Source organism: Kitasatospora sp. NPDC048298 (genome assembly GCF_043201465.1).
Classification (GTDB): Bacteria; Actinomycetota; Actinomycetes; order Streptomycetales; family Streptomycetaceae; genus Kitasatospora.
In genome coordinates this window covers 1-56953 of record NZ_JBICYZ010000040.1, presented here as the reverse complement: position 1 = coordinate 56953, position 56953 = coordinate 1, and the positions used below count along the sequence as shown (strand labels likewise).

Below are 56953 nucleotides of genomic sequence, written 5' to 3'. Positions count from 1 at the left end.
GCCCGGCGAAGGCCGTACAACCACAGGCGTACCCTGGGGGTACCCCGTCTAGTTCTAGGAGTCGCACGTGTCCGCTGTCGCGCCCGACGGCAGGAAGCTTCTCCGCCTGGAGGTCCGCAACAGCGAGACCCCCATCGAGCGGAAGCCCGAGTGGATCAAGACCCGCGCGAAGATGGGCCCGGAGTACAACGCCCTCCAGTCGCTGGTGAAGAAGGAGGGGCTGCACACGGTCTGCCAGGAGGCCGGCTGCCCCAACATCTTCGAGTGCTGGGAGGACCGCGAGGCGACCTTCCTCATCGGCGGTGACCAGTGCACCCGCCGCTGCGACTTCTGCCAGATCGACACCGGCAAGCCCGCCGAGTTCGACCGCGACGAGCCGCGCCGGGTCGCCGAGTCCATCGTCACCATGGACCTCAACTACGCCACCATCACCGGCGTCGCCCGCGACGACCTGGAGGACGGCGGCGCCTGGCTGTACGCCGAGACCGTGCGCCAGGTGCACGCGATGACCGCCGGCCGCGAGGCCGGCCGCACCGGCGTCGAGCTGCTCATCCCCGACTTCAACGCGGTGCCCGAGCAGCTGGCCGAGGTCTTCTCCTCCCGCCCCGAGGTGCTCGCGCACAACGTCGAGACGGTGCCGCGGATCTTCAAGCGGATCCGCCCGGCGTTCCGCTACGAGCGCTCGCTGGACGTCATCACCCAGGCCCGCGCGGCCGGGCTGGTCACCAAGTCCAACCTGATCCTGGGCATGGGCGAGACCCGCGAGGAGGTCAGCCAGGCGCTGGCCGACCTGGTCGGCGCCGGCTGCGAGCTGATCACCATCACCCAGTACCTGCGCCCCTCGCTGCGCCACCACCCGGTCGAGCGCTGGGTGAAGCCGCAGGAGTTCGTCGAGCTCCAGGAGGAGGCCGAGGAGCTGGGCTTCGCGGGCGTCATGTCGGGCCCGCTGGTGCGGTCCTCGTACCGGGCCGGCCGGCTGTACCGGCAGGCGCTGGAGCGGCGCGAGCAGGCCGCGGTCTGACCACGCGCTGACGCCGGTCAACCGCGCGCTGACGCCGGCCTCGCGGTCCACCGACCGGTTCGAGCCATGGGAAGGGCGGAGCTTCGGCTCCGCCCTTTCGCCTTCACCACGCTTTGACGGCCTGGTCACGGGCTGGTAACACGGGGTGGGGACGCTGGACGCCTGATGGGCGTTCGATTCTTCTCAGCCACGGGAGGAGCTGTTCGGCATGCGGATGCGGATCCGGTCGGTGGGGGTGGCGCTGCGGTTCGCCGAAAGCGTCCTGCTGGCCCCCGGCCAGCGGCACGCGCGCCGCAACGCGTGGGCGGCGGTGTGCGAGGACCGCCGGCACGCGGCGGACCGCCGGCACGACCACGCGGCGGCGGAGACGGTGCCGACACGACCCGTTCGGCGGTAACGCTCCGGCACCGCCGGGACCGCCATCCCCACCCCGGCGTCGCTCTGCGCGACGGCGTGTGGGCGCGCGGGTCACGGTTGGGGCGAACGGGTACCCGGGCTTGGATATCCCGTACCCGTGCCACGTACCATGAGCGTTATGGCGAGGGAAACATCCGAGAACCCCGGGCGACTGAAGCAGATCCGCCTGGCGTACACCATGACCAAGAAGGTCGACACCAAGATCGGCCTGATCATCGCCGGCATCGGCCTGCTGACCTTCGGCGTGTTCCTCGCCATCGGCTTCGCGATCGAGCATCCCGTCTACCTGGGCGTCCTGGGCTTCATCGTGGCCGTGCTGGCCATGGCGATCGTCTTCGGGCGCCGGGCCGAGCGCGCCGCGTTCGGTCAGATGGAGGGGCAGCCGGGCGCCGTCGCCGCGGTGCTGAACAACATCCGGCGCGGCTGGAGCTCCAACACCACCCCGGTCGCGGTCACCCGTAACCAGGACGCGGTCTACCGCGCCGTGGGCCGGGCCGGCATCGCGCTGATCGGCGAGGGCAACCCGAACCGGGTCCGCCAGCTGCTGGCCTCCGAGAAGAAGAAGATGGCCCGCATCGTCGGCGACGTGCCGGTGCACGACATCGTGGTGGGCAACGGCGAGGGCGAGATCCCGCTGAAGAAGCTCCAGATCCACCTGATGCGCCTGCCCCGCGCGATCACCGCCGCCCAGGTCACCGAGACCAACGACCGCCTGCGCGCGCTGGGCGACCTGCTCTCCAAGGCGCCGATCCCCAAGGGCCCGATGCCGAAGGGCGCCCGGATGCCCAAGGGCGGCCAGGCCCGCTGACCCTCCCCCTCCCCTGACGACACGAGAACGGCCCCGCCGCGGAAGCTCCGCGGCGGGGCCGTTTCCACGTTCGTACAGCGGGCTAGACCCGGACCTCGACGGTGCCGACCGCCTTGTCGTGCAGGCCGCGGGTGTCGCGGTCCCAGACCAGCGGCGGCACCACCAGGCAGAGCAGCAGGGTGCGCAGCAGGACCTGCGGGATGGTCGCGCGGCGGCCGTCCAGGCGGACCACCCGGAGGCCGAACAGCCGCTTGCCGACCGTCGTGCCGGTGGTGGACAGCAGCAGCGACACGACCAGGAAGTACAGCGGGCTGGTCCACAGGTTGGCCTCGGCCTGGTCACCGCGGGCGAGCAGCCCGTACGCGATCAGGGAGACCAGCCAGCCGTCCACGAACAGGGCCCCGATCCGGCGGCCGGGGCCGGCGATCGAGCCGGAGCCCTCCTTGGGCAGCCCGAGGCGTTCGCCGCGGTAGCCGAAGTCGGCGCCCATCTTCTCGGCGGCCGCCCGGGGGCCGTCGATCCACGATCCCAACGCTTCTCTGGTGTCCACGAATCCACACTAACCGGGCTGACGGCCCGCTCCGCCACCGGCTCCCCTCCCCGCCGGGCATCACCCCCGACCGGGTGAATCGTCGTTCCGGGGCTTTCCCGGCAGTTTTCGAATGGTCCAGACCACTTACGGAAGGGTGCCCAGCTGGGCGGGGTGATTTGTACCGTCCCGTACGCCTTTGCCATGCGCCCGGCGACCGTGGTTAACATCTAGGAAACGAGCGGGTCACCGAGTGGAAACGGCCCATTCCTATGGTGAGCCCAATTCGCACGCCGAGGAGGATGGATGTTCAACAACGCCGCCGAAGTGAAGCAGTTCATCCAGGACAACGACGTGAAGTTCGTCGACGTCCGCTTCTGTGACCTGCCGGGCGTCTTGCAGCACTTCTCCGTACCTGCGGCGACCTTCGACCCGTCCGAGATCCTGATGTTCGACGGCTCGTCGATCCGCGGTTTCCAGGCCATCCACGAGTCCGACATGGCCCTGGTCCCGGACCTCGCCACGGCCCGCCTCGACCCCTTCCGGGCCGAGAAGCACCTCAACATCAACTTCTTCATCCAGGACCCGGTCACCGGCGAGGCGTACAGCCGCGACCCGCGCAACGTCGCCAGGAAGGCCGAGGCCTACCTCGCCTCCTCCGGCATCGCCGACACCGCCTACTTCGGGCCCGAGGCCGAGTTCTACGTCTTCGACTCGGTCCGCTTCGAGACCAGCGCCAACGCGTCCTTCTACCACATCGACTCGGAGGCCGGCGCCTGGAACAGCGGCGCCGCCGAGGGCGACGTGCGCGGCTACAAGGTCAAGTACAAGGGCGGGTACTTCCCCGTCCCGCCGGTCGACCACTTCGCCGACCTGCGCGCCGAGATGTCGCTGGAACTCGCCAAGGCCGGACTGGAGGTCGAGCGCCAGCACCACGAGGTCGGCACCGCCGGCCAGGCCGAGATCAACTACAAGTTCAACACCCTGCTGCACGCCGCCGACGACCTGATGCTGTTCAAGTACATCATCAAGAACGTCGCCTGGCGCAACGGCAAGACCGCCACCTTCATGCCGAAGCCGATCTTCGGCGACAACGGCTCGGGCATGCACGTCCACCAGTCCCTGTGGGCCGAGGGCACCCCGCTCTTCTACGACGAGCAGGGCTACGCCGGGCTCTCCGACACCGCCCGCTACTACATCGGCGGCCTGCTGCGGCACGCCCCCTCGCTGCTGGCCTTCACCAACCCCTCGGTGAACTCCTACCACCGCCTGGTGCCGGGCTTCGAGGCGCCGGTCAACCTGGTCTACTCCCAGCGCAACCGCTCCGCCGCGATCCGCATCCCGATCACCGGCTCCAACGCCAAGGCCAAGCGCATCGAGTTCCGCGCCCCCGACCCGGCCTCCAACCCCTACCTGGCCTTCGCCGCCATGCTGATGGCCGGCCTCGACGGCATCCGCAACAAGATCGAGCCCCTGGAGCCGGTCGACAAGGACCTCTACGAGCTGGCCCCCGAGGAGCACGCCAACGTCCCCCAGGTGCCCTCCTCCCTCCCCGCCGTCCTGGAGGCCCTCGAAGCCGACCACGAGTACCTCCTCGCCGGCAACGTCTTCACCCCGGACCTCATCGAGACCTGGATCGACTACAAGCGCACCAACGAGATCGCCCCGATCGCCCTCCGCCCCCACCCGCACGAGTTCGAGCTCTACTACGACCTGTAGAGGGCCGTCCGGCCCGCGGGAGCGGAGAGGGACCGGTGCCGTTCGGCGCCGGTCCCTTTCGGGCTTTGTGGGGTCGGGGCGAGGGGGGCGGCCCGGTCAGGTTGGGAGGCGCGGCGGCGCGGCGCGGACGACGGCGAGGGAGGCGACGGCGGCCGCGAAGCCGAGGAGGGCGCCGGCCGCGACGTCGCCCGGGTAGTGCACGCCGGTGTGGACCCGGGAGTAGCCGACCGCGGCCGCCACCGCGCCGAGCGGGACCGCCATCGGCGGCAGCAGCACGCCGACCGCGGTGGCGAAGGCCGTCGCCGAGGCCATGTGACCGGACGGGAAGGAGGCCGACTCGGGCATCGGCACCTGCCGGCCGACCACCACCCGGGCTTGCTCCCGGTCGGGCCGGGGGCGGCGGACCAACTGCTTGCCGACCAGGTTCGCCGTCACCGAGGCCAGCGCCACCGCGCCGACCCCGGCCACCGCCGCCTGCCGGGGGCGGCCGGGGGCAAGGGCGAGGAGCGCGGCGACGGCCAGCGAGATCTTCGAGTGGTCGGCGGCCCGGGAGAGGCGGCGCAGCGCGGAGTCCAGGGCCGGGGTGGGGGTGCCGGCGACGGCCGCGTAGACGGCTCCGTCGAGCGTCCGCAGGTCGGTGAGCACGGCCTGCGGGGCGGGCGGGGCCGCGTGGTGCTTCGGATCAGTCACGGGTCGGCCCCTCGGTGGTCGGCCCCTCGGTGGTCGGGTCGGAGCGGCCATGGGAGCCGGGGAGGCCGCGGCCGAGCGCGAGGTCGGCCAGCCGGTGCCAGTTCACGGGCGGCGCGGAGGCGGGGACGCCCGGGCGGTCGCGCGGCACCAGGACCCGCAGCACCCGCGGGCGCAGGGTGCACACGACCGGTACGGGCATCCGCAGCGCCTCGCCGTCGACCGCCACCGGGATCTCGCCCCCGTCCGCGGTCACCTCGACCCGCCGGGCGGTCAGCGCTCTCAGCCCGGTGGAGCGGCTGCCGCGCACGACCACGTCCGCGGCCTCGGTCACGCCCTCCACCCGGATGCCGAGCACGCCGAGTTCGCCGCCGTCGAGCCGGGGGCGGCGGTCGCCGATGCCGAGGCCCTCGGTCGAGCCGTACGGGTTGTTGCTGACCAGCAGCGCCTGCTCGCCGGTGAGCACGGTGGCGTCGGCCCGGACGTCGATGCGCGGCACGCCCTCGCCGACCAGTAGCTGGGGCAGCAACGCCAGCACCGTTCCGACCTTGTCCTCCCGGTACTCGGGGCGCTGCACGATGTCGGCGTACACCCCGAAGGAGACGGTGTTGACGAAGGCCCGGCCCGAGACCTCTCCGAGGTCGACCCGCAGTTCCTCGCCGTCGGTCAGCGCGTCCAGGGCGCGGGACGGGTCCGTCCGGTCGAGGCCGAGGTCCAGGGCGAAGTGGTTGCGGGTGCCGGCGGGGAGCACCAGGAACGGCAGGTCGTGCTCGGCGGCGACGGCCGCGACCGGCGCCAGGCTGCCGTCGCCGCCCGCCACGCCGAGCAGGTCCGCGCCCTCGGCCACGGCCGTACGGGCGAGCGCGACGGGATCGGTGGGGGCGGTGCGGTCGAACAGGACCACCCGGGCGCCGAGTTCCTCCGCCCGCTCGACCAGTCCGAAGCGGCCGACCTTCCCGCCGCCGGACTTCGGGTTCATGATCAGGACCGGCCGCTGCGGACGGGGCGCGGCAACCGCCTGCATCGGCGGTTCCGGAGTGGCCCTGCGCAGTGCCGCGCGGGCGAGGACCAGCGCGGCTCCCCAGCACAGGACGAGGACCAGGGCGGTCAGCCACAGCCGGTGGTGGGCGAAGAGCACCAGCACCGCGACCGGCGCCGCGATCGCGACGAGCAGCCCGAACACCCGGACCGCGCCCCGGTAGGCCAGGAACCACCAGATGCCGGCGGCCCAGACGACCAGTCCGAGCAGCCCCGCGGCGACCACCAGCAGTCCGCCCTCCCCCAGCGCGAACAGCAGCATCCCGATTGCCCCCGCCGCCGCCAGCAGGGCGCCGCGCGCCAGCAGCCGCGCGCCGGCTCCCCCGCCGGTGTCCGCCGTCCGTGTCCCGTCGATCTCGTCCTCCCGTGCCGTGCCCTCGGGGCCCGGCCGGGCCCGGTGGTTGCCAGCAGCCTGCGCACTCCCGCGCCCGGGGGCATCCCGGCGGACCCGTCCGGGTGACGGGGGGAGGAACGGGGAGAGGCCTCGCCTACGGGGCGTCCGGGGTGAGGGCGAGGACGGCGAGGTCGTCGGCGAGGAGGCCGGCGTAGCGGTGGACGTCCTGGGCCAGGAAGGAGACCACCCGGTCGGGGGCGGTGCTGCCGAGGGCGGCGAGGCGGGGGGCCAGCGGGTAGAAGGCGCCCGTGGTGTCGCGGGCCTCGCTGACGCCGTCGGTGTAGAGCAGGACGGTGTGGCCCGGGGGCAGCGCGACGGCGATCGCCTTGCTGCGCTCGTCGGCGGGGCCGAGGTGGCCGAGGCCGAGCGGGAGCTCGTCGGCGCAGGACACCGGGGATATGCCGCCTCCGCCGAGGAGCAGCGGCCTGGTGTGGCCGCGGTTGACGATCTCCACGCAGTCCGAGCCGGGCCGGTACTGGAGCAGGACGGCGGTGACGAACAGCTCGTCGTCGCCGCGGTCGGCGGCGGCGCGCAGCACCGCCCGGTCCAGCTGGTCGGCCAGTTCGACCAGCCCGGGGGTGTCGTACGCGGCCGCCCGGAAGGCGCCGAGGACGTCGGCGACGGTGCGGACGGCGCCCAGGCCCTTGCCGCGGACGTCGCCGAGCAGCACCCGCGCGCCGAAGCGGGTGTCGCACACCTCGTACAGGTCGCCGCCGACCAGCACGTCGGCCTGGGCCGGGCGGTAGAGGCCGGACAGCCGCAGCCCGCCGGTCCGCTCGGGCACCGGGCGCAGCACGGTGCGCTGCAGGGTCTCGGCGACCGTGCGGGCCTGGATCAGGTTGCGGTTCTGCCGGGTGCGCTGCCAGGACAGCGCGGTGCCCATGACGCCGGAGACCAGGGTGGTGATGTAGACCCAGACGTGGTGCTGCTCGGAGATGTGCTCCATGCGCAGCGCCAGGAGGAGCTGGAGGGCCAGCGAGCCGACCGTGGTGACGGCGGTCAGCACAGGGCCGTAGCTGAACGCGGCCACCACGGGCAGCGCGGTCAGCAGGAAGCCGGCGGCGACGGCCTGCGGGACGACGGCCTCGGCGATCAGGTCCAGCACCAGCAGGATCGCCGGCAGCCAGGGCACCCACCGCGGCACCTCGGGCTGCGGCGCCGCGGGGCGCGGCGGGCGGGGTGCTGTGGGCACGGTGGGGACCTCCTGGCAGGTGGCCGTTCCGGGTGATCGGTCCGGATTGGCCGCTTTCATCCCCCATGATCTCCCACGAACGACCCCGCCACGAACGGCCGAACGTCCCGGCCGCCGGGGCCGGAGGAGCTCGTTCCGGTCCCGGCGTCCGCTGGTCGGCGCACCCTCAGCGCACCCTCAGCGGACGGTCACCGGACGGTCACCGGCAGGGTCTCGAAGCCGCGCAGCACCAGGCGGTCGCGCCGGGTGGGGACGCCACCGGGGGCGAGCCGGGGGAAGCGGTCGAGCAGCGCGGGCACCGCGACCTCGGCCTCCAGCCGGGCCAGCTGGGAGCCCAGGCAGAAGTGGGCGCCGCCGCCGAAGCTGAGCGGCTGGCTGTCGGTGCGGGTCGGGTCGAAGACCTCGGAGCGCTCGTACCGGGCCGGGTCGCGGTTGGCCGAGCCGACCAGCAGGGTCACCCCGTGGCCGGGCGGGATCGGCACACCCTCGATGACCAGGTCCTCCCCCAGCGCGACCCGGCCGCTGACCTGGACCGGCGAGTCGAAGCGCAACACCTCGTCGGTGAACCCGGCCGGGGTGATCGCGCCGCTGCGCAGCCCGGCGACCGCCTCGGGGTGGTGGAACAGCAGGTTCAGGCCGTTGCCGAGCAGGTTGGTGGTGGTCTCGAAGCCGGCCACCAGCAGCAGGACCAGGTTGGCCAGCAGCTCCTCGGCGGAGAGCCGCTCGTCGTCGGCGGCGGCGATCCGGGCCAGGTCGGTGACCAGGTCGTCCTGCGGACGGGCCAGGCGCTCGACGGCCAGCTCGGTGAAGTAGCGGGTCAGCTCGTCGGCGGCGCTGTCGGCGTCGGTCAGTTCGTCCAGGTCCTGGACGAACTCCAGGGCGACGGTCAGGTCGGAGGCGAGGCCGCGGAAGCGGTAGCGGTCCTGCTCGGGCACGCCGAGCAGCTCGCAGATCACCCCGACCGGCAGCCGGAAGGCGAAGGCGTCCATGAAGTCCACCGGCGAGCCGTCGGCGCCCTGCTCGGCCATCTCGTCCAGCAGCCGGTCGACCGCCGCCACCACGGCCGGGCGCAGCGCGGCGACCCTGCGGGCGGTGAACACGGAGGCGATCAGCGAGCGGACCCGGGGCTGGTCGGGGGCGTTGCGCTGGAGGATCGAGCGGCCGAACAGGTCGAGCGAGGAGTGCTCGGTGTAGCCGGGGGTCAGGTCGGCCAGCAGCTCGGCGGTCGCGACGCCGAAGGCGGGCATGCGCAGGATCTTGTTGGCCGCGGCGTAGCCGCTCACCATGAACATGCCGTCCCCGATCGGGGCCACCGGCCCCAGCTCGCGGGCCTTGGCGTACAGCGGGTACGGGTCGCTCCTGCCCTCCGTGGTCATCAACTGCTCGATGATCGCCGCGCCGCCCATCCGGTGCTCCCCTCCGCGAGGTCATGCTTCCTGCATGGTCAACCGCCGGTGGGCGCAGTGGAGTTCCCGTACGGGACGGGCCGGGCGAGCGCGGCGGGACGGGCCGGGCGAGCGCGGCTCGGTAGGGTGGCCGGCATGGAGATCTGGATCAACCCCCGGTGCGGCAAGTGCCGGACCGCGCTCGGCGAGCTGGACGGCGCCGGGGTCGAGTACACCGTGCGGCGCTACCTGGAGGACCCGCCCACCGCGGCCGAGCTGGTGCGGGTGCTGGAGCGCCTGGGCCTGGAGCCGTGGGACATCACCCGCACCGACGAGCAGGCCGCCAAGGACCTGGGGATGAAGGACTGGCCCCGGGAGGCGGGTGAGCGGGACCGCTGGATCGCGGCGATGGCCGAGCACCCGATCCTGATCCAGCGCCCGATCATCACCGCGGACGACGGTCACGCCGTCGTGGCCCGCACCCCCGAGGCCCTCAGGTCCGTCCTGCCGTAGGGCGGTTGCCGGCGGACCGGCGCCGGTCAGTGGCGCTGGATCCGCTCCACCGGCCGGCCCGGGTGCCAGTTGTGGACGAGCAGGTGGTCGCCCTCCACGGTGGTGTGCACCACCTGGTCGAGCTCCAGCCGGAACGCGTGGAACGGGGTGGGCGGCGGCTCGGGCAGATCGGCGGCGAAGGCGGCGAGTTCGGTCTCGTCGGCGACCTCCACCGCCCGGCCGGACACCTTGGAGTCCCCGCCGGCCATGGTCTCGTCCCCCGGGTGCGCGTGCAGCGCGAAACGGGCGTCGCGCTGGAGGTCACGCGCCTTGACCGCGCCGTACATCGACCCGATCCACAGGTCGGCGCCGACGAAGTCGACCTCCGTTCCGCTCACCCGGGGCGATCCGTCCTTGCGCAGTGTCGCCAGGACGTGGTGCTTGTTCGCCTCGAACCGGGCCCGGACCAGCGGCGCCAGATCGGGGGCCTCGTGCTCGAAATCCTGCCAGGTAGCCATGGCGCCAGTCTGGCACCCGGCACCGACGGCCGCCGTCCGCGGACCGCCCGGACGGGCGCGCGGGGGAGAGCGCGGGGGAGAGCGGGCAGGAGCGGACGGACCGGGGGCGCCGGACCGTTGTCGGTGGCCGGTGCCAGACTGGCGGGGTGACCACCACGACCACGTACATCGCCTTCCTGCGCGCCATCAACGTCGCCGGCCGGACGGTGCGGATGGAGCGGCTGCGGGGGCTCTTCGCCGAGCTCGGGCTGGGCGGCGTCCGCTCCTACATCCAGAGCGGCAACGTCTTCTTCACCACCGACGAGCAGGACCGCGCGGCGCTGACCGGACGGATCGAGGAGCGCCTGGAGGAGGCGCTCGGGTACCCGGTGCCGGTGCTGCTGCGGACGGTGGACGAGGTGGCCGGCCTGCTCGCCGCCGAGCCGTTCCGGGGCGTCGAGGTGACGCCGGACGTCCGGCTGGTCGTCGCCTTCCTCTCCGAGCCGCTGCCGGCCGACCTCGCCCTCCCCCACCGCTCGCCGAAGGGCGACGTCGAGGTGCTCGGCGCCGATCCGGGGGCCGCGTACGTCGTGATCCACCTCCAGGACGGCAAGTGGGTCACCAAGGACATGTTCGGCAAGGCCTACCGGGGCGCGGTCACCTCCCGGTTCCTGCACACCACCGAGAAGATCCTGGCCGCCGCCCGCAAGGGCTGACGACCCGTACGGCCGCCCCGAACCGGCCGGCACGGCACGGCACCGGGGAACGGGTCGTACGGCACCCGGGAGCGGGGCCGGCCGCACGCCCCGAGCGCGCGGAACCGCCCGACGGGAAAGGGCGTCTGGACTGCCGTGACGTACGAACCCCGCGCCCGGGCACGGCGCGATCTGGACAGCCGGAGTCGGCCGCGCCGAGAATTCGGCCATGACGCCTCCTGAACTCCCCACCGGCGCGGGCGGGCCGACCGGCGCGGTCCGCCCCTCCGACGCCGAGCGGGAGCAGGCACTCGGGGTGCTGCGGGACGGCGCGGGCAGCGGGCGGCTCTCGCACGACACCTTCCTCGGCCGGATGGACATCGTCCTGCAGGCCACCAGCCGCGGCGAGTTGGACGCGGCGGTGGCCGGGCTGCCGACCGGCGGACCGGTCGAGCGCTTCGTGCTGCGCACGGTCGGGCGGGTGTCCGCCTTCGGCGACCGGATGGGCCGGGCCTGGCGCACCGAGCGGCTGCCCGGGCTGAGCCTGCCCCAGGCCGGGGCCGGGCAGTTGACGATCGGCCGGCTCCCGGGCTCGGGGCTGCGGCTGCACGACGCCTCGGTGTCCCGGAACCACGCGAAGCTGCGGCACGAGCAGGGCGGCTGGGTGCTGTACGACCTCGGCTCGACCAACGGCACCCACGTGAACGGGCGCCGGATAGCGGGCGGCGTACGGGTCCACCCGGGCGACCAGGTGCGGTTCGGGAACCTGGAGTTCCGGCTCGTCGCGTTCTGACCGACCCACCGACCCGCGCTCCCCCACCCGCCGACCCGTGCTCCGGACCGGCCCCGCCGCCGCCCCGCGTCAGTGCGGGAACTGCCGGGGCGGCCGCTGCCGGGGCAGCTCGTCCTGGAACTCCGCGATGACGGTGGCGATCTGACGGGTCACCACGGTGCGTTCCAGCCGGTCCAGGTACCGGTGCTCGGCGGCCAGCGCCTCGACCGTGACGCCGAAGTAGAGCGTCATCAGCGGATTGACGAAGAGCTGCTCGCCCTTGGTCCGGTCGGTGAAGCGGACGTCGCCGAACTCGCCGCGCAGCGCGGCCGCCACCGAGCCGTTGACGATGCTGGGATGCTCCGGGAAGGCGGCCCGGGCGTGCTCGACGGCGTCCAGGTAGAGCACCCCCTCCCGGCTGTCGCGCGGGATGGAGAAGGCGCCGAGGTAGCCGCCGGCCCGGTCGATCGCGGCGAGGTTCTCCAGCACCAGGGAGTGGTTGACGCCGTGGTGGGCGTCGACGCCGAAGCCGAGGCAGGCGACCAGCCGCTCGGGCACCTCGGTCAGGCCGGCCACGGCGCCCAGACTCGCCATGTCCTCCTCCGGGGTGCCGAGTCCGACCTCGTCGCCGCGCATCAGGATGTCGGTGCCGCCGTCCACCAGCAGGATCGCGTCCACGCCGAGGCGGCCGACCAGCGCACGGTAGGCCTCGCGCAGCGGCTGCACGCCCACCGTCGGGAAGGCCCACACGGTGTCGGGCATCCCGTGCCGGTTCAGCCAGCGGGCGAGGGTGCGCTCCGGGAAGTAGCCCTCGGGGGCGGCGGTGTCCGGTCCGATCCGGGCCACGTCGGGCTCCGCCCAGACGTCGAGGGGCAGGCCGTAGAGGTGGGTGAAGGAGAGGTTGGCCAGGTGCACCTCCTTGCCGGCGGCCCGCAGGGCGAGGGCGATCGGCAGCCCGGCGTACACGTCGAAGCCTCCGCCGGCTCCGGCGACCAGGACGCGCTCGGCGGCCAGCAGCCGGGTGATCAGCGGCGGTTGCAGCAGAGAAGTCACCGGGCGGACGGTAGCAGGGCGACCGCGCCGGCCGCCCTCGGATTGTCAGTGGCGGGTGCGAGGATGCGGACATGACCGAGGAGACGGTTCTCACCCCCGACGTGCTGCGCGACGCCCAGGAGCGGGCCCGCGAGTTGATCCGGTGCGGCTTCCAGGAGCCGGACGAGATAGCCGAGTCCCTGGTCGACTTCCTCGACGACCAGGGGCTGACGCAGGAGGAGGCGGAGCGGATCGTCGCTCCGCTGTGGACCGAGCGGCTGGCCGAGCAGGCGGCCTGGCCGGAGACCACCGAGGTGGACCGACTGGCGGACGCCTTCGACGCTCTGGAGGACCAGGGCATCGTCGCGGCGATGGACTTCACCTGCTGCGCGGGCTGCGGCTACGCGGAGATCGGCGGCGAGGCCGCGGCGGACTCGGTCGGCTTCGTCTTCTTCCACCAGCAGGACACCGAGGCGGCGGCCGCCGGGCGGGGGCTGATGCTGCGTTACGGCGGCTTCCGCCCCGAGGAGGAGAGCACCGCGGCCTCGGAGTGCCGGACGCTGGAGGTCGGGCGGGCGGTGGTCGCCGCGCTGGAGGCGGTCGGGCTTCCGGTGGAGTGGGACGGCTCGCCGCACACGGCGATCCGGGTCGCCCCGCTGGAGTGGCTCAACCGCCTGCCGGATTAGGGCCTGTCTCTTGGATTTTGTCGGATCAGGCCGCGGCGTTGGGGTGCGTGCATCGCAAGGCGGAGGAGGGAGCCACTGCGGAGCATTGGCGACCGACGACAACGCGGCGAGGTGCGTGCCTCGGCGTCGCGGACCCGGCAAGGATCCAAGAGACAGGCCCTGGGCGCCGGGGAGCGCTTTGCCGGTGTCGGGAGCCTGCGGTCGAGGCCGGGGTCAGTCCCGCTCGACGTGCAGCTCGGCGTAGTGGTCGGCCTTGTTCACCTTGCGCAGGGTGATCCTGACGCTGTTGACGGAGGTCTCGGAGTCCATGGCGGCGGTCTTCTTCCGGTCGCCGATGGTCACCTCGGCCGAGTTGTCGGTGATGTGGCCGACAGTCATCTCCATCGGGTTGTCGCCGCCGAAGACCTTGACGGTCTTGGTGCCGTCGGCCTTGTCGGTCTTGATGCCGACGGTGCACTTGTGGTCGTCCAGGCAGAGGGCCACGCCGCCCTCGCAGGCGGTCAGTCCGGCGCCGAGCACCAGGACGGCGCCGGCGGCGAGGAACGCGGGGCCGCGCCGGGAGCGGGCACGGGACCGAGTCCCGAAGTGAGCCCGGAAACCTGTCCGGGGGCGGGGGCGGTGCGGGTCGGGCGTGCTGCGCGCTGTGGTCATGCCGTCGACGGTAGGGCGGCGGGCGCGGCCCGCCATCGACCGCCGGCGTGACGCCTTCCCTGGCACGGCCCGGAACGTCCGGGGCGCCTGGACCCCGAGGGCGATGGGTCGAATCCCCTAGGGGGCATGGGGAGTTGAGGTGTCACCCGATTCCCGACGGCTTCTGGCATATGCCGGAGGCCCGTTCCGGAGGCTCATGCCACGCGCGTAGATCAACGGCCCGCGAAAGCTCCCCGGGTCAGTCGGTGACGCTCCCCAGGCCGACACTCCCGACGCTCCCGACACTCCCGACACTCCCGACACCGCCGACCCCCGCGACGCCGCCGACCGGACCGTCTGCCGGCCCCCACAGCGGCGAGGTGCAGCGCTGGTAGGTCGCGTGCCAGTGCGGCCAGTTGCGGGCCACGTCGTCGTCGCACTCGGCCAGCAGCCGCTCGACCAGCGCGGGCTCCACACCCTCCAGCAACCAGACCAGCGCGTCCGCGACGCCCGGGCCGTCGGCCAGGCGCAGCAGGTCCAGCAGCTCGCCCAGCCCGCCGAGCCGGGAGCCCTCGGCGACCACCCGCTCCATCCGGGGCAGCAGCTGCCGCTCCTCGATCCGCAGGTGGGTCTCCAGCCGGGCGGCCAGGTCCTCCATCGCGTACGCGACCGGCCAGGCGCTGCCGGTGTCCCGGCTGGCTATCCGCACCAGCGTGGTGACCCGGGTGAAGGAGTGGTCCAGGTTGTGGTGGTCGTCCTCCAGCCAGTTGAGCAGCAGCCGCAGCTCGGGCGCGAAGCGGCGCACGATCGGCCAGAGCCGGGTGTCCTGCTGCTCGTGGTGGCAGGTGAGCATCGCGGTGACGAAGTTCCAGTGCCGCAGCAGCGCCTCGCCCTTGTCGTCCTCGTCGGGCTGGAGCAGTCGCAGCGCGTTGGGCAGCCGGGCGAGGTCCCGGCGCAGTGCGGCGTGCACCAGGCGCAGCCCGGCGAACCGCAGGGTGGCCGGTTCCTCGTCCGCGGCCCGTCCGTACGCGTCCGCACCCAGTGGGACGGCTCCGGACTGGCCCTGCGCGGGCACGGTGGGGACGGGCTGGGGCACCAGGTGGATCGGCATGGCACTCTCTTCACGGCTTGGGGCACGGCGGGTGGTGGCGGCCGGTGGAGGACCGCCCCAGCCAAGGTGCTGGCAGTCGATCAGAAGCGAATCAATGTCCGATTGACGCGCAGGTCACGGGCCTGTGGACGAGCCTCGGCCCCGGACGGAAAACAGCGGGGGACAGCGGGAAACAGTGGGAGACGGAGGGGGAAAACCCCGGAAAGCAGGACCGCCGGCACCGGGAGCGCCGAATGCGCCCCGGCACCGGCGGCGGCAGGTGCGAACGGGTGGGAGCCGGGGCCTCAGTCGGACTCCGGCGGCGCCAGGTGGGCGGTGAGCCAGACCAGGGTGTCCGGGATCATCTTCTTGAAGTCCGAGGTCAGGTGCTTGCCGCCGGGCTGCTCGTAGTACTCGATCTTCACCGGCGCGGCCGCCTTGGCCACCCAGTTCTTGACCACCTTGGTCTCGTACGGGTTGGCGCCGCCCGCGGTGACCAGCATGCTCACCTCGGCCTTGCCCTGGGCGACCAGCACGTCCGGGTTGTTGGCCGCGCGCTCGGCGTCGTGGCCCTTCCACAGCCCCGAGTCCGGGATGAAGTAGCCGTCGATCGGCACCGCGGCCTTGTAGACCTGCGGGTACTGGAGGGCGAGCTTGGCGCTGCAGAAGCCGCCGGTGGAGGCGCCCATCACGCCCCAGCCGTCGCGGCCCTTCACGGTGCGGAAGTTGGCGCGGACGAAGTCCGGGATGTCCTCGGCCATCCAGGTGCCCATCTTGGGCTGGCCCGGTATGTCGGAGCAGTCCAGCGCGTTCTTCTCGTCGCCGTTGAAGTTCTGCACCGGCATGACCATGATGAACGGGTGGGACTTGCCCTCCTTGACCAGGCGCTCGTTCTCCTCCTGGATCGGCAGCTGGTTGTCGGTCCAGGTGTTGTAGCCGTTGCTCTGGCCGCCGGCGAACAGGGTGAGCACGGGGAAGCCGGTCTTGGCGAACTTGGGGTCGTTGTACTCGGGCGGCAGCCAGACCCAGACCTGCCCGGTGACGCCGGACTTCGCGCCGGTCACCTTGGTCATCATGATCGGGCCGGCGGAGGTGTCCCGGACCTTGTTGAGAGCGGCGGCGGGCCCGGTGGGCATCAGCACCTTGCCGGCGGCGGTCGGGGTCGCGCTGCCGGTCGTGGCCGGGCTGGTGCCGGCGGCGCTCGGGCTGCCGGCCGAGCTGCTGCTGCCGGCCGGGTTGGCGTTCGCCGCGGCGCCGCCCCCCTTCCCACCGCCGGAACTCCCGCAGGCCGCGAGCGAGGCGGCCAGGGCGAGCACGGCGGCGCCGGACAGGACGGCGCGGGAACGGGACGACTGCCTAAGCACGGTGAGGACTCTCCGACCGATGTCGCGCCCGGTCCGTCTGGCCGGGCGGCGGCCCCCCGGTGGGGCCGGACAGACCCGGGGGCACAGCGATGGCACGTCCCCCGGAGCGATGGCGCGCCGCCCCTCGCGGGGGTGCGCCTTCCTGCGATCTTATGACGTAGGCCGGGGCGGCCCGGTTGCGAGGTCGCCACCGGAAATCCAATGTTTGTTCGCGATCGGGTAAAGACCCTCACCGGTCCCCCCGACCGGCGGGGGCCGGACGGCGGGGGTGGCCGTCGCACCCGCGCCGGGCCGTCCGGATTTCGGGGGCTTTGCCCGGTGACGGACGGCCGTGCGGTCCACGAGGATCCACAGGACACGCCCGACACGGGCCCGGGGCACGCCGGCGAGCGAGGCCCCGGGACCGACCGGGAACTGCCATCGAGGAGGGTGCCATGAAGGGTGCCGCGAACCCGCGGATCGCCGTCGTCACCGGAGCCGGGAGCGGCGTCGGCCGAGCCGTGGCCGTCGAACTGGCCGCGGCCGGCTGGCGGACGGTGCTGGCCGGCCGGCGGCCCGGGCCGCTGCGGGAGACCGCCGGGCTCTGCGCCGCCCCGGCCGACGTGGTGCCGACCGACGTCACCGACCCGGCCGCGGTGGACGCGCTGTTCGCCGCGGCCGCCGGGCGCCACGGCCGGGTGGACCTGCTGTTCAACAACGCCGGTGCCTTCGGCCCGGCCGTCCCGGTGGAGGAGCTGGCGGTCGAGGACTGGCGGGCGGTGGTCGACCTCAACCTGACCGGCGCCTTCCTCTGCGCCCGGGCCGCGTTCCGGCAGATGAGGGCGCAGGACCCGCAGGGCGGCCGGATCATCAACAACGGCTCGATCTCCGCGCACGTCCCGCGCCCGCACTCGATCGCCTACACCGCGACCAAGCACGCCGTCACCGGTCTGACCAAGTCGCTGTCGCTGGACGGCCGCCCGTACCGGATCGCCTGCGGTCAGATCGACATCGGCAACGCGGCGACCGACATGACCGCCGCGATGGGCTCGGGCGTGCGGCAGGCGGACGGCCGGATCGCCCCCGAGCCGACCATGGACGTGGCCGACGTGGCGCGCACCGTACGGCACATGGCCGGGCTGCCGCTGGAGGCCAACGTGCAGTTCGCCACCGTGATGGCGACGACCATGCCGTACATCGGGCGGGGGTGACGGACGGATCCGTCACCCCCGCCTGTCGCCGCCACCACCCGCCCCGGGAGCGGCGGCGACGGGGATCCCCGCCGGAACGGCCGGCGGGGATCCGGGACGCCCCGGGGGCCCGGGCCTCACGGCCGCCAGGTGTCGTTCAGCGTGACCGTCCCGCCCGAGGGCACCGTCGCCGTCCGGTTGGCGCCGGACTCCCAGGTCACCGCGCCGCTCGCGTCCTTGCGGACGTACTTGTACTGGAAGGACGTGCCGGCCGGCAGCGACAGCGCCAGCGACCAGACCGGGTAGCCGGCCGAGGAGAGCGGCAGTGCCTTCGCCGGGTCCCAGGCGCCGAGCGCCGCCGCGTCGCCGACCACGTAGATGTTCTGCCCGGGCGAGGTGGTCGCGTTGACGTTGAACGAGGCGGCGGAGACGCTCGCGCCGGACTGGACGTACAGCGCGACCGCGTCGCCCGCGCCGACCGTCGCGGTGAACTGCCCGTTGGCGCCCACCTGGTACGTCGGCCCGGTGCAGCCGCCGCCCGCCTGCGGGTCGCCGTGCTGGACGTCGCAGTAGGTGCCGGCCGGCAGCCCGGTCTGGAAGGTCCGGGTGATCGCGCCGCTCTCGTGGTTGATCGCCACGTAGCCCCTGTTGCCGCGGCCGAAGGCGATCGCGTTGTTGCCGTTGGACCACCAGTCGGTCACCCCGGTGCCCGCCACCGCGTTGCGGAAGCCGACCATGTTGGCGACCTGCCGCCAGGCGTGGGTGCAGTTCCAGCCGTCCTGGTAGCAGGCGTTGACGGTGCCGCCGTTCGGCGGGCCGTCGTCCTTGTTGGTGAAGGAGTAGCCGGAGTAGACGTTGGGGGCGCCGTACGGCGAGGCCAGCAGGAAGACGTTGGCCAGCGTGTAGGTGTTGCCGTAGGTGTAGTTGAGGGTGGAGCCGTTGCGCTCGGTGTCCCAGTTGTCGACGAAGCCGCGCGCCTGGCCGCTCGGCAGGTAGCCCCAGGAGGCGCCCCAGCCGCTGAGGTTGGCGAGCTTGTCGGCGGTGAACATCCGCTTGAGGTCCATGCCGACCCGGAACTCGTCCACGTCGCCGGTGCCGGTGTACTCGGTGGGCTGGACCGGCTCGCCGGCGCCGTAGATGACCTCCTGGACCCAGTAGGCCTTGGGGTTGGCCATCTTGGCCTTGATCGCGGCGAGGTCGGCGGCGGCGATGTGCTTGGCGGCGTCGATCCGGTAGCCGTCGACGCCGAGCGAGGCCAGGTCGTCCAGGTAGTGCGCGATGGTGCTCTGGACGTACGTGCCGGCGGTGTCGAGGTCGGAGAGGCCCTCCAGCTCGCAGTTCTGGACGTTGCCGCGGTCCTGGTAGTCGGTGATCGGCTGGCGGCAGCTGTGGAAGTCCTGGTTCTGGTACGTGCCGGGGTAGTTGTACTTGGTGTACGCGGTGCCGCCGGTGCCGGTGCCGGAGCCCGCCGACATGTGGTTGACCACCGCGTCGGCGATCACCTTGACGCCGGCCGCGTGGCAGGTGGCGACCATGTTCTTGAAGGACGTGCGGTCGCCGAGCCGCCCGGCGATCTTGTAGCTGACCGGCTGGTAGGAGGTCCACCACTGCGCGCCCTGGATGTGCTCCTGCGGCGGGGAGACCTCGACGAAGCCGTAGCCCTTGGGGCCGAGGGTGGAGGTGCAGGCCTGGGCCACGGAGTCGAAGCGCCACTCGAAGAGGGTGGCGGTGACGTCCTTGCCGTTGGTGGCGGGCGGGGCGGCCTGGGCGGTGGGGGCGCCGAGGGCGGTGCCGAGCGAGAGCGCGAGCGCCGCCGAGGCGGCGAGCGCACCGGCCGCGCGGGCGGGCCGGCGGGCGGGGGCGGTGGTGACCACGTCGTCTCCTGAGGGTGGCTGGGGTGGGGCAGCCGAAGGGGGCGAAGTCTGCAGGAATTTTCTGTAACTTGCCGGAAACTTGCAGCGCTGAACCTAGAGGCGCCCGGAGGGACCGTCAAGACCCCGGCACGACAGGACTCCGGTACGACGACTCCCCGGCACGACGGGACCCTGGTCCGACGACACCCCGGTCCAACGACACCCCAGCACGACAAGGGCCCGGCAGCCGTAGCCACCGGGCCCCTCACCTGTCCTGGTTCACCGGCCCGTCAGGAGCCGGTCCGGGCTCAGCCGGTCTGGACGGAGGTGTCGTCGATCACGAAGCTGGTCTGGAGCGAGGCGTCCTCGGTCCCGGCGAACTTCACCGTGACCGTCTGGCCCGCGTAGGACGACAGGTCGAAGGTGCGCTGCTGGTAGCCCGCCGCGGCGTCCACGTTGGAGTAGGTCTTCAGCGTGGTGCCGTTGACCGACACGGCCAGCTTGTCGTACGCGGTGCTGCCCGACTCGGCGGTGTCGATGTGCAGCCAGAAGCTCAGCGTCGCCTTGCAGCCCGCCGGGATGGTCACCGTCTGCGACAGCGAGTCCGAGTGGGTGGAGCCGTAGCCGTTCATCCACGCCTTCCAGGAGCCGCTGTGGGCCGCCTGGGAGGTGCTGCTGTCGATCACGCCGCTGGACGCCGTCCACGGGGTGGCGCTGCCGGTCTCGAAGCCCGCGTTGCCCAGCAGCTGCGCCGGGGTGCAGCCGCCGCCACCGGTCGAGACGGTCCAGGTGAAGCTGGTGCTGCCGGTCTTGCCGGCCGAGTCCTTCGCGGTGACGGTCACGTTGTAGGTGCCCGCGGTGGACGCGGTACCGGTGATCGCGCCGGAGGAGGAGATCGACAGGCCGGTGGGCAGGCCGGTCGCGGTGTAGGTCAGCGGCGCGGTGCCGCCGGTGGCGTTGATCTGGAGGTTGACCGCGCCGCCCACGGCGGTGGACTGGTTGCCCGGGTTGGTGACGGTCACGCCGCCGGAGGGCGCCGTGCCGACGTTGACGCCCGCCCAGGCGGTGCTGACCGCGGTCAGCTCGGCGCTGCCGGCACCGTACAGGTCGGTGGCCGCCTTCTCCGTCGCGATGCGCGCCGCGGCGTAGTTGGTGCTGGAGGTCATGTAGGTGGTCAGGGCGCGGTACCAGACGGCCGCCGCCTTGTCCCGGCCGATGCCGGTGACCGTGATGTTGCCCTGGGTCGGCGAGTCGTAGCTGACGCCGTTGATGACCTTCGCGCCGCTGCCCTCGGACAGCAGGTAGAAGAAGTGGTTGGCGACGCCGGACGAGTAGTGGACGTCCTTGTTGCCGACGGTGGAGGACCAGTAGTCGGCCGAGGCGCCGTCCTTGGACGGCTTGTCCATGTAGCGCAGCGGGGTGCCGTCCCCGTTGATGTTGATCAACTCACCGATCAGGTAGTCGGGGTTGTCGGTCGGGATGTTGGCGGAGAACTCGACCATGGTGCCGAAGATGTCCGAGGTGGCCTCGTTGAGGCCGCCGGACTCACCGGAGTAGGTCAGGTTAGCGGTGGCCGCGGTGACACCGTGGCTCATCTCGTGGCCCGCGACGTCCAGTTCGGTGAGCGGCGCGGTGTTGTTGCTGCCGTCGCCGTACGTCATGCAGAAGCAGGAGTCGTCCCAGAACGCGTTCACGTAGTTGTTGCCGTAGTGGACGCGGCTGTAGGCGCCGACACCGTCGTTGCGGATGCCGTTGCGGCCGAAGGTGTTCTTGTAGTAGTCCCAGGTGGCCGCGACGCCGAAGTGGGCGTCGACCGCGGCGGACTCGCCGTTGTTGACGGTGCCGTCGCCCCAGGTGTCGGTGGACTTGCTGTACAGCGTGCCGGTGCCCGAGGTCCCGTGGTTCAGGTTGGTGGTGTACATCCCGCCGCGGGCGGCGTCCTTCATCTGGTACGTCGAACCCGACTGGGTGGTACCGATGGTGACGTTGCCGACGAAGACGCCCTTGCCGGAGCCGGTCTCGATGCCGTCCCACTGCTGGATGACCTGGCCGCTGGTGGCGTCGGTGACGACGTGCATCTTGCTCGGCGTGCCGTCGGACTTGGTGGAGGAGACGACGGTCTCCCAGGCCAGCCGGGGGCTGTTGTCGGCGGCCCAGACCACCAGGCGCGGCGCGGTGTCGACCGCGGTGCCCGACTCGGCGGCGAGCGCGGCGCTCTGCGCGGCCGGCGCGGCCAGCTTCGGCGTGGTGCTGACACCGCTCAGCGAGGCGGTGCTGGCCCGGTCAACGCTCTTGGTCGCACCGGTGGGCGCCTGGTGCACCACCAGGTCCCCACCCAGGACGGGCAGTCCGTTGAGGGTGCGCTCGTACCGCAGGTGGCGGGTGCCGTCCGCGTCCTGGATGACGTCCCTGGTGACCAGCTTCTCCTCGCCGCTCAGGCCCAGGCTCTGGGCGAGGGTGGCGGTCTGCTGGTTCGCGACGGAGATCAGCTGGGCACGGCTGGCCTGCTGGGCCGCGACGGCGGCCGGCGCGTCCGGGGTGGCCGCCTGGGCGATCACCGGGAACCCGGTGACCAGCAGCGCGGTGGAGGCGGCCATGACAACCGCCGCCTTCCGGGCGTGAGCGTAACGGGACATGCGGACTCCTTTTCCGACCGGCGCTGGGTCGCGCACGGTGGAGAGAAAACCTGGGCCGCGGTTGCGGCGCAGTGGGGGCCCCCGCCGGGTGCGACGGGAGTGCGGGATGCGGTGCTCACAACTCGTTGCAGGGTCGGGACGCGCTGCACCTGAACTGGAACAGCTGCACCGGGGGGTGGGGCCCCCTCGTCTACAGCCGGGGGAATCGTGGCAGCAAACGAGCCGTTAATGACAGATGCATGCCACGGATTGGCCGATTCATTACCGAAACCGTATGCAGGCCGGTTCGTCAGTTGTGTTACCCCGCGACGAACTCGTGAACACGGTTTTCATGCCCCGAACAAAGTTCGATCACTGTCGGAGGTCGGTGACCAGCACTCAGGTCCGCTTCCCCCGGCCGCCGGTGGCCGACAGCGCCCGGCAGACCCGGCACGTCACAGTTCCGGCCGTGCCATCGACGGTTTCCGGCCAGAGTGCGTCCGGAACGGAACCGGCCCTCCCCCACACGCAGCCGGGCCCCGCGCCACCTGAACGGTGGTACGGGGCCCGGGAGTTGCAGAGGTGTACGAACCGGTGTCGGACGAACCCGCGCCGGACGGACCGGCGTCGGACCGGCCGGTGTCGGATCGTCAGCGCTGGACGAACACCGCCACGGTGCGGCCCGGCACGGTGAAGGTCCCGGTCGCGGCGTCGAAGCCGGACCGCTGCACCACCCGGTCCGCCCCGCCCGCCTGGACGGGGTGCAGCGCCTGACCGGTGCCCCGCAGCGCCGGCACGGTCTGCGCCTGCGCCGTGGGCGTGGCGTTGAAGACCACCGTGACGCCCTTCTCCGCCCCCGGCAGCCCGGCGCCGTCCAGGTGCAGGGTGATCACCCCGGGCGTCTCACCCGCGGTGCCGGAGAGCGGGTAGGAGAGCCGCTGCTGGACGGCGGCCAGGGTCGGCAGCGAGAACAGCGGCGAGGACTGCTTGATCCGCAGGAACTCCTGGTACTGCGCGGAGGTCGCCCGGATGTCGGCCGCGCCGACGGTCAGCTTCGGGTCGGCCAGCAGGGATCGGGCCGCCGCCCACTGCTCCTGGTTGTCCTTCGCCATCGGCAGGCCACGGCCCCAGCCGTTGCCGTCGGCGGGGTCCCAGTGGATCGCGTTGAACCAGTCCCCCGAGTCGTAGGAGTTGGAGTCGAGCGACTTGGAGCGCAGCAGGTCGCTGCCGGCCTGGGCGAAGCCCGCGCCCTGGGTGAGCGCGGTCAGCGAGAGCCCGAGCGCCTGCATCCGGGCCCGGTCGGCGGGCGCGGTGCCGGTCGGCAGCTTGTACGCGAGCGCGTCGAAGAGGTCGGTGTTGTCGTGGGCGTCCACGTACTCCACCGCCTCTCCGGGCTTGGCCGCGTACCCGGTCGGGGCGCCGTTGTAGTCGACCTGGGCACCGGTGACGGGCTTGCCCGAGCTGTCGGTGAAGGAGTAGCCGGCCAGGTTGCCGGTCAGCCCGACCTTCAGCTGATCCATCTGGTGCAGCAGCCGGGCCTTCTGCTCCTCCGGGGTGCCGTTCGCGGCCGAGCCGTTAGGGTCGGTGTACAGGCCCGAGGCGAAGCCCTGCTGCTGGGCGGAGTTCAGCATGAAGTTGCCGCCGCGGGCGGCGTCCCGGATCCGGTCGTCGAAGGTGGCGATGCCGGTGCCGGCCATGTTGACCTGGGTGGCCTGCACGAACCGGGCGTCGTTGGCGACCACGCCGAAGTTCCAGCCCTCGCCGTAGAGGAGGACGTTCCGGCCGTCCACGCCGTCCGAGTCCGGCGTCATCTTCCGCAGCGCGGCCTGCACGTCCAGCATGGTGGACTTCGGGTCCAGGCCCATCAGGTCGAAGCGGAAGCCGTCCACCTTGTACTCGCGGGCCCACAGCGTCACCGAGTCGACCACCAGCCGGTTCATCATGGCGTGCTCGGGCGCGGTGTCGGAGCAGCAACTGTCCGCCGTCACCTTGCCGTTGGCGTCCAGCCGCTGGTAGTAGCCGGGCACCACCCGGTCCAGCACCGAGTGCTCGGCCTGGCCGCTGGCGGCGGTGTGGTTGTAGACCACGTCGAGCACCACCCGCAGCCCGGCCGCGTGCATCGCCTGCACCATCTGCCGGAACTGCACCGTACGGGCCGTACCGTTCGGATCCGTCGCGTAGGAGCCCTCCGGCACGTTGTAGTGCAGCGGGTCGTAGCCCCAGTTGTACGCGTCGTCGGCGGCCACGGCCGCCACGCACTCCTGCTGCTTCGGGCCGTCCGCCGCAAGGGACTTGAGGTCGCAGGCGGGCAGCTTCTGGTCCGCCCGGTTCTCCCGGACGGTGGCGATGTCGAAGGTCGGCAGCAGGTGCACCGTGGTCACCCCGGCCTTGGCGAGCTCCCGGAGGTGCCGCATCCCGGCCGAGTCCGACTCGGTGAACGCCAGGTAGGTGCCACGCTCGGCGGCCGGGACGGTGGGGTCCTCGACCGAGAAGTCCCGGACGTGCAGCTCCTGGATCTGCTGCTGCGCGGGCGGGACGGCCTGCGGGCGGGCGTGGTCGTCCCAGCCCTTCGGCTTGAGCTCCCTGGCGTCCAGGTCGGCGACCAGGCTGCGCTTCGAGTCGGTGGACAGCGCCACCGAGTACGGGTCGGTGACGGTGTTGACGACGACCTGCTGCACCGAGGGCGCCCAGACCTTCACCTGGTACAGGTAGTACTTGCCGTCCAACTCGCGCTTGTCACGGACGACTTCCCACACCCCGGTCTCGTCGTCCAGCTTCAGCGGCAGCGTCTTCGGGGTGCCCCCGGTGGCGCTGTCGTAGACCTGGACGGAGACCTCCTGCGCGGTCGGCGCCCACAGCGACAGCGCCACCTTGCCGTTGTAGTGGGCCGGTCCGAAGTCGACCTTGCCGGTCTTCCCGGCGTACAGGTCGTCCAGCACGCCCGGGATCTGCACGCCGGTGGCGGCCGACACCGCGCCGCTGGGCAGGTGTTCGGTGAACAGCAGCTGGGCGCGCAGCGCGGCCGGGACGCGGGCGGCGTCCCTCGGGTCCACGGTGAAGGCCCGGTAGCCCGCCAGGTGCGGGTACTTCGCCTTCTGCGCGTCGGTCAGCCCGCCCTTGACCGGGGTGAGCCGCAGCCACTTGCCGGGCTTGGTCAGCGCGCCCCGGTCGGCCCGGATGCCGCCCTCGGGGTCGTACACCAGCTGGGCGCTGGTGCCGCCGGCCAGGGCGTCGTCGCCCGAGCCGTAGTTCGCCGGGACGACGACGGTCCGCGCGTCGATCCACTGGGCCTTGGCGGCGGTGAGGTCGACCTGCGAGGAGGCGGCCGGGTTCTGCGGCAGCAGGTAGCCCTCGCGGCCGCCGAGGATCCAGACCTCCTTGCCGTTGACGGCGAAGTCCAGCGACTGGTCGGCGGGCAGGTCCTTGTCGTTGCCCTTATGCAGGATGTAGCTGAGGCTGGTCGCCCCGGGGGCCAGCGGCACCTCGAAGACGGCGCCGAAGGCGTCGCGGCGCGCCGGCGCCAGCGGCTTGCCCCAGTCGGTGGGGGTGGCGGCGCCGGTCCAGTCGTGCAGGCCCCAGCCGTCGTAGTCGCCGTCGGCCCGGTTGTAGTGGATGACGGCGGTGTTCGCGGGCCGGCTGTTCGGCGGCCCGGGGTCGGCAGTGCGCACGGCCGGGTCGCCCTGCCGGAGCCACACCTCACCGGTGCTGCCGACGTCGAGGTGCCGGTCGGCGTCGACGTCCTTGACGCCGTCCTTCTCCACGATGAACCCGACGTCCGAGGCACCGGGCTTCAGCCGCACGTACGCGAAGGCGCCGTACGCGTCCCGCCCGGTGAAGGCGTGCCCGGCCGGCCACTGGGTGGACTCGCCGTCGGCGAGGTCGCCCCAGGCGTAGAGGTTCCAGCCGTCGTAGTCGCCGTCCGGCCGGTTGTAGTGGACGACGGCGTACGGGCGGGAGCCGGCGGTGGGCACCGGCTTGGGCGCGGGGGCGCCGGTGGTGAAGCTCGCGGTGGCGGAGCGCAGGTGGCCGCCGGAGTCCCGCACGACGGCCTTGTAGCGCACCACCGTGCCGGGGGCGACGGCGCCGAGGTCCTGGGTCACCGCGTACTTTCCGGTGTCGGCGGTGCCCAGGGTCTGCCAGGGCCCGTTGCCGATCTGGGCGGCGAAGCTGACCCGGTTGAAGCCCTTGTCCGTCGTGGCGCCGACGGTGACCAGCCCGGTCGAGCCGTCGGCCGGGGGCTGCACCGAGAGCTGCGGCGCCGAACCGACGGCCGCGAGCTTCCCGCCCGCCTTGAACACCACGGAGGAGAGCGCCGGCACGGTGACCGTCACCTTGCGGTCGGCGCCGCTGGTGATCCGCTCCCCCGCGGACGGGTGGATCCGGTCGAAGCCCATCCCCGCGGAGAAGGTGTCCAGGGTGACGCTCTTCGCCTCGGTGGCGTTGTTGACCGCCACCAGGTACTCGACCTGCTGCCCGGCGTCGATCCGGGAGAAGGCGTACACGCCCGCACCGTCGGCGGCGTACCGCTCGATCTGGGCGCCGTCGGCCAGCGCCGGGTTGTCCCGGCGCAGCTTGGCCAGCCCGGCGACGCCCTGGTAGAGCTCGCCGCCCTGCCCGTACCGGTCGGCCGGGCCGGCGGGGCCGCCGAGCACCCGGTCGGCGTTGTAGGAGTCGGTGCGCGAGGCGAACATGTCCTGCCGGGCGTCCTTGTCGCCGCCCGCGCCGGTGAAGCCCTGCTCGTCGCCGTAGTAGACGACGGGCTGGCCGCGGGTGAGGAACTGCAGCTCGTTGCCGAGCCGGTCCTTCTTCAGCAGGGTCGCCTCGTCGGCGCCCGGGTTGTCGGCGAGCAGGAAGGAGCCGAAGCGGCCCATGTCGTGGTTGCCGAGGAAGGTCGGCAACTCGTACGCGTCGGTGTCGGCGCTGGTGTAGCGGTAGTCCTGGGCGTAGACGTCGGCGAGGTTGCGCGCCGAGCCGCCCTGCGAGACGTAGGAGCGGGCCGCGCCCTGGAACGGGAAGTCCAGGGTGGCCTGGAGCCTGCCCTTGGTGACGTACGGCGAGGTGACCGCCGGGTCCCCGGAGTAGACCTCGCCGAACATGAAGAACTTCTTGTTGCCCTGCTTGGCGGCGAAGTCCTTGAGCGCGGGGGCCCACTGCTGCCAGAACGCCATGTTGACGTGCTTGACGGTGTCGATCCGGAAGCCGTCCACGCCGGCATCCTTGACCCACTGCTGGTAGACCTTCTCGAAGCCCTTCACCACCTTGGGGTTCTGGGTGTCGAGGTCGTCCAGGCCGCTGAAGTCGCCCTCGGTGGCGGACTCGCCGACGAAGGTGGAGTCGCCCCGGTTGTGGTAGAGCGCCGGGTCGTTGAGCCAGGACGGGGTCTTGGCCGTGGCGTCGGCCGGGGTGCGGAAGACCGGGGTGTAGGGGAAGGAGTTCCCGGTGGTCTTCGGCCAGGGCGAGCCGGCGTCGGCGACGGCGGTCTCGTCCACCGGGTTCCCGTCCGCGTCGAGCGTCGGGTAGGCGCCGGCGGAGCGGTAGCCGTACTGCTTCTCGGCGTAGTCGATGACGTCGGCGGTGTGGTTGGTGATGACGTCGAAGAAGACCTTGATGCCGCGGGCGTGCGCCTTGGCGATCAGCTCCTTGAGCTGCTCGTTGGTGCCGAAGTGCGGGTCGACCTGGGTGAAGTCGGTGATCCAGTAGCCGTGGTACCCGGCCGAGACGTCGGCGCCGCTGCCCTGCACCGGCTTGTTCTTGAAGATCGGGGCCATCCAGATCGCGGTGGTGCCGAGGTTCTGGATGTAGTCGAGCCGCTGGATCAGCCCGGCCAGGTCGCCGCCGTGGTAGAAGCCCTTGTCCGCGGGGTCGAAGCCGTTCTCCAGCCTCCCTCCGGTGATGCCTCCGGTGTCGTTGGCGGCGTCGCCGTTGGCGAAGCGGTCGGGCAGGACGAAGTAGAACTGCTCGCGGCTGAGGTCGTGCCGCCCGGCGGTGGCCGCCAGCGCGGCGTCCGAGGGCGGGGCCGGCGGGGCGGCGGCGAGGGCCGCGGGGGCACTGCCGAGGGTGGCGGCGGTCAGTGCGGCGGCCAGCAGGACGGCCGTGCGGCCGGGCGGTCTGCGACGGCCGGTGGTTCGTCGGGCAGTACTCCGTCGGGGGCGGAGCGGGGCATCGGCCACTGAGGGCTCCCTTAGGGGAAGGGGCGATCGATTTCCCAGGAAGCTAGCGGCCTGCAATATGTTTCAGCAAGATGCAGAAACCGTTTCGTAGCGGGAAATTCCAGGTGGGCGACCGTCTCCGACCACCCCGATTACTCCCCTGGAGCGACGAGCGTGACAATGGAACGCATGTCCGTCCCACCGGTATGCACCCAACCCCCGAACACCCCCTACCCCGGTGGGAGCCGGCCCGTAGCCCTCAAGGGGGACAGCCGGTGAAGAATCCACTTCCAGAGGATGAGCAGACGGCTACGAGCGGTCTGGCAGACTTGCCGTCCATGGGGGAACCGACCGAGATCCAGCGAGGCGGCGCCGGGCGCGCCGACGCGGCGAGCGGTGGCGGTTCCGAAGCAGCGAAGGCCGTCCCCGGCCGCCTGCCCGATGGAGCCACCCGTGCCGCCCAGTCCCGTACCGCAGCGCTGCGCGCGCACATCAGCGCCCAGCGCCGTTCGCCGGCCAGACCGCGGATCTGGTTCGAGCTGGCGCTGATCGGGATCAGCTACTGGATCTACTCGATCGTGCGCAACGCGGTTCCCGAACAGGAAGCGATAGCCCAGAAGCACGCCCGCTGGATCTGGGACCTGGAACACCACCTGGGCATCGCCGTCGAGCACTCGATCAACCACGCCGTGGACAGCGTCGGGTGGCTCATCACCGGGATGAACTACTACTACGCGACGCTGCACTTCGTGATCACGATCGGCGTGCTGGTCTGGCTCTACCGCAGCCACCCCGGGCGCTACGTCGCGGCCCGCTCGGTGCTGTTCGTCACCACCGGCATCGCCCTGGTCGGCTTCTACTTCTTCCCGCTGGCCCCGCCCCGGCTGATGACCGACGGCGGCTTCATCGACACCGTGAAGGTCCACGGCACCTGGGGCTCGATGGCCTCCGGGCCCGCCGCGCACGTCTCCAACCAGTACGCGGCGATGCCCTCGATGCACATCGGCTGGTCGATGTGGTGCGGTCTGGCGATCTTCTTCCTGGCCCGCCGGACGTGGGTCAGGGTGCTCGGCCTGCTCTACCCGGCCGCCACCCTGGTGGTCATCGTCTCCACCGCCAACCACTTCTGGATGGACGCCGTCGGCGGCGAGCTCTGCCTGGCGGTGGGCTTCCTCGCCGCCCGCTGGATGTACCACGAGTGGGTGTACCGACTGCCCAAGGTGCCCGCCCGGGAGGCGGTGGCCGAGCAGCCGATCACCGTCCCCGAGCAGTGGAGCGAGCCCGCGGTCAGCAGCGCCCGCCGCTAGGGCCTGTCCCCAGGACCTCCCGGAAGGGGCCCCTGAACAGGGGCCCCTTCCGCGTACCCGCCGGCGCTCACCCCTCGGTCGCCCCCGCCGGTCGTGCCCGTCAGCCGACGCCGTAGAACAGCCGGTCCACCACCGCCCGGGCCCGGCGGGTGGTCCGCCGGTAGTCGTCCAACAGTTCGCCGCTGTGCCCGGAGCCGTACCCGAGGTAGCGGGCCACCCCGGCCAGCTCCCGGGCCTCCCCCGGGAAGCTGTCCCCCGGCCGCCCGCGCACCAGCATCACCGCCGCCCGCACCCGGGAGGCCAGCACCCAGGCCGCGTCCAGCACCTCGGCGTCCTCCGACTCGACCAGCCCGCCCGCCCTGGCGGCCGCCAGGGCCGCCCTGGTCCGGGTGGTGCGCAGGCCCGGCAGCTCGTGCCCGTGCCGGAGCTGCAACAACTGCACCGTCCACTCGACGTCCGCCAGCCCGCCCCGGCCGATCTTGGTGTGGGTGGTCGGGTCGGCCCCGCGCGGCAGTCGCTCGGCCTCGATCCGCGCCTTGATCCGGCGGATCTCCATCACGTCGCGCTCCGGCACCCCGCCGCCCGGGTAGCGCAGCGGGTCGATCAGCTGCCGGAACCGCGCGCCCAGTTCCTCGTCCCCGGCCACCGGCTCGGCCCGCAGCAGCGCCTGGCTCTCCCAGGCGTGCGACCAGCGCCGGTAGTACGCCGCGTACGAGGCGAGGGTGCGCACCAGCGGTCCGCTGCGGCCCTCCGGCCGCAGGTCGGCGTCGACCAGCAGCGGCGGCTCGGTGGAGGGCGCGCCCAGCTGGGAGCGCAGCTCGTGGCAGACCGCCTGGGCGGCCCGGGCGGCCTCCTCCTCCAACGAGCCGAGCAGCGGCTCGTGGACGAAGAGCACGTCCGCGTCCGAGCCGTAGCCCAGTTCGTGGCCGCCGAAGCGGCCCATCGCGATCACCGAGATCCGGGTCGGCAGGTCCCCGTGCTCGGCCTCCCATCCGGCGACGCAGGCGCGCAGCGCGCCGCCCAGGGTGGCGGCGTTGAGCGCGGTCAGCGCCTCCCCCGCGGTGTCCAGCGCCTCGGCGGGGTCGTCCCCGAGCCGGCCGAGCACGTCCGCGGCGGCGGTACGGAACAGCTCCCGGCGGCGCACCGAGCGGGCGGCGGCCACCGCGGCCCGGGTGGAGCCGGCCCGGCCGACGGCGGCCAGCACCTCCGACTGCAGCGCCGCCCGGCCGCGCGGTTCCAGGCCCTGCGGGTCGCCCAGCATGGCCACCGCCTCGGGGGCGCGCAGCAGCAGGTCGGGCGCGAGCCGGCCGGCCGACAGCACCCGGGCCAGCTGTTCGGCGGCGGCGCTCTCGTCGCGCAGCAGCCGCAGGTACCAGGGGGTGCGGCCGAGCGCGTCGGAGACCTGCCGGAAGTTGAGCAGCCCGGCGTCCGGGTCGGCGGACTCGGCGAACCAGCCGAGCAGCACCGGCAGCAGGGTGCGCTGGATCGCGGCCTTGCGGCTCACCCCCGAGGCGAGCGCGCTGAGGTGGCGCAGCGCGGCCGCCGGGTCCGCGTAGCCCAGCGCCTCCAGCCGGGCCCGGGCCGCCTCCGGGGTCAGCCCGGTGGCTCCCGGCGGCAGTTCGGCGACGGCGTCGAGCAGCGGCCGGTAGAACAGCTTCTCGTGCAGCCGCCGGACCTCCACCGCGTGCCGCTTCCACTCGCGTTGCAGGGCGGCCACCGGGTCGGCACGGGTGTCGTCGTTGATCAGCGCGGCGAGCGAGCGGGCGAGGCGGCGCAGGTCCTCCTCGGCGGTGGGCATCAGATGGGTGCGGCGCAGCCGGTACAGCTGGATGCGGTGCTCCAGCGAGCGCAGGAAGCGGTACGCGGTGTCCAGCGAGGCGGCGTCCGCCCGGCCCACGTACCCGCCGCGGGAGAGCGCGGCCAGCGCCTCCAGGGTGTTGCCGCTGCGCAGCGCCGGGTCGGTGCGGCCGTGCACCAGCTGGAGCAGCTGTACGGAGAACTCGACGTCGCGCAGCCCGCCCGGGCCGAGCTTGAGCTGGCGGTCCAGTTCGGTGGCCGGGATGGAGTCGACGACCCGGCGGCGCATCTGCTGGACGTCGGCGACGAAGTTCTCCCGGGCGGCGGCCTGCCAGACCATCGGGGCGAGCGCCTCGACGTACGCGGCGCCGAGCTCGGCGTCCCCGGCGACCGGGCGGGCCTTGAGCAGCGCCTGGAACTCCCAGGTCTTGGCCCAGCGCTGGTAGTAGGCGAGGTGGCTGGCCAGGGTGCGCACCAGCGGGCCGTTGCGGCCCTCGGGGCGCAGGTTGGCGTCCACCGGCCAGATGGTGCCCTCCCCGGTGGTGTCCGAGCAGAGCCGGGTGAGGGCGGCGGCCAGCCGGGTGGCGGCCCTGACCGCGTCGTGCTCCTCGACGCCCTCGCGCGGCTCGGCGACGAAGATGACGTCCACGTCGGAGACGTAGTTGAGTTCGCGGCCGCCGCACTTGCCCATGCCGATGACCGCGAGCCGGCAGGCCGCGGCGGCCTCCGGGTCCTGCTCGGCGGCGAGGTCCAGGGCGGTCTGGAGGGTGGCGCCGGCCAGGTCGGCGAGTTCGGCGGCGGCCTGCGCGAGGTCGGTGGTGCCGGTGAGGTCGCGGGCGGCGATGGCGAGCAGGCAGCGGCGGTAGGCGACGCGCAGCGCGTTCGCGGGGCCGAGGGACAGGTCGTCGCGGACGCCTTCGGCGAGGGCGCGGCGGAAGTCCTCCGGGCCGGGGTGCATGTCGCGCAGCTCGAAGGTGACCAGCACGTGCCAGTCGTGCGGGTGCCGGGCCAGGTGGTCGCCGAGCGCGGTGGAGACGCCGAGCACGCCGAGCAGCCGGTCGCGCAGCGGCTTGGAGGTGGTGAGGGTGTCGCGCAGGGTGTGCCGGTCGGCCTCGTCGGCGGCCTCCAGCAGCCGGGCCAGGCCGAGCAGCGCGAGGTCGGGGTCGGCGGTGGCGCCGAGCGCGTCCAGCAGCACGGGGTCGTCGGCCAGGCCCTCCAGCCCGGGGCCCTCCAGCAGCCGCACCGCCCGCGCCGGGTCGGTGAACCCGCGCCGGACCAGCCGGTTCTCCGGCCGGCTGACCCGGCTCCCGGCCCGTTGCTCCTCCACCGCCATCGACCCCTCCATCCGTCCGCCCCAGCAGGTTACGCGCCTGTGGGCCGCCCCGCCGGGCATGCCACGGGCCCTGTCCGCCCGAGCGCCGGGGAGCCGGGCGGCGCGCCCCCGGGCACGGCGTGGCGTGTCGGCTTGCCCGCCGGCTCGACGGCGCGGTGGAGTACGCATGACCGGCCGGGACGCCCGCCGGGGCGGTGCCCGGCACGGCCCCGCCCGCCCCCTCCCCCGCACTTCCGCCCGAAGGGACGACCCCATGGCGACCGAGCACCCGGCCGAGCGGAGAGCCCCGCGCCGACACCCCCTGCGGCTCGCGATCGGCGCGCTCGGCGACCTGCTGTTCACCCTCGGCGTACTGCTCGCCCTGCTGGTCGTCCACTCGCTGTGGTGGACGAACCTCACGGCCGACCGTCACGCGGACCTCTCCGCCGCCCGGCTGCGCCAGTCCTGGTCGGCCCCTGCCCCGGCCGCCCCGCCGACCGACGCCGCACCGCAGCTGGGCCAGGGCGACGCCGTCGGCTTCCTCCACGTCCCGGCCCTGGGCGCCGGCTACCAGGTGCTGATCAAGGTCGGTACCGACGGGGAGACCCTCGCGGACGGGGTCGCCGGGGCCTACACGGCGCCGTACCGCTCGGCCATGCCCTGGGAGGATTCGGGCAACTTCGCCCTGGCCGCCCACCGCGACGGTCACGGCGCCAGGTTCCACGACCTGGACCGGCTGCGGCCGGGCGACCCGCTGGTCGTGGAGACCAGGGACCGCTGGTACGTCTACCGCGTCGACGCCACGCTGCCCGAGACCGCCAAGGACGACACCGGTGTCATCGCCCCGGTCCCCGTCGGCTCGCCGTACGGCGGGCCGGGCCGCTACATCACCCTGACGACCTGCACGCCGGTCTACACCTCGCTGTACCGGATGGCCGTCTGGGGCAGCCTCGTCCGGGAGGAGCCGATGGACCCGGACCGCACGCCGCCCGCCGAGCTGCGCTGAGCCGGTCCGGCGGACACACGACGGACGGGCGGTGCGCCACGCGCACCGCCCGTCCGCCAGTCGGTCAGATCCGTCGGTCGGTCACCGGGCACTCCGGTCGGAGCGCCGGCCGGCGCGCATGGCCACCGCACCCGCCGCGATGAGCGCCGCCGAGAGACCGAACAGGGCCGGCGAGGTGTCGCTCCCCGTCTCCGCCAGCTCCCAGTGGTGCCAGCCGTGCTCCTCCTCGTGACCGCCGTGGTGTCCCTCGTGGCCGCCGTGGTGGCCCTCGTGCCCCTCGTGCCCCTTGTGGCCCTCGTGCCCCTTGTGGCCTTCGTGGCCCTCGCCGAACTTGGCGTTGTTCACGTTGGAGTTGTTGTTGGTCTGCGAGGCCGACTGACTGTTGCTCGCCGTGTTCTGCGAGGAGTTGTTCGCGCTGGCGGTGGCGCTGTTGTTCGCGCTGTTGTCGACGGTGTTGACGACGGTGTTCTGGACGACGACCGTCACATTGACGTTCTGGTCCTGGCTCTGCTGGCCGTTCTGGGACTGTGCCTGGTCCTGGTTCTGGTCCTGGTTCTGGTTCTGGTCCTGGTTCTGGCTCTCGGACTGGTTGCCGCCGCTTCCGCCGTTCCCACCACCGCCGCCGCCACCACCGTGGCCCCCGCCGCCGTGGCCCCCACCGTGGTCGCCGTGGCCCTCGCCCCCACCGTGGTCACAGGGCTTGCAGGGGCAGGCGTGGTGGTGGTGGCAGTGCTTGCCGGTGAGGCCCGACAGTCGGTCCAGTTCGCCCAGTTCGCCGAGGTTCCCGAACGTCGACGGCAGGGCCGTGTTCCGACCGCGCTCGCCGTCCTCCTCGCCCGGCTCGGTTCCTTCCTCGGCCGGCGGCTCCTCCTCGCCCGGCTTGGCAGCGGTGACGGCCGGGGCCGCAGCCGGAGCCGCGGCCGGCGCCTGAGCGACGGCCGGGGCCGGGGCCTGGGCCGGGACCGCCGCCGGGGCCTGGGCCTGGGCCGGGACCGGGGCCGCCGCCGGGGCCTTGGCCGCGGGCGCTTCGGCCGTCGCCGTCACTGTCTTGGTGCCCTCCGTCCGCGAGGACTGACGGGCCACCAGCTCGGACGGGGCGGCGCCACGGCTGTCGAAGTTCCAGGTATGGGTGGCTCTACTGCTGCCCTCCGCCGCCGCACGGAGGAGCCCGTCGACCCATTCACCCTGGGCCTCCGCCGGTACGGCGGCTGTGTGGTGGTCGGTGGCGGGCGAGGCGTAGGCCGCGGAGCCGGCACCCAACACGAGGGCGGCCGAGGCCAGTCCGGACAGGGCCAGGGCGGTGATTCGAGTACGCATGACACTCCAGGATGATCCGCAGAACGGATCTTCTGCTTACGCCTCCGCGTCACCCCGCCATGGCGCGCACCGCTGCAGAGTAACCTCATCGGCCCAGCGGATTAGCGTGCGTGGGGTACACCGCCCGAACGGCCCGAACCGGCCGACGAACCGTCAGAGAACCTGGAGGTTCTTGCGCAGTTCGAAGGGCGTGACCTCGGAGCGGTACTCCTCCCACTCGTGCTTCTTGTTGCGGAGGAAGAAGTCGAAGACGTGCTCGCCGAGGGTCTCGGCGACGAGCTCGCTGCGCTGCATCAGGTCGATGGCCTCGCCGAGGTTCTGCGGCATCGGTTGGATGCCGAGGGCGCGCCGCTCGGAGTCGGTGAGCGCCCACACGTCGTCGTCGGCGCCGGGCGGGAGTTCGTAGCCCTCCTCGATGCCCTTCAGGCCGGCCGCGAGGGTGACGGCGTAGGCGAGGTACGGGTTGCAGCCGGTGTCCAGCGAGCGGACCTCGATGCGGGTGGAGCCCTGCTTGCCCGGCTTGTACATCGGGACCCGGATCAGCGCCGAGCGGTTGTTGTGGCCCCAGCAGATGTAGGACGGCGCCTCGCCGCCGGCTCCGGCGGTGCGCTGGGAGCCGCCCCAGATCCGCTTGTACGAGTTCACCCACTGGTTGGTGACGGCGGCGGTCTCGGCGGCGTGCTTCAGCAGGCCGGCGATGAAGGAGCGGCCGACCTTGGACAGCTGGTACTCGGCGCCGGACTCGTGGAAGGCGTTGCGGTCGCCCTCGAACAGCGAGACGTGGGTGTGCATGCCGCTGCCGGGGTGCTCGGAGAACGGCTTGGGCATGAAGCTCGCGTACACGCCCTGCTCCAGCGCGACCTCCTTCATGACCAGCCGGAAGGTCATGATGTTGTCGGCGGTGGACAGCGCGTCGGCGTAGCGCAGGTCGATCTCCTGCTGGCCGGGGGCGCCCTCGTGGTGCGAGAACTCGACCGAGATGCCCATCGACTCCAGCATGGTGATCGCCTGGCGGCGGAAGTCGTGGCCCACCCCGCGCGGGGTGTGGTCGAAGTAGCCGGACTGGTCGGCGGGGATCGGCGGGGTGCCGTCGCCGGGCAGGTTCTTCAGCAGGAAGAACTCGATCTCCGGGTGGGTGTAGAAGGTGAAGCCCTGCTCGGAGGCCTTCTCCAGGGTGCGCTTGAGCACGAACCGGGGGTCGGCGTAGGACGGCGAGCCGTCGGGCATCAGGATGTCGCAGAACATCCGGGCGGTGCCCGGGGTCTCCGAGCGCCACGGCAGGATCTGGAAGGTGGTCGGGTCCGGCTTGGCGATCATGTCGGACTCGTACACCCGGGCGAATCCCTCGATCGCCGAGCCGTCGAAGCCGATGCCCTCCTCGAAGGCCTGTTCCAGCTCGGCCGGGGCCACCGCGACCGACTTCAGGAACCCGAGCACGTCGGTGAACCACAGCCGGACGAACCGGATGTCACGCTCTTCGAGCGTCCGAAGCACGAACTGCTGCTGCTTGCCCATGGGGACAGTCTCACCTCTGCTCTTTACGCTCGTGTTACGCCTCGGAGGTCCCCGCAAAGACCTCGTAAAGCGGCTGCCCCCATCATGGCCGATCTCCGCCCGACCCGGCAGCGCCGACCCCCGCCGTCACCCTCCGCCCAGGACATAGCGTCAGTTAGACGATTACACTCGTGGCATGCCCAATCTCCGTCTCGCCCTGAGCCAGATCGACCCCTGGGTCGGTGACCTCGACCGCAACGGCGACGAGGTGGTGCGCTGGACCAGGCTGGCCGTGGAGGCCGGCGCGCAGCTGGTCGCCTTCCCCGAGATGGCCCTCACCGGGTACCCGGTGGAGGACCTCGCCCTGCGCGGATCCTTCGTCGAGGCCTCCCGCGCCGCGCTGGTCGGGCTGGCCGGCCGGCTGGCGGCGGACGGGCTGGGCGAGGTCCCGGTGGTGGTCGGCTACCTCGGGCGTTCGGAGCACGCCTCGCCGCGCTTCAACCGCCCGGCCGGCTCCCCGCAGAACTGCGCCGCGGTGCTGCACCGGGGCGAGGTGGTGACCCGCTTCGCCAAGCACCACCTGCCCAACTACGGCGTGTTCGACGAGTTCCGCTGGTTCGTCCCGGGCGACCAGCTGCCGGTGCTGCGGGTGCGCGGGGTGGACGTCGCCCTGGCCATCTGCGAGGACATCTGGCAGGACGGCGGGCGGGTCACCGCCGCCCGCGAGGCCGGCGCCGGGCTGCTGCTGGTGGTCAACGGCTCCCCGTACGAGCGGAACAAGGACGACCAGCGGCTGGAGCTGGTGCGGCGCCGGGCGGCCGAGGCCGGCTGCACCCTGGCGTACGTCAACATGGTCGGCGGCCAGGACGAGCTGGTCTTCGACGGCGACTCGATCGTGGTCGGCGCGGACGGCGAAGTCCTGGCCCGCGCACCGCAGTTCGAGGAGCACCTGGTGGTGCTGGACCTCGACCTGCCGGCCGCCGCGAGCGACGACACCGACGGGCTGCTGCTGAGCGACGGCCTGCACCTGGTCCTCACCGAGCTGGGCGGCGAGCCGCAGGCCGCGCCCGCGGTGCGGCTCACCGCCGGGGTGGCGCCGCGGGTCTCGGACGAGGCCGAGATCTGGGCCGCGCTGGTCTCCGGCACCCGGGCGTACGTGACCAAGAACGGCTTCCGGTCGGTGCTGCTCGGCCTCTCCGGCGGCATCGACTCCGCGCTGGTGGCCGCGATCGCGGTGGACGCGGTAGGCGCGCGGAACGTGCACTGCGTCTCCATGCCCAGCCGCTACTCCTCCCGGCACTCCCGGGACGACGCGGCCGAACTGGCCCGCCGCACCGGGCTGTCGCTGCGGACCGTCTCCATCGCCCCGATGTTCGACGCCTACCTGGGGGCGACCGAACTGACCGGCCTGGCCGAGGAGAACCTCCAGTCCCGGCTGCGCGGCACCCTGCTGATGGCGATCTCCAACCAGGAGGGGCACCTCGTGCTCGCGCCCGGCAACAAGAGCGAGCTGGCGGTCGGCTACTCGACCCTGTACGGAGACTCGGTGGGCGCCTACGGGCCCATCAAGGACGTCTACAAGTCGCTGGTCTTCCGGCTGGCCCGCTGGCGCAACGAGGAGGCCGAGCGGCGCGGCGAGGTGCCCCCGATCCCGGAGCACACCATCACCAAGCCGCCGTCCGCCGAGCTGCGGCCGGACCAGGTGGACACCGACTCGCTGCCCGACTACGACGTGCTGGACAGCGTGCTGACCCGCTACATCGAGGGCGACGAGGGCCGGGACGCGATCGTCGCGGCCGGCTTCGACCCGGCCCTGGTGGACCGGGTGGTCCGGCTGGTCGACACCGCCGAGTACAAGCGGCGCCAGTACCCGCCGGGCCCGAAGATCTCGGCCAAGAACTTCGGCCGGGACCGTCGCCTGCCGATCACCAACCGCTGGCGGCGCGGCTAGCGGACGGGCTGGTAGCGGTAGGTGGCGGCCACCCCGAGGTGGTCGCTGCCGTCCCGGGGCAGGGTGCGGGAGTCCACCGGGTCCAGCCCGCCCTTGCTCATGATCTGGTCGATCCGGGCCATCGGGAAGGCGGCCGGCCAGCTGAAGCCGAAGCCGTCCCCGGCGGCGCCCTGGGCCGAGCGCATCTGCGAGGTCACCGGCGCCAGGCTGCGGTCGTTCATGGTGCCGTTGAGGTCGCCGAGCAGCAGGACCTTCTTCAGCGGCTCGGCCTCGATCGCGTCGCCGAGCGCCTGCGCGCTGAGGTCCCGCTGGTTGACGGTGAAGCCGCCCTCGGCCTTCAGCCGCACCGAGGGCAGGTGCGCCACGTACACCGCGAGCGGGCCCTGCGGGGTGGTGACCTCGGCGCGGAAGGCCCTGGTCCAGCCCATCTTCAGGTCCACCGGGGAGACGTCCCCGATCGGGTACTTCGACCAGAGCCCGACCGTGCCCTCCACGGTGTGGTGCGGGTAGGCGGCGGCGAGCCCGGTCTCGTACGAGCGCAGCTGCCGGCCGGCCAGCTCCTGGAGGGCGACGATCTGGGCGCCGGAGTCCACCAGGGTGCGGATGGTGCCCGGCACGTCGGTGTTGGCGGCGGCGACGTTGTGGCTGACCACCGTCCAGTCGCCCTTGCCGCCGCTCTTGTCCGACAGCAGGCCGCCGAACAGGTTGACCCAGAGCACCAGGGGCAGCAGCAGGGCGAGCAGCGCGGTGGCGGAGCGGCGCAGCAGCGCGGGCACCAGCAGCACCGGGACGGCCAGGCCCAGCCAGGGCAGGAAGGTCTCCAGCAGGCTGCCGAGGTTGCCGACGCTGTTGGGCACCTCGGCGTGGAAGGCGAGCAGCGCGGCGGCGAGCACGGCCAGCGCGGCGATCACCAGGCCGCGCCGCCAGGTGCCACTGCCGCGGGCGTCCCGGCCCCAGTGGCGCAGGCCGAGGAAGCCGCCGCGGCGCGCCGTGGGGGCCGGGCCGTCGGCGCCGCCCCCGGGGGCCGCGATCCGCTCGGTCCTGTCCGCCTGCGCCATGAAGTGGCTCCCGTCGCTCGTGCCGTCGCCGTTCCGGTGCCCGGCCCGTCGAGGGTGCGGGCGTGTACCGGGTCGGTGCCGGTGTGGTCGGATACCCGGCTCAGCCTATGCCGGGACAGACGTCGGGCCTGCTGAGCGGGTTCCGGCGTGGCCCGGTTTGGTGAGGGAGGCCACGTCCGGGGCGGGGGCGGGCGAGACCGGGCGCGGGCGGGCGGAGCCGGGCGGGTGCGACCGGGACGGCCTCGGTCAGCGGGGTGCGAGGCCCTCGAGCACGGAGTCGACCAGCTTGCGGGCCAGGTCCGGGTCCTCCAGGTCGGAGTCGTCCCACAGGATGCTGCGGTAGAGGATCGGCCCGAGCAGCAGGTCGTTGAGCAGTTCCACGTCGAGGTCGTCGCGGATCACGCCCTCGGCGACGGCCTGGCGGATCAGGCGGAGCCCGACCTCCCGGCGCGGTTTGATCACCCGCTCGCGGTAGGCGGAGTACAGCTCGGGCAGGGTCTGCATCTGGCCGAGGGCGGCCTTGAGCACCCAGCGGGTGCGCTTGGCCAGGCCGCGCCGGCGGATGTGGTCCACCAGGGCGATCAGGTCGGCCCGGGCGCCGGCGCCGCCGGACTCGGGCAGCGGCTCCTCCAGCCGGCTGACCACGTCGACCAGCAGGGCCTCCTTGTTGGGCCAGCGCCGGTAGATGGTGGCCTTGCCGACGCCGCCCGCGGCGGCGATGCCCTCGATGGTGAGCTCCGACAGCGCGGTGCCGCCGGCCATCAGGTCCTCGACGGCCGTGAGGATGGCCTGCTCGGCGGCCTCGCTGCGGGGCCGGCCACGGCGTACCTCGGCGCAGTGCTGCCCGGTGCCGGCGGTCGGCGTGTCCGTCTTCATCCCCGCTGTCTCTCCCTCGTGGTCGGCCCCGCCACCCGGTGGCGTACCCGGGTGACAGGGCCATTGTCACTCAGTCACGGCGCGCTCCGGCCGCAGGTCAGGCGTCCGCGGCCGCGGCCTCCCGTGCCTGGCCGCGCTGTTCGGGGGCCGGACCGGCCGGGCCCGCGGGGGTGGCCGGGCGGCGCGGCAGCAGGAACCAGGCGACCACGGCGCCGACCAGCGAGACGCCCGCCGAGAGCGAGGCGACCACGTGCATGGCGTGGATGAAGGAGTCGTTCGCCGGGGCGATCAGCGCCTGGCCGCCGGGGACGCGGTCGGCGATGGCCAGGGTGGCCTCCAGCGACTCGCCGGCCTTGTCGCGCAGGTCCTCGGGCAGCCGGGCGAGGGTGTCGGCCATCCCGTCGCGGTAGGCGGTGGAGAGCACGGCGCCGAGCACGGCGACCCCGAGCGAGCCGCCGACCTGGCGGAAGGTGTTGTTGACGGCCGAGCCGGCGCCGGCCTTCTCCCGGGGCAGCGAGGCCATGATCGCGACGGTGACCGGCGGCATGACGTGCGCCATGCCGGCGCCCATCACCAGGCCGAGCAGGACCAGCGCCCAGATCGGGCTGGTGGCGGTCAGCACGACGTAGCCGAGGAAGCCGAGCGCGACCAGCAGCATGCCGCCGGTGGCGGTGGCGGCGACGCCGAGCCGGTCGACCACCAGCCGGGCCCGCGGGGCGAACACCAGCTGGGCGGCGGCCAGCGGCAGCATCAGCACGCCGGCCTGGAGGGCGCTGTAGCCGCGCACGCTCTGGATGTAGAAGACGCCGAAGAAGGAGACGCCCATCAGCGCGAAGAAGATCACGCCGACGACCACCACGGAGGCGCTGAACACCCGGTTGCGGAACCAGGTGACGTCCAGCGCGGGGAACGGGGTGCGGCGCTCGAACCAGACGAAGGCGGCCAGCGCGAGCACGCCGACCAGGGTCGGCACCCAGGCCTCGGCCGCGGTGAAGTCGGCCAGCTCGCCGCCCTTGATGATGCCGTAGATCAGCGCGACCAGGCCGACGATCGACAGCAGCACGCCGACGGGGTCCATCCGGCCGGGGGCGGGGTCCTTGGACTCGGGGACGAGGATCACCATCGCGACCAGCGCGACGACCACGATCGGGACGTTGACCAGGAAGACCGAGCCCCACCAGAAGTGCTCGATCAGCAGGCCGCCGGTGATCGGGCCGATGGCGATGGCCAGACCGACCGCGCCGGCCCAGATCCCGATCGCCTTGGGCTGCTCGGAGCGCTCGAAGACGTTCATGATGATCGCCAGCGTGGCGGGCATCGCGAGCGCGCCGCCGACGCCCATCAGGGCGCGGTAGCCGATGAGTTCACCGGGCGAGGCGGCCAGCGCGGACAGCAGCGAGGCGACTCCGAAGACCAGCATGCCGGCCAGCAGCGCGCGCTTGCGGCCGAACCGGTCGCCGAGCAGGCCGGAGGTGAACAGCAGCCCCGCGAAGACCAGGGTGTAGGAGTTGATCGACCATTCCAGGTCGCTCTGGGTGGCTCCGAGGCCGACCGGCGCGGGGGTCGCGATGGTCTTCATCGCGACGTTGAGGATCGAGTTGTCGAGGACGACGACGAGCAGGGCGAGCAGCAGGGTGGCGAGGATCACCCAGCGCCGACGGTGGATGGCTTCCGGCACACGGGGTGGCGCGGCTGCGGTGGTCATGGTTCTTCCCGTCCGTGTTGGCGTGGCACTGGCGGGCATTTACGAGCCGAGCACGTCTCGCAACCCCCCGCACCAGAGTAGCGGCCGATACGATACGAGCCGAATCCGTTTCGTAAAGGGCGGGCAAATTCGGGAGGCTCCCGCGCGCCCCGGCCCGGGGCGGCCCGCACGCCCGGTGTGTCCTGGATCGCACCGGGACGACCGCACCCCTCTTTGCGCCGGAGCCGGGGCGTGCAAGCATGGAGGTGATCCGGGGACGCCGTACGGCGCCACGAGACGACAACCCTTCAGGAGTCCGTTCGATGAACGCTTCTACGCCTTCGCCTGCCCAGAACCAGGCGTCGACCACCTCCCTCTACGGCGGGGTCACCAACCGCCGGGTCACCGTCCGCGACCTCGCCGCCGCCAAGCAGCGCGGCGAGAAGTGGTCGATGCTCACCGCCTACGACGCCCTCACCGCGGGCGTGTTCGACGAGGCCGGCATCCCGGTGCTGCTGGTCGGCGACTCGGCGGGCAACTGCCACCTCGGCTACGAGACCACCGTCCCGGTGACCATGGATCAGATGGTGATGCTCTCCGCCGCCGTCGTCCGCGGCACCAAGCGGTCCATGATCGTCGCCGACCTGCCGTTCGGCTCGTACCAGGAATCCCCCGCGCAGGCCATGCACAACGCGGCCCGGCTGATGAAGGAGGCCGGGGTCGGCGCGGTCAAGCTGGAGGGCGGGGAGCGCAGCGCCCGCTCGATCGAGCTGCTGGTCGAGGCCGGCGTCCCGGTGATGGCCCACATCGGCCTCACCCCGCAGTCCGTGCACGCCCTCGGCGGCTACCCGGTCCAGGGGCGCGGCGACGAGGCGGCGCACCAGCTGCTGCGCGACGCCAAGGCCGTCCAGCAGGCCGGCGCCTTCGCGGTGGTCCTGGAGGCCGTCCCGGCCGAGCTGGCCGCCCAGGTCACCGAGCAGCTGGCGATCCCGACCGTCGGCATCGGCGGCGGGCCGGACACCGACGCCCAGGTGCTGGTCTGGACCGACATGGCCGGCATGACGGCCGGCCGGGTGCCCAAGTTCGTCAAGCAGTACGCCGACCTGCGGACCGTCCTCGGCGACGCCGCCCGGGCGTACGCCGAGGACGTGCGCACCGGCGCCTTCCCGGCGGCGGAGCACAGCTTCCACTGACGCGACGGCGCCTTCCGCCGACGCACGGCCCCACGGCCCCGCTCCACAGCCCGGAGCGGGGCCGCTGTCGTGCCCGCGGGCGCGGCCGGGAACCGGTGACAGCGGGGTGACAGCGGGCGGGGCGGGCCGACAGGGAGCTGACAGCGGCGGCGGACAGCCTGGGGGCATGACACGAATCGCGACGGCCCCGAACGACCGGGGAACCACCTCCACACACGCCGTGGAGGTGCACGGCATCGTCAAACACTTCGGTGAGACCAAGGCCCTCGACGGGGTCGACCTCACCGTCAGGGAGGGCACCGTCCTCGGCGTGCTCGGCCCCAACGGCGCCGGCAAGACGACCCTGGTGCGCATCCTCTCCACCCTGATCAAGCCGGACGCCGGCACCGCGTACGTCGGCGGCTACGACGTGCTGCGCCAGCCCAAGCAGCTGCGCCGCACGATCGGCCTCACCGGCCAGTACGCCTCCGTGGACGAGCTGCTCTCCGGGTACGAGAACCTCTACCTGATCGGCCGGCTGCTCGACCTCTCCCGCCGCGACGCCAAGGCCCGGGCCACCGAGCTGCTGGAGCGCTTCTCGCTCACCGAGGCCGCCAAGCGGACCGCCAAGACCTACTCCGGCGGCATGCGCCGCCGGCTCGACCTGGCCGCCAGCATGATCGGCCGACCCCGGGTGCTCTACCTGGACGAGCCCACCACCGGCCTGGACCCGCGCACCCGCAACGAGGTCTGGGACGAGGTGCAGCGGATGGTCTCCGAGGGCACCACCGTGCTGCTGACCACCCAGTACATGGAGGAGGCGGAGCAGCTCGCGAACGAGCTGACCGTCATCGACCGCGGCCGGGTGATCGCCAACGGCGCCGTCTCCGAGCTCAAGGCCAAGGTCGGCGGCCAGACCCTCCAGGTGCGCCCGGCCCGCCCGGCCGAGCTGCCGGACATGGCCCACTGCCTGCGGGACATCGGCATCACCAACGCCACCGTGTCCACCGACACCGGGCTGCTCGCGGTGCCGATCACCGACGACGCGCAGCTGACCGCGGTGATCGGGGTGCTCGGCACCCGCGGCTTCGCCATCGCCGGCATCGACACCAAGGTGCCCAGCCTGGACGAGGTCTTCCTCGCCATCACCGGCAAGCCCGCGTCCACCGCGGACACCGCGGACACCTCCCCCAGCCTCGCCAAGGAGCCCGTCGCATGACCACCGCCACGCTCGCCCCCGCACCGGGCCGCACCACCCGGCCGTCGGCGGAGGACAGCCGGATCGGCCTGGCCGGCACCCTGCGCCACGTCGGCGCGCTGACCCGGCGCAACCTGATGCGGATCAAGGCCGACCCGGAGTCGATGTTCGACGCCGTGCTGATGCCGATCATCTTCACCGTGCTGTTCGTCTACGTCTTCGGCGGCGCGATGGCCGGCGACCAGGACACCTACAAGCAGTACCTGATCCCCGGGCTCCTCGGGCAGACCGGCCTCACCCTCGCGATGGCCGTCGGCACCGGCCTCAACAGCGACTTCCAGACCGGCGTGATGGACCGTTTCCGCACCCTGCCGATCGGCCGGTCCTCGGTACTGCTGTCCAAGATCGCCGCCGAGACCCTCCGCGGGCTGCTCTCCTTCGCGATCCTGATCGGCTTCGCGATGTGCATCGGCTTCGAGGTGAAGACCGGCCTGCTGGAGGTGCTGGCCACGATCGGCCTGGGCCTGGTGTTCGGCATGTCGATCGTCTGGATCTCGATGCTGCTGGGCATGGCCCTGCGCAGCGCCCAGGCCGTCCAGGGCGTGGCCATGCTGGTCCTGATGCCGATGCAGTTCGGCAGCTCGATCTTCGCCCGGACCGACACCATGCCGGGCTGGCTGCAGGCCTTCACCAAGATCAACCCGCTGTCGGCGCTGGCCGACGCCTCCCGCTCGCTGCTCAACGGCGTGGGCCCGGTGGCCCATCCGGTGATGATCGTGCTGATCTGGTCGGCCGCCGTCACCGCGGTCTTCGCCCCGCTGGCGGTCGCCCGCTTCCGCAAGCGGACCTGACCCACCCGACCACCGTCGGCCCCGCGGGGGAAGAGCCGACGGGCAGGACGGCCGGCCGCCCGGGACGGGGGCGCCGGCCGACGTACGGGCCCGTGCGGCCGGTGACCAGGGGACGGGCGCCGGCCGTACGGGCTCGACCGCGTGACGCCACACCGGCTCGACCGCGCGGGCTAGCCGATCAGCCCCTCCAGCACCTCGAAGACCTGCTCCTGGGTCATCCCGACCCCGCCGGCCCGGGCCTCCTCGTACCCGGCCCCGCCCAGCAGCTCCCGCAGGACGGCCTCGGTGCGCGCCTGCTCGGCCCGGTCCAGGTAGCCGCCCTTGGGGCCGTTCAGGCCGCCGTGCGCGGCGGTCAGCACGGCCGCCCCCCGGGCCCGCTCCAGGTCCCCGTCGCGCTGGGCGAAGGCGCACAGCACCGCCGTCACCGCGGGCACCACCAGGACCGTCATGTGTTCGGCGAAGCCGCTCGCCGCCGTCACCGCCCGCAGCTGCCGCCAGCCGTCGCGCAGCAGTTCGAACCCCGCCTCCGGATCCCCGGCCCGGGCGATGATCCAGCCGCGGGAGCTCCGCAGCATCCCGCTCACCAGGCTCGGCGCGAAACCGCCGACCCGGACCGTGTCCAGCCTGTCCAGCTCGGCCAGCGCCTGCGCGAACTCGCCGCGCTGGGCGTGGATGCCGCAGAGCGCCATGTGACCGAACATCAGTGCCCCGGTGGTGGACTGGTTGAGGCCCGGGGTGTCGATCGAGGCCAGCGCCTCGCGGATGACCCGCTCGCCGCGGTCCATGTCGTGCTCCAGGAGGGCGCTGCCCAGGTTCACCCGCAGGATCGGCACCTCCTGCGACGCGCCCAGCTCCTCGACCAGCTCGATCGCCCGCGCGTACGCCTCGGTGGCGGCCGCGGACTCGCCCCGGTTGGCCAACGACTCGCCGTGCGCGGACAGCGCCTGGGAGGTCCCCCAGAGGTCGCCCGACCGCTCGTACAGCTCCAGCGAGCGCTCGCCGTCCACGATGCTCTGCTCCGCGCCGCTCGGCCAGTCGTTCATCATCCTGGCCCGCACCTGGAGGATGAAGGCCAGGTCGCTCACCTCGCCGTACTGCTCGCAGCCGCGGACGGCGTCGTCGATCAGCTCCTTCATCACGTCCGTGCGGCCGGCCAGGAAGGCGCCGAACACCCGCATCAGCCCGGGGAAGCGGTAGGCCTGCGGCAGGTCCGGGGTGTAGGCGTCCATCAGCCGCTGGGCGACCCGGACCGCCTCCGGGTCGCCGAGGACGTCCAGGTTGCCCTCGAACAACCCGATCAGCCGGAACATCGCGAGCAGCCGGCGGGCCTCCTCGACCACCCCGGCGGACAGCGGCAGCTCGTACGCGAAGACGCTGCGCTCCAGCGGCACCGCCCGCGGGGCGTCCGGGCCGAACGGGTCCGGGCCGAGCGCGGCGACCGCGTTGTACCAGGTGCGCGCCTCCAGGCTGTAGCCGCGCAGCGACCAGTACCAGCTCATGCCCACCGTGATGAGCAGCGCCTGCTCCTCGTCCCGCAGGTCGATCGCCCGGCGCAGCGCCGTCCGGATGTTGTCCTGCTCGCGCTCCAGCACGGCCAGCCAGTGCAGCTGCCGGGGGCCGTGGATCTGCCCGTCGGAGACGGCGACCACGGTGCGGAAGTACGCCAGGTGGCGGGCCTCGGTGGCGGTGCGCTCGGCGGCGGACTCGGCGAGGCGCTCGGTCGCGTACTCGTGGATGGTCTCCAGCATCCGGTAGCGCGGCAGGCTGGCCCCGTCCAGGTCGGCCACCAGCAGGGACTTGTCGACGAGTGACAGCAGCAGGTCGGCGACCTCGCCGGAGGCCACCTCGACGCCGTCGGCGCAGACCGTCTCGGCGTCCTCCAGCTGCCAGCCACCCGCGAACACCGCGAGCCGGCGCAGCACCGCCCGCTCCCGCTTGCCCAGCAGGTCCCAGCTCCAGTCGACCACCGCGCGCAGCGTCTGCTGGCGCGGCAGCAGGGTGCGGCTGCCCGCGGTGAGCAGCGCGAACCGGCCGTCCAGCCGGTCGGCTATCTGGCGCGCCGTCATCACCCGCAGCCGGGCGGCGGCCAGTTCGATGGCCAGCGGCAGCCCGTCCAGCCGGCGGCAGATCTCCGCGCAGGCCTCCGGGTCGCCCTGCGGGTCGAATCCCGGACGGGCGGCGGCCGCGCGCTCGGCGAACAGCCGCAGCGCGACCGGGTCGGGCAGCGGCTCGACCGGCAGCACCGTCTCCCCGGGCACGCCCAGCGGCTCGCGGCTGGTGGCGAGCACCGTCAGCCCGGGGCACTCGGCGAGCAGGGCGTCGGCGAGGTCGGCGGCGGCCTGGATCAGGTGCTCGCAGTTGTCCAGGACGAGCAGCATCCGGCGGTGGCGGCAGTGCTCGACCAGTCGGCGCACCGGGTCCTCGGCCCGCTTGTCGATCACCTCGGCGACCATGCTGGTGCTGTGCAGCACGATCTCGCGCAGGCCGAGCGCCGAGACCACGGCGGCGGGCACCGCGTCCGGGCTCTCCAGCGGGGCGAGTTCGGCCACCCAGACGCCGTCCGGCCAGCCCCCGGCGGACTGTTCGGCGCGGCCGGCTTCGGTCGAGAGGCTGGTCTTGCCGGAGCCGCCGGGGCCGGTCAGGGTCACCAGCCGACGGTCCGTCAGCATCCCGCGCAGCGCGGCGAGATCGTCCTCACGGCCGACGAAGCTGGTCAGCCGGCCGCGCAGGTTGCCGCTGGGGCGCGGGAGTTGGGGCGCGGGTGCGGCGTCGGGCCCGGGGGGCGGGGTGCCGGCGGGCTCCGGCTTCGGCGCCCGCTGCTCCGCGGGGGCCGCGGGGGCTGCGGGCGTCGGAGACGTCGCGGGCGTCGGGGGCGTCGGGGGCGTCGGGGGCGTCGGGGGCGTCGGGGCGAGCAACTCGGCGTGCAGGGCGCGGAGTCCGCGGCCCGGGTCGACGCCGAGCTCCTCGGCCAGCGCGCGCCTGGTCCGCTCGTAGTGGCGCAGCGCCTCGGCCGTCCGCCCGCTCCCGTGCAGCGCCCGGATCATCAGCAGCTGCAACGGCTCGTCCAGCGGCTGCCGTTCGCACAGCTCGGCCAGTTCGGCGACCAGCTCCGCGGCCCGGCCGAGGCCGAGGTCGGCGGTGATCCGGTGGCGGCGGACCTCCTCGCGCTGGGCCTCCAGCCGGACGGCCGGGCCGCCGCGGTCCGGCAGGTCGGCCAGCGCGGGGCCGCGCCACAGCGCCAGCGCCGCGCGCAACCTCTCGGCGGCGAGCGCGTCGTCCCCGGCGTCCAGGGCGCGGCGGCCCTCGCCGGTCAGCCGCTGGAAGTCGGCGAGATCGGAGGCCGGGCCGGTCAGCCAGTACCCGGCCGGGCCGGAGCCGACCTCGTCCCGGCCGATGGTGCGGCGCAGCCGGCCGACCAGGGTCTGGAGCGCGGCGGAGGAGTCCTGCGGCGGATCGGCGTCCCACACCTCGTCCACCAGGAGGTCGGCCGGGACCGGACGGCCCTGCCGCAGGGCGAGGGCGCTGAGCAGGGCCCTCAGCCGGGCGCCGCCGATCGGCACCGGAGTGCCGTCGTCGTGGTGGGCCGTCGTCGTCCCGAGAATGCCGTAGTACACCGGACCATTCTGGTCGATCGGCGGGGGAAGGGCCGCACATTTGTCCTGGGCCCTCCCCCGGCGGGCGCGTAGGGTGGAACGCCACCACGCTCCCGGACGTTCACCGGGAGCCGCTTGTCCGGCCACCGGACCGCCCGGCATGATCGACCACGGTCCGAACCCGATCCTCTTCCCCTGCCCACGGAGCACCCACACCATGACCTTCGCCGCCACGCCGCGCTCCCGCAGCGAGGACCGCCGGATCAGCCCGGTGTTCTGGGTGCTCCTCGCCGTCCTCGGCACCTCCGGCTGGGCGGTGTACCAGGGTTACGGCAACGCCTCGTTCGGGGTGTTCCTGTTCGTGGTCGCGGGCTGGATGGTCTCCCTCTGCCTGCACGAGTACGCCCACGCGCGCACCGCGCTGCACGGCGGCGACATCACCGTCGGCGCCAAGGGCTACCTCACGCTCAACCCGCTGAAGTACACCAACGTGCTGCTCAGCTTCGTGCTGCCGATCGTCTTCGTGATCCTCGGCGGCATCGGCCTGCCCGGCGGCTCGGTCTGGATCGAGCGCCACCGCATCCAGGGCCGGCTCAAGCACAGTCTGATCTCGGCGGCCGGCCCGCTGGTCAACCTGCTCTTCGCGGCGGCGCTGCTGATCCCGATCGGCGCGGGCTGGCTGGACGACCCCACCGTGCACGCGTACTGGAACGGCTACGAGCTGATCATCTCGCCGTTCTCCGGCGCGCTGGGCTTCCTCGGCTTCCTGCAGCTGAGCGCCGCGGTGCTGAACCTGCTGCCGGTGCCCGGGCTGGACGGCTACGGCATCGTCGAGCCCTGGCTGTCGTACAAGACCCGGCGCGCGGTCGAGCCGTTCGCGCCGTACGGGATGCTCGCGGTGTTCGCGCTGCTGTGGCAGCCCCAGGTGAACCAGTTCTTCTTCGGGATCGTCCACGGCCTGATGACCCTGTTCGGCGTGGACCAGGACTACGCGACGCTCGGCCGGTACCTGTTCAGCTTCTGGAAGAACTAGCCCCGGCTGGTCGCCGGGCCGGCTCAGCCCTGCTCGGCGACCGCGGCGGCGATCTTGGCCCGGCGGCGGTTCATCCACAGCACGTTGCTGGCCACCCCGGCCAGCGGCAGCCAGATCAGGCCCAGCCAGAAGCCCTGGACCAGCGAGACCACGAGGGCCACGAGCGCGAGGACGACGGCGGCCAGGGCGAAGACGGACGTGCGAGGCATGGCGGAAGGCTCCTAGAACGGGTGCGGGCGGCCGGGTCACGGCCGCCACCCATTGTCGCCGACCTCACCTCCGGCGCCGGGCCAGGGGTGAGGTCGACACGGCCGTCGGGTCCGTCCTGTCGGTCAGGACGGACCCGGGGACGACCGATGGGACGGGCCGTCGCTCAGACGTCGGTGATCCGCAGACCCGCGTGGGCCTTGTAGCGGCGGTTGACCGAGATCAGGTTGGCCACCAGCGCCTCCACCTGGTGGGCGTTGCGCAGCCGGCCCGCGAAGACGCCGCGCATCCCGGGGATGCGGCCGGCCAGGCCCCGGACGACGTCGGTGGCCTCCCGGTCGTCGCCGAGCACCATGACGTCGGTGTCGATGGCCTCCACCGACTCGTCCTGGAGCAGCACCGCCGACAGGTGGTGGAACGCGGCGGTGACCCGGGAGTCCGGCAGCAGCGCGGCGGCCTGCTCGGCGGCGCTGCCCTCCTCCGGCTTCAGCGCGTACGCGCCCTGCTTGTCGAAGCCCAGCGGGTTGACGCAGTCGACGACGATCTTGCCCGCGAGCTCCTCGCGCAGCGCCGTCAGGGTGGCGGCGTGGCCGTCCCACGGGACCGCGATGATCACCACGTCGCTCTCCCGGGCGACGGTGGCGTTGTCGGCGCCGCGCACGCCGAGGCCCAGCTCGGCCGCCGAGGCCTCGGCCCGGGCGGCGGCGCGGGAACCGATGATCACCTGCTGGCCGGCCTTGGCCAACCGCAGGGCCAGGCCCCGCCCCTGGTCGCCGGTGCCGCCGAGGACACCGACCACCAACTGCGAGACGTCGGGTACCTCGTGGGCCGGGTTTGTCGCTGAATCGAGGGAAGTCATGGGCCGATCCTGCCAAATCCCGGGCCCCGCGGGACATCCTGGCCCGCATGGACGCGGTGAGAGTTTCGGCACTCCGGGAACGGCTGACGGGAACGGGCTGGCTGGAGGCGGTCGGCGGCTTCGCCGGGGCGCTGCGCCGCTCGGTGGACCGGCGCGGGGCGAGCGGGCTGCTGCTGGTCGGCACCGAGGCGTACGAGCCCTGGCACCTGGCCGCCCACCTGGACGACCAGGCCGCCTGGTCGGACGTCCCCCGGCTGGCACCCACCCTGCTGCGGCACAGCCCGCCGGCCGACGCCCCCGCCCACCTGACGCACGATCTGCGCAGACTCGCCGAGGCCGGGCGCGGCGCCACCGTGCTGCTGGTGGTCCCGCGGACGGCCGGCGCCCCGCTGCTGGAGCGGGTGCACGACGCCCGGCGGCACGGCGCGACGGTGCTGGCGCTGGACGGGGGCGGGCCGGGCGGGCCGGGCGGGCCGGGCGGGCCCAGTGAACCCGGCGGCCTCGGCGGCCTCGACCGTGCTGGCGGTCTCGACGGTCTCGGCGGTCACGGTGAGCTCCGCGAGCTCGCCCACGAGCGGCTGGTCGTCGGCACCGCCGCCGAGGAGCCCTTCGACCTCGCCCAGCACCTGGTCAGCCTCGCCGCCGGGCAGCGGGCCGGCCACCGCTCCGTCCGGGCCCGGCTCGCCGACCTCGCCGGGCGGCTGACCTCGACGCCCGCGATCAGCCGCTGGTAGCCGGGGGCGGCTCCGGGTGGCCCTTCGGTCCGTCACCACGTGTCGGTCCGTCAGCAGGTGGAAAACCCTTTGCGGGAGGCATGACCGCCACCCGAGGATGATGGTTCGTGAACGTCGACGAACCCCCGCATCCCCCCGTGCCCGGACGCGCCCGGAAGCTGGTGCGCTCGCTGACGCCCGACCTGTCCCCCTGGCGCGCCTCCCGCGACTTCCGCTACCTGTGGACGTCCGGCTGCGTCACCAGCTTCGGCAGCTTCCTGACCTTCATCGCCGTGCCGATGCAGATCAAGGAACTCACCGACTCCTCCTTCGCGGTCGGTCTGATCGGCGCCGTCGAACTCGTCCCGCTGATCGTCTTCGGCCTGTGGGGCGGCGCCCTCGCCGACGCCCTGGACCGCCGGAAGCTGGTGCTGCGCGCCGAGGCCGCGCTCGGCCTGCTGGCCGGGCTGCTGCTGCTCAACGCCCTGCTGCCGCACCCGCTGCTCTGGCCGGTCTATGTGGTCGCCGCACTGGCCGCGGCCGCCGACGGCCTCCAGCGCCCGGCGCTGGACTCGCTCACCCCGCGGGTCGTCCCGCACCAGCACCTGACGGCCGCGTTCGCCCTCAAGTCGCTCTACCACAACGTCGCCTCGATCGCCGGGCCGGCGCTGGCCGGTGTGGTGGTGGCCTTCGCCGGGGTGCAGACCGCGTACGCGCTGGACATCCTCACCTTCGCCGCCTCGCTGCTGCTGCTCGTCCGGATCAAGGCGGTGCCGCCGCCCACCGGTGCCGAACGGCCGTCCGTCCAGGCGGTGTTGAACGGCGTCCGGTACGCCTGGAGCCGCAAGGACCTGCTCGGCACCTACGCGATCGACACCTGCGCCATGCTGTTCGCCTACCCGGTGGCCGTCTTCCCGTTCCTGGCCTCGGAGTTGGGGGCGGACTGGGCGCTCGGCCCGATGTACGCGGCCTCCGCCCTCGGCGCCCTGCTGGTCGGCGCGACCAGCGGCTGGACCTCCCGCGTCCACCGGCACGGACGGCTGCTGGTGGCCGCCGCCGTCGGCTGGGGCGGGGCGATGGCACTCGCCGGCCTGTCCGAGCACATCTGGCTGGTGCTGCTCGGCCTGGCGCTGGCCGGCGGCGCCGACGAGATCAGCGGGCTCGCCCGCTCGACCATGTGGAACCAGTCCATCCCGGACGAGCTGCGCGGCCGGATGGCCGGCGTCGAACTGCTCAGCTACTCCGTCGGCCCGCAGCTCGGCCAGGTCAGGGCCGGCACCATGGCCGGACTGATCGGCGTGCGCGCCGCCGTCTGGACCGGCGGCGTCGCCTGCGTCGTCGCCGTGCTCGCGGTCGCCGCCGCCCTCCCGAAGCTGCTCGCCTACGACGACCGCACCGACCCCCACGCCGCCGCCGTCCGCGCCGCCCACGAACACGCCGAACCCGAGGCCACCCCGGCGACATGACCGCCGCCCGCCCCGGGGCTACTCGGCGTCGTCCTTCGGCTGGTCGCTCCAGCGCGGGTCGTTCTGCCACTCGCGGTTGCGCTCGTCGGCGATGCGCAGGGCCTGGGCGGCCTCCTCGGGGCTGGCGTAGGGGCCGAGGCGGTCCTTCGCCGGGCACTCCGGGCCCTCTTCGACCTTGTCGTGCTTGATGCAGTAGAACCACTCGCCGGGCTTGCCGGTCGGCTTGCGGTTGAATCCGAGGGGCATCGCGCTCTCCTGTTCAGAAGGCCGGAAGGACTGGGTCGGTACCGATCATTCCCCGCCCCGGGCCGGGATGCACACCGCCCTGGACCGGCCAGGGACCGGCCGGGGATCGCCCAGGGTCCGGCTCGGCCCGGCGACTAGACTCGCGGCATGGCTCTCGTACCCGGCATCCAGTCCCCCATCCGCAAGGTCCCGGCGAACATCGCGCGCCCCGAGTACGTCGGCAAGCCCGCGCCGACGCCGTACACCGGGCCCGAGGTGCAGACCGCCGAGACGATCGAGAAGATGCGGATCGCGGGCGGGATCGCCGCCCGGGCGATGGAGGAGGCGGCCAAGCTGATCGCCCCCGGTGTCACCACCGACGCGCTGGACGCCGTCGCCCACGCGTACATGTGCGACCACGGCGCCTACCCGTCCGACCTCGGCTACCGGGGCTTCCCCAAGTCCGTCTGCACCTCGATCAACGAGGTGATCTGCCACGGCATCCCGGACTCGACCGTGCTCCAGGACGGCGACATCGTCAACATCGACGCCACCGCGTACATCCACGGGGTGCACGGCGACCTCAACGCCACCTACCTGGTCGGCGACGTGGACGAGGAGTCCCGGCTGCTGGTCGAGCGCACCCGGGAATCCCTCAGCCGGGCGATCAAGGCGGTCAAGCCGGGCCGTCAGATCAACGTCATCGGGCGGGTCATCGAGTCCTACGCCAAGCGCTTCGACTACGGCGTGGTGCGGGACTTCACCGGGCACGGCATCAACACGTCGTTCCACTCCGGCCTGATCGTCCCGCACTACGACAGCGAGCGGGCCACCGAGGTGATCAAGCCGGGCATGACCTTCACCATCGAGCCGATGCTGACCCTGGGCACCTACGACTACGAGATCTGGGAGGACGGCTGGACCGTCGTCACCAAGGACCGCAAGCGCACCGCCCAGTTCGAGCACACCCTGGTGGTCACGGCGGACGGCGCGGAGATCCTCACCCTGCCGTGACCCGCGGCGCCGTGGCCCGCGCAGCGGTGTCCCGCGCCCCCCGGTGGGCGTCTAGCCGATCAGCCACTGCTCCTCGGCGACGGCGCCCACCTCGGTGCAGGCGTCGGTGAGCACGTCCAGGACGCGCAGCGGGTCCGGCAGCGGCTGCTCGGGCCCGCGCAGCCACCGCACGTGGGAGCCGTCCGGCAGCGCGGCCGGCGGCAGCAGGGTGTACGAGCCGCGGCAGTGCCAGCGCAGGCCGGGGTGCTCGGACATGGTGTCCGGGGTGGAGTCGAGCGCGCTCGGCCACCACTCGTCCTCGTCCTGCGGGGTGCCGCGGGTGGCGGTGAAGAAGAGGTAGCGGTCCTCGCCGACGGCGGCGACCGGGCCCTCGACGCCCAGCGCCGTCAGCCGTTCCAGCGCCAGCCGGCCGGCCTCCGCCGGGACGTCCAGCACGTCGTGCACCCGGCCGGTGGCGGTGACGAAGTTGGCCTGCGGGTCGCGGGCGAGCCAGCGGGAGAGCTGCTCGGGGTCGGTGGTGGCCTGGGTCTGCCAGGCGAAGGAGACCGGGTGCTGGGCGGGGGCCGGGCAGGCCACCCGATCGCAGGAGCACCGGTAGCCGGCCGGGTGGGTGGCCGGCGCGAGCGGGAATCCGGCGCGCACCGCGCCGAGCAGCTGATCGAGTCCGGCGGCCGGGTCGTCCGAGCCCCCCGCCCGCTGACGATCACGCTTCTGCCACCAGGTCGTCCACCTGCTGCCGGCTTCCATCGGGCCCCTTCCGCGCAACTGCCGTGCCTGGTGCGACACAGCGTTCGACGTACCACTCGACGCAACGCACGGCGCCCCCGGCTGCTTCCCGGGGTGCTCGGCCCTGACGTCCGCGCCCTGCCGGCCGCGGCCCGGGGTCACCGGACGGCCGACGCCCGGGTCACGGTACGCAGTCGCGGCAGCACGCTGTCCGCGCCAAGTCGGCCGGAGGGCGCGCGGATTCGCGCCTCGCCCGGCCCGTACGGGGCCCGCTGACCCGGGTGGACCCCGAGGGCGTAACAGGAAGGATAAGGGTGCGGAGGGCTTCCGGATGACCGGGGGCGGTGCCTCTCCGGTCACACTCTCGGCGCGGTCCCGGTCGCTCCGGGACCACTCCCGGGCCGGTGCCGGGCCGGTGCCGGCTCCTCGGCGGAGGTGAGACCCTGGAGGGATGAAGAGCGCGGACACCGAATTCGTCGGCGGCCCCCTGGACGGAACGATCCTCCCGATCCCGCTGGGGCCGATACTCGGCGTGCCGAAGAAGTACAAGGTCCCGGTCCCCGCGCACGGCGAGGCCCCCGCGCGCACACTGGTGTACGTCCGGAGCAAGCAGGTTCGGGGCCTGAGCTGGTTCTGGCGCTACGAGTACGACGAGGCGGCCTCCGGCTGACGGCCGCCTCCTTCCTCCGCACGCTCCCCCCGGGAGGTCGGCATGGCGAGGACGGTACGGCACCCGAGGAGCCGCTCCCGGGCGGTCGAGGACCACAACCGGCAGGTGGCCGGCGTCACCGGGGTGCTGCTGCTGGCGGTGTGCGTCCACAGCGTGGTCATCGGGCCGAGCGCCTGGCTCTGGTTCGGCTGGGCGGTGCTGCTGCTGGTGTGCGTGGCACTGTTCGTGGTCCGGCCGTGAGGCCCTCCCCCGGACCACCCGGGCAGCGGCACCGCCCGCCCCGTCCCCCCGGACCGGTCAGTCATCCTCGGCGAGGATGAGGTACAGCTTCTTGCGGGCCTCGGTCAGCACCGTCAGCCCCTTGGCGCGCTGCGCCTCGGTGCCGGTGGCCATGACCTGGCGGATCGCCTGGTCGACGGCGGCGAGCGCCTGGCCGACCTCCTGGACGGCCTCCCAGTCGACCTCCCGGCCGGCTTCCGCCCACGGCTCGGCCGGCCCGGCGTCGGCCTCGGCCCGGCCCGCCTCGGTGAGCGAGACCAGCCGCTTGCCGCCGACCTCCTCCGCGGTGATCAGGCCCTCCTCCTCCAGCAGCTGGAGGTTGGGGTAGATCGACCCCGGGCTGGGCCGCCAGGCCCCGCCGGTCCGCTCGGTGATCTCGGCGATCATCTCGTAGCCGTGCATCGGCCGCTCCTTGAGCAGCGCCAGCAGCGAGGCCCGGACGTCACCGCGCCGGGCCCGCCCGCCGCGCCGCCCGTGCGGACCACCACGCCGGCCACCGTGCCCGCCGAAGCCGTGCCCGTACGGGCCACCCATCGGCCGGCCGGGGCCGCCGAACGGCGGGCCGAACCCGCCGAACGCCTCCCGGCCCTCCGCGCCCTCCCCGGGCATCCCCCGGAACTCCGTGCCCGGGCCGCGGCGCCGACCGCCGCCGCGCGGGTCCTCCCAGCGGAATCGCCTTCCCTGACGTTCTGAGCGCATCGCGCCCACCTCCTCGAATCCCAGAGGTTCAACGAGGCAGTCGAGTCACTGTCTCGATAGTTCGACGATATATCGGTGACTATCGCTCGTCAACGGATTCCGACACGCCCGCGGAGCTGTCTTGTGACAGCGAAGCTTCACCGTTTGTCACCGAAGTTTGATCACCGCTAGGTTCCTGCCATCGAGGTTTGACCGGGTGGGGTTGCTGGCGA

General features: G+C 73.0%; 46 protein-coding genes. 21 read left to right on the top strand and 25 right to left on the bottom strand.

The window, feature by feature from the left end:
* The first annotated feature begins 67 nt into the window (after nt 1-67).
* The 3 genes from lipA (at nt 68) to ACGF0D_RS26890 (ending at nt 2246) form a co-directional block, all read left to right on the top strand.
* Nucleotides 68-1021, top strand: coding sequence for a lipoyl synthase (gene lipA / locus ACGF0D_RS26900; RefSeq protein ID WP_360349931.1), 954 nt, complete (start codon nt 68-70; stop codon nt 1019-1021).
* Nucleotides 1022-1229: 208 nt separating this feature from the next.
* Nucleotides 1230-1418, top strand: coding sequence for a hypothetical protein (locus ACGF0D_RS26895; protein ID WP_392869472.1), 189 nt, complete (start codon nt 1230-1232; stop codon nt 1416-1418).
* A 129-nt stretch (nt 1419-1547) separates the two neighbouring features.
* Nucleotides 1548-2246 (top strand): DUF4191 domain-containing protein, encoded by a 699-nt coding sequence (locus tag ACGF0D_RS26890; protein WP_392870081.1) that lies wholly within the window; start codon nt 1548-1550, stop codon nt 2244-2246.
* 82 nt (nt 2247-2328) lie between these two features.
* Here ACGF0D_RS26890 and ACGF0D_RS26885 read toward each other — a convergent pair whose 3' ends face one another.
* Complete coding sequence (locus ACGF0D_RS26885) at nt 2329-2796, bottom strand: RDD family protein (RefSeq protein ID WP_392869474.1); 468 nt, start codon at nt 2794-2796, stop codon at nt 2329-2331.
* A gap of 285 nt (nt 2797-3081) precedes the next feature.
* Between ACGF0D_RS26885 and glnA (ACGF0D_RS26880) the strand changes: the two genes are divergently transcribed.
* Nucleotides 3082-4494: a type I glutamate--ammonia ligase gene (gene glnA, locus ACGF0D_RS26880; protein ID WP_392869476.1), complete on the top strand. Its 1413-nt coding sequence runs from the start codon at nt 3082-3084 to the stop codon at nt 4492-4494.
* Between the two features lie 96 nt (nt 4495-4590).
* Here the strand turns inward: glnA (ACGF0D_RS26880) and ACGF0D_RS26875 are convergent, their stop codons facing one another.
* The 4 genes from ACGF0D_RS26875 to ACGF0D_RS26860 form a co-directional block, all read right to left on the bottom strand.
* Nucleotides 4591-5184 carry a phosphatase PAP2 family protein gene (locus ACGF0D_RS26875; protein WP_392920467.1) on the bottom strand — a complete coding sequence of 198 codons (594 nt, stop codon included), beginning with the start codon at nt 5182-5184 and terminating at the stop codon, nt 4591-4593.
* Complete coding sequence (locus ACGF0D_RS26870) at nt 5177-6481, bottom strand: diacylglycerol/lipid kinase family protein (protein WP_392920464.1); 1305 nt, start codon at nt 6479-6481, stop codon at nt 5177-5179. Before ACGF0D_RS26870 ends, ACGF0D_RS26875 begins: the two co-directional genes overlap by 8 nt.
* Before the next feature lie 226 nt (nt 6482-6707).
* The gene (locus ACGF0D_RS26865; RefSeq protein ID WP_392920461.1) at nt 6708-7805 is read right to left on the bottom strand and encodes a PP2C family protein-serine/threonine phosphatase; all 1098 of its coding nucleotides are present in this window, start codon (nt 7803-7805) and stop codon (nt 6708-6710) included.
* A gap of 188 nt (nt 7806-7993) precedes the next feature.
* On the bottom strand, nt 7994-9211 hold the full coding sequence (locus tag ACGF0D_RS26860) for a cytochrome P450 (protein ID WP_392920458.1): 1218 nt from the start codon (nt 9209-9211) through the stop codon (nt 7994-7996).
* Between the two features lie 135 nt (nt 9212-9346).
* On the opposite strand from ACGF0D_RS26860, the gene ACGF0D_RS26855 reads away from it, so the two are divergent.
* Nucleotides 9347-9703, top strand: coding sequence for an arsenate reductase family protein (locus ACGF0D_RS26855; protein ID WP_392920455.1), 357 nt, complete (start codon nt 9347-9349; stop codon nt 9701-9703).
* 26 nt (nt 9704-9729) lie between these two features.
* On the opposite strand, the gene ACGF0D_RS26850 is transcribed toward ACGF0D_RS26855, so the two are convergent.
* Entirely contained in the window at nt 9730-10200 is a 471-nt protein-coding gene (locus ACGF0D_RS26850; RefSeq protein WP_392869488.1) for a pyridoxamine 5'-phosphate oxidase family protein, read from the bottom strand.
* Between the two features lie 146 nt (nt 10201-10346).
* Between ACGF0D_RS26850 and ACGF0D_RS26845 the strand changes: the two genes are divergently transcribed.
* Nucleotides 10347-10895 (top strand): DUF1697 domain-containing protein, encoded by a 549-nt coding sequence (locus tag ACGF0D_RS26845; protein WP_392869490.1) that lies wholly within the window; start codon nt 10347-10349, stop codon nt 10893-10895.
* Nucleotides 10896-11103: 208 nt separating this feature from the next.
* Nucleotides 11104-11667, top strand: a complete 564-nt coding sequence (locus ACGF0D_RS26840) for an FHA domain-containing protein (protein WP_392869492.1) — start codon at nt 11104-11106, stop codon at nt 11665-11667.
* A gap of 69 nt (nt 11668-11736) precedes the next feature.
* Here the strand turns inward: ACGF0D_RS26840 and ACGF0D_RS26835 are convergent, their stop codons facing one another.
* Nucleotides 11737-12699 (bottom strand): DUF1152 domain-containing protein, encoded by a 963-nt coding sequence (locus ACGF0D_RS26835; RefSeq protein WP_392920452.1) that lies wholly within the window; start codon nt 12697-12699, stop codon nt 11737-11739.
* A 71-nt stretch (nt 12700-12770) separates the two neighbouring features.
* Between ACGF0D_RS26835 and ACGF0D_RS26830 the strand changes: the two genes are divergently transcribed.
* Complete coding sequence (locus ACGF0D_RS26830; protein WP_392869495.1) at nt 12771-13364, top strand: DUF6891 domain-containing protein; 594 nt, start codon at nt 12771-12773, stop codon at nt 13362-13364.
* A gap of 213 nt (nt 13365-13577) precedes the next feature.
* Here ACGF0D_RS26830 and ACGF0D_RS26825 read toward each other — a convergent pair whose 3' ends face one another.
* The 3 genes from ACGF0D_RS26825 to ACGF0D_RS26815 form a co-directional block, all read right to left on the bottom strand.
* Nucleotides 13578-14015 carry a hypothetical protein gene (locus ACGF0D_RS26825; RefSeq protein WP_392920450.1) on the bottom strand — a complete coding sequence of 146 codons (438 nt, stop codon included), beginning with the start codon at nt 14013-14015 and terminating at the stop codon, nt 13578-13580.
* 238 nt (nt 14016-14253) lie between these two features.
* Entirely contained in the window at nt 14254-15105 is an 852-nt protein-coding gene (locus tag ACGF0D_RS26820) for a hemerythrin domain-containing protein (RefSeq protein ID WP_392920447.1), read from the bottom strand.
* A 284-nt stretch (nt 15106-15389) separates the two neighbouring features.
* Nucleotides 15390-16448 carry an alpha/beta hydrolase gene (locus tag ACGF0D_RS26815; RefSeq protein WP_392920444.1) on the bottom strand — a complete coding sequence of 353 codons (1059 nt, stop codon included), beginning with the start codon at nt 16446-16448 and terminating at the stop codon, nt 15390-15392.
* A 434-nt stretch (nt 16449-16882) separates the two neighbouring features.
* On the opposite strand from ACGF0D_RS26815, the gene ACGF0D_RS26810 reads away from it, so the two are divergent.
* Nucleotides 16883-17638, top strand: a complete 756-nt coding sequence (locus tag ACGF0D_RS26810) for an SDR family oxidoreductase (RefSeq protein ID WP_392920441.1) — start codon at nt 16883-16885, stop codon at nt 17636-17638.
* 116 nt (nt 17639-17754) lie between these two features.
* Here ACGF0D_RS26810 and ACGF0D_RS26805 read toward each other — a convergent pair whose 3' ends face one another.
* From ACGF0D_RS26805 to pulA, 3 genes are all read right to left on the bottom strand, one after another.
* Nucleotides 17755-19491 carry a carbohydrate-binding module family 20 domain-containing protein gene (locus ACGF0D_RS26805; protein ID WP_392869505.1) on the bottom strand — a complete coding sequence of 579 codons (1737 nt, stop codon included), beginning with the start codon at nt 19489-19491 and terminating at the stop codon, nt 17755-17757.
* A 287-nt stretch (nt 19492-19778) separates the two neighbouring features.
* On the bottom strand, nt 19779-22106 hold the full coding sequence (locus ACGF0D_RS26800; protein WP_392920438.1) for a M4 family metallopeptidase: 2328 nt from the start codon (nt 22104-22106) through the stop codon (nt 19779-19781).
* 629 nt (nt 22107-22735) lie between these two features.
* Nucleotides 22736-28255, bottom strand: coding sequence for a pullulanase-type alpha-1,6-glucosidase (gene pulA, locus ACGF0D_RS26795; RefSeq protein ID WP_392920435.1), 5520 nt, complete (start codon nt 28253-28255; stop codon nt 22736-22738).
* Nucleotides 28256-28572: 317 nt separating this feature from the next.
* On the opposite strand from pulA, the gene ACGF0D_RS26790 reads away from it, so the two are divergent.
* Nucleotides 28573-29541 carry a phosphatase PAP2 family protein gene (locus ACGF0D_RS26790; RefSeq protein WP_392869511.1) on the top strand — a complete coding sequence of 323 codons (969 nt, stop codon included), beginning with the start codon at nt 28573-28575 and terminating at the stop codon, nt 29539-29541.
* A 100-nt stretch (nt 29542-29641) separates the two neighbouring features.
* Here the strand turns inward: ACGF0D_RS26790 and ACGF0D_RS26785 are convergent, their stop codons facing one another.
* Complete coding sequence (locus ACGF0D_RS26785; protein ID WP_392920432.1) at nt 29642-32671, bottom strand: bifunctional [glutamine synthetase] adenylyltransferase/[glutamine synthetase]-adenylyl-L-tyrosine phosphorylase; 3030 nt, start codon at nt 32669-32671, stop codon at nt 29642-29644.
* Between the two features lie 253 nt (nt 32672-32924).
* Here ACGF0D_RS26785 and ACGF0D_RS26780 point away from each other — a divergent pair, with 253 nt between their 5' ends.
* Nucleotides 32925-33656, top strand: coding sequence for a class E sortase (locus tag ACGF0D_RS26780; protein WP_392920429.1), 732 nt, complete (start codon nt 32925-32927; stop codon nt 33654-33656).
* A gap of 81 nt (nt 33657-33737) precedes the next feature.
* Here ACGF0D_RS26780 and ACGF0D_RS26775 read toward each other — a convergent pair whose 3' ends face one another.
* Entirely contained in the window at nt 33738-34973 is a 1236-nt protein-coding gene (locus ACGF0D_RS26775) for a hypothetical protein (protein WP_392920427.1), read from the bottom strand.
* 153 nt (nt 34974-35126) lie between these two features.
* A complete protein-coding gene (glnA, locus tag ACGF0D_RS26770; protein WP_392869519.1) occupies nt 35127-36488 on the bottom strand; it encodes a type I glutamate--ammonia ligase in 1362 nt (453 codons plus the stop codon).
* Nucleotides 36489-36663: 175 nt separating this feature from the next.
* Between glnA (ACGF0D_RS26770) and ACGF0D_RS26765 the strand changes: the two genes are divergently transcribed.
* The gene (locus ACGF0D_RS26765; RefSeq protein ID WP_392869521.1) at nt 36664-38418 is read left to right on the top strand and encodes an NAD+ synthase; all 1755 of its coding nucleotides are present in this window, start codon (nt 36664-36666) and stop codon (nt 38416-38418) included.
* Here the strand turns inward: ACGF0D_RS26765 and ACGF0D_RS26760 are convergent.
* The 3 genes from ACGF0D_RS26760 to ACGF0D_RS26750 all read right to left on the bottom strand — a co-directional run bounded on the left by ACGF0D_RS26760 (nt 38415) and on the right by ACGF0D_RS26750 (nt 42057).
* On the bottom strand, nt 38415-39476 hold the full coding sequence (locus tag ACGF0D_RS26760) for an endonuclease/exonuclease/phosphatase family protein (protein ID WP_392869523.1): 1062 nt from the start codon (nt 39474-39476) through the stop codon (nt 38415-38417). The two genes, ACGF0D_RS26765 and ACGF0D_RS26760, sit on opposite strands and share 4 nt — an antisense overlap.
* Nucleotides 39477-39722: 246 nt before the next feature.
* On the bottom strand, nt 39723-40352 hold the full coding sequence (locus tag ACGF0D_RS26755; RefSeq protein ID WP_392920424.1) for a TetR/AcrR family transcriptional regulator: 630 nt from the start codon (nt 40350-40352) through the stop codon (nt 39723-39725).
* 97 nt (nt 40353-40449) lie between these two features.
* Nucleotides 40450-42057, bottom strand: a complete 1608-nt coding sequence (locus ACGF0D_RS26750) for a DHA2 family efflux MFS transporter permease subunit (RefSeq protein ID WP_392920421.1) — start codon at nt 42055-42057, stop codon at nt 40450-40452.
* Nucleotides 42058-42359: 302 nt separating this feature from the next.
* On the opposite strand from ACGF0D_RS26750, the gene panB reads away from it, so the two are divergent.
* From panB to ACGF0D_RS26735, 3 genes are all read left to right on the top strand, one after another.
* Nucleotides 42360-43229: a 3-methyl-2-oxobutanoate hydroxymethyltransferase gene (gene panB / locus ACGF0D_RS26745; RefSeq protein WP_392869529.1), complete on the top strand. Its 870-nt coding sequence runs from the start codon at nt 42360-42362 to the stop codon at nt 43227-43229.
* Nucleotides 43230-43395: 166 nt separating this feature from the next.
* Nucleotides 43396-44427 carry an ATP-binding cassette domain-containing protein gene (locus ACGF0D_RS26740; protein ID WP_392920418.1) on the top strand — a complete coding sequence of 344 codons (1032 nt, stop codon included), beginning with the start codon at nt 43396-43398 and terminating at the stop codon, nt 44425-44427.
* On the top strand, nt 44424-45257 hold the full coding sequence (locus ACGF0D_RS26735) for an ABC transporter permease (RefSeq protein WP_392869533.1): 834 nt from the start codon (nt 44424-44426) through the stop codon (nt 45255-45257). Before ACGF0D_RS26740 ends, ACGF0D_RS26735 begins: the two co-directional genes overlap by 4 nt.
* Before the next feature lie 170 nt (nt 45258-45427).
* Here ACGF0D_RS26735 and ACGF0D_RS26730 read toward each other — a convergent pair whose 3' ends face one another.
* Nucleotides 45428-48871: a BTAD domain-containing putative transcriptional regulator gene (locus ACGF0D_RS26730; protein WP_392920415.1), complete on the bottom strand. Its 3444-nt coding sequence runs from the start codon at nt 48869-48871 to the stop codon at nt 45428-45430.
* Between the two features lie 196 nt (nt 48872-49067).
* On the opposite strand from ACGF0D_RS26730, the gene ACGF0D_RS26725 reads away from it, so the two are divergent.
* A complete protein-coding gene (locus ACGF0D_RS26725; RefSeq protein WP_392869537.1) occupies nt 49068-49883 on the top strand; it encodes a site-2 protease family protein in 816 nt (271 codons plus the stop codon).
* Nucleotides 49884-49906: 23 nt separating this feature from the next.
* On the opposite strand, the gene ACGF0D_RS26720 is transcribed toward ACGF0D_RS26725, so the two are convergent.
* Together ACGF0D_RS26720 and npdG are read right to left on the bottom strand one after the other, a co-directional pair.
* Nucleotides 49907-50092 carry a hypothetical protein gene (locus tag ACGF0D_RS26720; RefSeq protein WP_392869538.1) on the bottom strand — a complete coding sequence of 62 codons (186 nt, stop codon included), beginning with the start codon at nt 50090-50092 and terminating at the stop codon, nt 49907-49909.
* A gap of 164 nt (nt 50093-50256) precedes the next feature.
* Nucleotides 50257-50949, bottom strand: a complete 693-nt coding sequence (gene npdG, locus ACGF0D_RS26715) for an NADPH-dependent F420 reductase (RefSeq protein ID WP_392869540.1) — start codon at nt 50947-50949, stop codon at nt 50257-50259.
* Between the two features lie 47 nt (nt 50950-50996).
* Between npdG and ACGF0D_RS26710 the strand changes: the two genes are divergently transcribed.
* Nucleotides 50997-51683 (top strand): hypothetical protein, encoded by a 687-nt coding sequence (locus tag ACGF0D_RS26710; RefSeq protein ID WP_392920412.1) that lies wholly within the window; start codon nt 50997-50999, stop codon nt 51681-51683.
* Between the two features lie 107 nt (nt 51684-51790).
* Nucleotides 51791-53128, top strand: coding sequence for an MFS transporter (locus tag ACGF0D_RS26705; RefSeq protein ID WP_392869544.1), 1338 nt, complete (start codon nt 51791-51793; stop codon nt 53126-53128).
* 18 nt (nt 53129-53146) lie between these two features.
* Here the strand turns inward: ACGF0D_RS26705 and ACGF0D_RS26700 are convergent, their stop codons facing one another.
* Complete coding sequence (locus ACGF0D_RS26700) at nt 53147-53374, bottom strand: hypothetical protein (RefSeq protein ID WP_392869546.1); 228 nt, start codon at nt 53372-53374, stop codon at nt 53147-53149.
* Nucleotides 53375-53521: 147 nt separating this feature from the next.
* Here ACGF0D_RS26700 and map point away from each other — a divergent pair, with 147 nt between their 5' ends.
* Nucleotides 53522-54367, top strand: a complete 846-nt coding sequence (gene map / locus ACGF0D_RS26695) for a type I methionyl aminopeptidase (RefSeq protein WP_392869548.1) — start codon at nt 53522-53524, stop codon at nt 54365-54367.
* A gap of 51 nt (nt 54368-54418) precedes the next feature.
* On the opposite strand, the gene ACGF0D_RS26690 is transcribed toward map, so the two are convergent.
* The gene (locus ACGF0D_RS26690) at nt 54419-55114 is read right to left on the bottom strand and encodes a bifunctional DNA primase/polymerase (RefSeq protein WP_392869550.1); all 696 of its coding nucleotides are present in this window, start codon (nt 55112-55114) and stop codon (nt 54419-54421) included.
* 430 nt (nt 55115-55544) lie between these two features.
* On the opposite strand from ACGF0D_RS26690, the gene ACGF0D_RS26685 reads away from it, so the two are divergent.
* Both ACGF0D_RS26685 and ACGF0D_RS26680 read left to right on the top strand, forming a co-directional pair.
* The gene (locus ACGF0D_RS26685; protein ID WP_392869552.1) at nt 55545-55763 is read left to right on the top strand and encodes a hypothetical protein; all 219 of its coding nucleotides are present in this window, start codon (nt 55545-55547) and stop codon (nt 55761-55763) included.
* A gap of 42 nt (nt 55764-55805) precedes the next feature.
* Entirely contained in the window at nt 55806-56003 is a 198-nt protein-coding gene (locus ACGF0D_RS26680) for a hypothetical protein (RefSeq protein WP_392920409.1), read from the top strand.
* Between the two features lie 57 nt (nt 56004-56060).
* Here ACGF0D_RS26680 and ACGF0D_RS26675 read toward each other — a convergent pair whose 3' ends face one another.
* Nucleotides 56061-56741 carry a PadR family transcriptional regulator gene (locus ACGF0D_RS26675; RefSeq protein WP_392920408.1) on the bottom strand — a complete coding sequence of 227 codons (681 nt, stop codon included), beginning with the start codon at nt 56739-56741 and terminating at the stop codon, nt 56061-56063.
* Between the last annotated feature and the right edge of the window lie 212 nt (nt 56742-56953).

Coding starts and splice junctions, on each gene's coding strand:
- ACGF0D_RS26895 (WP_392869472.1), top strand. CDS start 1,230: ATGCGGATGCGGATCCGGTCGGTGGGGGTGGCGCTGCGGTTCGCCGAA.
- ACGF0D_RS26890 (WP_392870081.1), top strand. CDS start 1,548: ATGAGCGTTATGGCGAGGGAAACATCCGAGAACCCCGGGCGACTGAAG.
- glnA (WP_392869476.1), top strand. CDS start 3,082: ATGTTCAACAACGCCGCCGAAGTGAAGCAGTTCATCCAGGACAACGAC.
- ACGF0D_RS26870 (WP_392920464.1), bottom strand. CDS start 6,481: ATGCTGCTGTTCGCGCTGGGGGAGGGCGGACTGCTGGTGGTCGCCGCG.
- ACGF0D_RS26860 (WP_392920458.1), bottom strand. CDS start 9,211: ATGGGCGGCGCGGCGATCATCGAGCAGTTGATGACCACGGAGGGCAGG.
- ACGF0D_RS26855 (WP_392920455.1), top strand. CDS start 9,347: ATGGAGATCTGGATCAACCCCCGGTGCGGCAAGTGCCGGACCGCGCTC.
- ACGF0D_RS26850 (WP_392869488.1), bottom strand. CDS start 10,200: ATGGCTACCTGGCAGGATTTCGAGCACGAGGCCCCCGATCTGGCGCCG.
- ACGF0D_RS26840 (WP_392869492.1), top strand. CDS start 11,104: ATGACGCCTCCTGAACTCCCCACCGGCGCGGGCGGGCCGACCGGCGCG.
- ACGF0D_RS26830 (WP_392869495.1), top strand. CDS start 12,771: ATGACCGAGGAGACGGTTCTCACCCCCGACGTGCTGCGCGACGCCCAG.
- ACGF0D_RS26825 (WP_392920450.1), bottom strand. CDS start 14,015: ATGACCACAGCGCGCAGCACGCCCGACCCGCACCGCCCCCGCCCCCGG.
- ACGF0D_RS26820 (WP_392920447.1), bottom strand. CDS start 15,105: ATGCCGATCCACCTGGTGCCCCAGCCCGTCCCCACCGTGCCCGCGCAG.
- ACGF0D_RS26810 (WP_392920441.1), top strand. CDS start 16,883: ATGAAGGGTGCCGCGAACCCGCGGATCGCCGTCGTCACCGGAGCCGGG.
- ACGF0D_RS26800 (WP_392920438.1), bottom strand. CDS start 22,106: ATGTCCCGTTACGCTCACGCCCGGAAGGCGGCGGTTGTCATGGCCGCC.
- ACGF0D_RS26790 (WP_392869511.1), top strand. CDS start 28,573: ATGGGGGAACCGACCGAGATCCAGCGAGGCGGCGCCGGGCGCGCCGAC.
- ACGF0D_RS26785 (WP_392920432.1), bottom strand. CDS start 32,671: ATGGCGGTGGAGGAGCAACGGGCCGGGAGCCGGGTCAGCCGGCCGGAG.
- ACGF0D_RS26780 (WP_392920429.1), top strand. CDS start 32,925: ATGGCGACCGAGCACCCGGCCGAGCGGAGAGCCCCGCGCCGACACCCC.
- ACGF0D_RS26775 (WP_392920427.1), bottom strand. CDS start 34,973: ATGCGTACTCGAATCACCGCCCTGGCCCTGTCCGGACTGGCCTCGGCC.
- glnA (WP_392869519.1), bottom strand. CDS start 36,488: ATGGGCAAGCAGCAGCAGTTCGTGCTTCGGACGCTCGAAGAGCGTGAC.
- ACGF0D_RS26765 (WP_392869521.1), top strand. CDS start 36,664: ATGCCCAATCTCCGTCTCGCCCTGAGCCAGATCGACCCCTGGGTCGGT.
- ACGF0D_RS26760 (WP_392869523.1), bottom strand. CDS start 39,476: ATGGCGCAGGCGGACAGGACCGAGCGGATCGCGGCCCCCGGGGGCGGC.
- ACGF0D_RS26755 (WP_392920424.1), bottom strand. CDS start 40,352: ATGAAGACGGACACGCCGACCGCCGGCACCGGGCAGCACTGCGCCGAG.
- ACGF0D_RS26750 (WP_392920421.1), bottom strand. CDS start 42,057: ATGACCACCGCAGCCGCGCCACCCCGTGTGCCGGAAGCCATCCACCGT.
- panB (WP_392869529.1), top strand. CDS start 42,360: ATGAACGCTTCTACGCCTTCGCCTGCCCAGAACCAGGCGTCGACCACC.
- ACGF0D_RS26740 (WP_392920418.1), top strand. CDS start 43,396: ATGACACGAATCGCGACGGCCCCGAACGACCGGGGAACCACCTCCACA.
- ACGF0D_RS26735 (WP_392869533.1), top strand. CDS start 44,424: ATGACCACCGCCACGCTCGCCCCCGCACCGGGCCGCACCACCCGGCCG.
- ACGF0D_RS26725 (WP_392869537.1), top strand. CDS start 49,068: ATGACCTTCGCCGCCACGCCGCGCTCCCGCAGCGAGGACCGCCGGATC.
- ACGF0D_RS26720 (WP_392869538.1), bottom strand. CDS start 50,092: ATGCCTCGCACGTCCGTCTTCGCCCTGGCCGCCGTCGTCCTCGCGCTC.
- npdG (WP_392869540.1), bottom strand. CDS start 50,949: ATGACTTCCCTCGATTCAGCGACAAACCCGGCCCACGAGGTACCCGAC.
- ACGF0D_RS26710 (WP_392920412.1), top strand. CDS start 50,997: ATGGACGCGGTGAGAGTTTCGGCACTCCGGGAACGGCTGACGGGAACG.
- ACGF0D_RS26700 (WP_392869546.1), bottom strand. CDS start 53,374: ATGCCCCTCGGATTCAACCGCAAGCCGACCGGCAAGCCCGGCGAGTGG.
- map (WP_392869548.1), top strand. CDS start 53,522: ATGGCTCTCGTACCCGGCATCCAGTCCCCCATCCGCAAGGTCCCGGCG.
- ACGF0D_RS26690 (WP_392869550.1), bottom strand. CDS start 55,114: ATGGAAGCCGGCAGCAGGTGGACGACCTGGTGGCAGAAGCGTGATCGT.
- ACGF0D_RS26685 (WP_392869552.1), top strand. CDS start 55,545: ATGAAGAGCGCGGACACCGAATTCGTCGGCGGCCCCCTGGACGGAACG.
- ACGF0D_RS26680 (WP_392920409.1), top strand. CDS start 55,806: ATGGCGAGGACGGTACGGCACCCGAGGAGCCGCTCCCGGGCGGTCGAG.
- ACGF0D_RS26675 (WP_392920408.1), bottom strand. CDS start 56,741: ATGCGCTCAGAACGTCAGGGAAGGCGATTCCGCTGGGAGGACCCGCGC.